This is a genomic window from Ruegeria sp. EL01 (genome assembly GCF_900313035.1).
Lineage (GTDB): Bacteria > Pseudomonadota > Alphaproteobacteria > Rhodobacterales > Rhodobacteraceae > Ruegeria.
Window position 1 is genome coordinate 1 of the sequence record NZ_OMPS01000004.1, and the last position, 57671, is coordinate 57671.

The following is a 57671-nucleotide window of genomic DNA, read 5'->3' on the forward strand; positions in this document are numbered from 1 at the left end:
CCATCATGATCACCTCAAACCTGCCCTTCGATGAGTGGACGGAAACGTTCGGATCAGAGCGCCTCACCGGTGCCTTGCTCGACCGGCTGACCCACCATGTCAGCATCCTGGAGATGAACGGAGAAAGCTATCGTCTGGCACAGAGCAGGGCTCGGCAGAACTCCTAATACGCGGAAAAGATTGGTCCTGACGGACCAAGACGCCTTGGCAACCGCCAGCTATTTGGGAGCGCGTTTGCCAAGGCGTCGGCCACCCAAGCAATGGACGACTTTTGCTCCGCCCCGTGGCAGAATTTTACTCCGCCGTTGACAAAGCATCCGTCATTCTTTCATTAAAATACACAAAATTCGTGAGCAGCCGTTCAGCGACTGATCGTTCATCATCAAGGAAGTTAGAAAGCCATTCCTCCGTATTAAAATCAGAATGAACTGGCCAAACAGAGAACTCCCGGAAATACCGCTCTTTTTCAGAAAGTCGGCTACTTTCAAAATCAATCTGCATCAAACTTTGAAGACTACCTATAGTTGGGTCCTTCCAATTACTGTAGCAATTTGAAGAAACCTGCAACACAACAAAGGTCAAGTGAAGCACAAAAAGTAGCACTCTTCCCATATTTTGTTAGTGCGGCGATGCTGACCCTTTAGATCATCTTGACCCAGCCCCGAAACCGGGCCGTTCAGGTGTAGAATCCGTTCCTGTTTGTTTCTATTGATTGGGTTGCGGTCAAGGCCCGCTGAGTGAAGCCCTTGCGGAGCTCAAGCGAAGCAGGACCGGTGGTATGGTTGAGATTGGCGTAGACGGTCGGAGCCAGTTCGCCAAGCGATGTGTGGTCGTTCTGTGTTGTAATCGATCCTCCAGTTATCAGAATATGACCACCTAATGTCCGCTTCGGGCTGGAGTGTGTGAAAACCCCGACCTATGAGCTCTCTCGTCGTGCTCGTTTCCGGCTCCTGTGCAAAAGCTCTCACAGTACCGCCAGAGAGTGCACATAGACGGTGTTTTCGGCTTATTTCGCCAGACCATCAGAGTTTTCAGACAGCCTCGGCTGCTTCCGACCGTCACTCCGAGATACGCTGGATTGGGGTTATAGTCTCTTGGGTTGGGTGACCAGGTTTGCAACCCCGGTCACCCAGCTCCTGAAATCAGGAGTGTCGGTTTGGTTCTTCTCGCTGCGCCAAACGTTCTTGAAGCCAGTCCAGCACTTCACTCTCAACCCAGCCCACCCGGTTCGGGCCCAGCGGTACCCGCTTTGGGAATTGGCCTGCCTTCTCCAGCCGGGCTATATGTTGCGGTGAGTACAGAACAAGCTCCTTCACCTGACGTTTTGAAAGTATCCTCATCACGAAGTCTCCATGATTGGAGAGCAACGCGATGCCCTCAGGTTTCGACAAGTCTCCCGAGAGATGGTTAGGCTAGTGCAGAAAGTGCGGTTGATTCAACGATCCTGTGCATACCGGAACATTCGGGACCATACGTTCGCAATAAAAAGGGTGTACTAAACGGGGGTCCAAAAAAATACTTCCCCCGCTTTCTATTTAATATCAACAACCTGCAAGAAAATGTGGTGCCCGGGGGCGGAATCGAACCACCGACACGAGGATTTTCAATCCACTGCTCTACCCCTGAGCTACCCGGGCACGGGAACGGCATTGGCCGTTGGGTGGAGGCGTTCTATGACTTGCCACGGACAGTGTCCAGAGGCTTTTTGACATTTTTTCAATGTGGTCCGGGAACGGTGTCTTCCGTTTCAGAAACACCTGTTTCCTCGCCCTCTTCCCGTTGCGACGGGACCGCGTATGATCCGTTCAACCATTTGGCCAAGTCGATATCTGCGCACCGCTTTGAACAAAATGGACGGACCTGGGTTACCGTGTCTTCGCCGCAAATGGGGCAACTCATATCAGCACCTCGGTCAAAGGAATACGCCCACGTTTTCGTTGCAACTCGAAGTGCCCCAACGGGGTCCAGCCGGCGAGTGTTGTTTCAACCGGATCTGCTTTGAAGGCTGCCCGAAGAAACTGTTCGAATCCACGGCGGTCCTTCTTGGGCATCGGGGCAAGGTCCAAGGTGATCTGCCCGCCCAATCCCCGCACGCGCAATGCGCGAGCAAGCTGTTTCGCGCAGGCGAAATTGGCTTTTGTCCCAGCCGCCAGAGAGCTGTCCTTGCCCGTGTTCACGTCGACTGCCACCAAAGCGCGGGTCGCCTCGATGAACAAGTGTCCTCCTCCAGACAGAGGCTCAGTGATACCGCGTGCAGTGTCTAACGCATCCAGGACACCCTGCGCCTCGAACCCGCCTGGTTCGGTGACAATCTCTGCAGGATCGGTCCAGTCTCTCCAGGCTAAAATATGGGGACCATCGCCTTCGGACAGGGTTTCGGGTTCGGTGCCGGAATCGCTCAGAACCTGCTCGGCCAGAGCCCGCATCGCGCCGATGTCCTCGGCAATTTCAATGACATCCGCGCCAGAGCAGCACGAACGCAGGATCAGGCCATACGGGCTGCCTTCCATTTGCTCATGGGCGATCTCCAACAATCGGTCCCGCTCCTCCTCATCGCGAATGCTCCGCGAGATATTGAGGCCGGGCGCGTCCGGCGTCACGATAGCGTAGCGGCTTTTGAACAGGACCCTATCTGTGACTGGCAAAGCCTTTCCCGGCTCTGCAAAGCCCGTCACTTGCACCAGCAACTGAACACCCGGGGCCAGCCCCTTGACCTGCCTTAGAAACGCCGGGCCATCTGGCGTTGTAACGAACATACCGCCCTGCCCTTTGACAGGCCGGTCTGCGCGCGCGCGGTAGATGGTGCCAGGCCGCGGTGTATCGCCGTCGATCAGTAAATCGTCCAGCTTACCGTCAACCATCAGAGCCGCTGCTTCGCGCCCTTCGAGTTGGTCAAGAATGATGGTGCGGCCTTTCATGGCGCCTCTCTATACAATGGATAGCCGATGCCTTGAAGCAGCCCTGCGGTTTCTGAGAGCGGCAACCCAACAATGCCAGTGAACGAGCCCGAAATCCAAGGGATGAAGGCGCTGGCAGGACCTTGAATCGCATAGGCTCCGGCCTTGCCTTGCCAATCATCCGTGGCCAGATAGGCGTTTACTTCGACATCTGACAAGCGCTTGACTTTGACTTGGGATATCACGTCGCGCTGCAGCACTCGATCACCGTGCCGAACAGCGACCGAGGTAACAACCCGGTGCCGACGCCCGGACAAGGCGTGCAGGAACTCGGCAGCTTGTCCGGCGTTTTCCGGTTTGCCCAGAATGCGTCGGCCCAATGCCACTGTCGTATCTGCGCACAAGACGATATCTTCGTCATCCGCTTGAACAGCCTGGACTTTTTCACGCGCAATGCGGTTGCAATAGGGAACCGGCAATTCACCAGTCGCAGGCGTTTCGTCGATGTCCGGGGGGCGGATGGCGTCGGGCTGCACGCCAAGCTGGGCCAGCAGGTCCAGTCGCCTAGGACTGCCCGATCCGAGAATAAACGCCATTGAATCGTGCGTTACTTGAAGCGGTAGTTGATCCGACCTTTTGTCAGATCATACGGGGTCATTTCGACCTGAACTTTGTCGCCAGCCAGAACACGGATGCGGTTCTTGCGCATCTTGCCTGCCGTATGTGCGATGATCTCATGGCCGTTTTCCAGCTCGACCCGAAACGTCGCATTAGGCAGGAGTTCCTTCACGACACCGGGAAATTCGAGCGTATCTTCCTTGGCCATGTTGTCTCCATAATTACGTTGCACCCGCAGAATCTGCGGGGATGTGCGCCTAAATGAGCCTATTTCCGCCTTATTTCAAGGGCCGATTCGCCTAAAGGGAACATATTGTGACTGAATCGACTCGCGGGGTTTGTTCCGCCCAATGGCTTCGGTTCAGCACGTGACCATCGGCGCGGACATCGGCAATTGTTGACAGGTCGACTTCGGCATACGTCCAGCCAGGTTGGTTCAGAACACCTTCGGCCATAACGCCCGTTTGCGGAAAGCCCTTGTCCGGCGGTCCAAAGATGCCGCCCGTCCCGGTGTTCATGTCCACGGCTTCGGACCAGTCATTGGCCCCAACCAGTGACGACATCACCGTAACACATTGATTTTCCAAGGCTCTAGCCATAGCACCGATGCGTACCCGCCAATAGCCTGATAAGGTCTCGGTGCAAGACGGAACAAGAATCAGGTCGGCATCGCTCAGCGCACGGCCGAGTAATGGGAACTCGCTGTCATAGCAAGTCAGCACCCCGATTTTACCCAGCCCCGTGTCAAATATTTTGAGCGGCCCTCCGGGGGCAATGTCCCAGGTCTCGCGCTCGAACCGGGTCATGATCTGTTTATCCTGGTGATCAAATGCGCCAGTCGGAGCGTAGAACGTCGCGCGGTTCACCGGCCGACCCGATCCAGTCAAAACCGGAGCGGATGCGCCCAAAATGTATGTGCTGTAAGTCTCTGCGAGGCGGGTATGCACAATTCGTACATCTTCCATCCGGTCAGAAACCGCCCGGATCGAGCGCTCCAGATCCCCGGCCACGTCAGCTCCGTTGAGGGTCGACAATTCCATCGCGCCGTATTCGGGAAAGACCAATAGCTCGGCTCCCTGCTCTGTGGCTTCTGAAACCCACGCCTCGAGTTTGTCCTCGTACTGCCCCCAGCTGTCGAGCCAGTCGAGATTGTAGGCAGCCGTTGCGAGTTTCATCAAATGTTCCTTGGTCTGATTTGCCGAGACATTAAAAGAGAGCGTCGCAGCGTGTACAGAATAATCAATCTTTCATTAAGGATTGAACGTGAAGTTCCGCTTTGCGCCCAACCCGTGAATTCGGATTTCACGCTGCGAGTGCTCGCAGCAAGAAACTTTCTGCACACGCGCCAATTTTCGTGTCGCGGCGCGGCGGGAAAACCGGCCATTCATGATATACGCAGCAAGAATGAAAGCCCGAATTCACAGGTTGCGGACAAAGGGTGAATTCGTGCCTCGCACTTGAATGGCTGCACCTCACGCATCGCTACTTCGAGTTCCAACAGGGTGGGTCGGAAACCGAGGTGAAGTTCCTGAGGTACGTGAAAGTAGGGGCCGGCTTATCTGGCTCCAAGTTGAATTTGTCTGACAACGCTGGCGACAGGCCTTGGTCGGGAAACATTATGTATTTTGCTTAACCCACGAGATGAGGCGTAGGTTAAGGTTTTGTTGCCGTTTTATGAAGTCTGCCTCAGATGCGTTGTCTCTACGAATGAATTCCAGAAAATCCATATTCGCGGTGTTATCCAGAAATTTGGCCATTTCTTCGGCCGAAACGGATTTCGGCAAGTGCTGAGAACGGCGGTGAGAAAGTCGACCACGGAAGCGGCGGGATGACCCTGCTGCGGGCGGCGTAAAAGTCGTCCATCTTTGCCCTTCTTTTCGTAACGGAGGGGGGCGGGAGGATCTTTTCCGTGGATTTGTATCGTAAAGTTCGTCTGGCCTGTGCCGAGGGCATGAGCCAGCGAGAAGCGGCCCGGCATTTCGGGATATCTCGTGACAGCGTTCGCAAGATTTTGGCGTTTTCGGTCCCGCCCGGCTACCGGCGGTCAGCACCGATCCGGCGGCCCAAGCTGGATGGGTTCACCGGGATCATTGATCAATGGTTGTCGGAAGATCGGCAACGACCGCGCAAACAGCGGCATACGGCCAAGCGGATCTGCGAGCGACTGCGTGATGAGCATGGCTTCGAGGGTGGTTACACCATCATCAAGGATTATGTTCGGGAACATGGTCGACGGCATCGCGAGATGTTCGTACCGCTTAACCATGCACCCGGCCATGCTCAGGCCGACTTCGGCGAAGCAATGGTGGTGATCGGAGGCATTGAGCAGAAGGCTCACTTCTTTGCCTTGGATCTGCCGCATAGCGACGCCTGCTACGTCCGGGCCTATCCGGCGGCGACGGCCGAGGCCTGGATGGACGGGCACGTTCATGCCTTTAGGTTCTTCGGGGCCGTTCCGCAGTCGATCCTGTACGACAACGACCGGTGCCTTGTGGCTAAGATCGAGCCCGACGGAACTCGCAGGCGCGCGCGGCTGTTCAGCGAGATGCTGTCCCACTACGTGATCCGGGACCGCTACGGACGTCCTGGCAAGGGCAACGACAAGGGATCCGTCGAAGGGCTGGTTGGCTATTCCCGGCGCAACTTCATGGTGCCGGTCCCGAACTTCCCCACTTGGGATGCCTTCAACGACTGGCTCGAAGAGCAGTGCCGGAAGCGCCAGCATGACAAGCTGCGCGGGCACAATGAGACGATTGGAGGGCGGCTTCAACGCGACCTGGAGATCATGGCGCCGCTTCCCGCCCGGTCCTTCGAAGCCTGTGACCAGGCAACGGGCCGGGTCAGTTCCTTGTCGCTGCTGCGCTTTAAGACCAACGACTATTCTGTGCCGGTTGCCTACGGCCATCGCGATGTCTGGATCCGCGCCTATGTTGACCGGGTGGTCATCGGATGTGGCGGTGAGGTCATCGCGCGGCATGTTCGCAGCTACGACCGCGAGGACATGGTCTTCGATCCGGTTCATTACCTGCCGCTGATCGAGAAGAAGATTGGCGCTTTTGAGCAGGCGGCTCCTCTGATTGGATGGGAACTGCCCAAGGCATTCACCACCCTTCAGAAGTTGATGGAAGCGCGCATGCTGAAAGCCGGACGGCGCGAATACGTGCAGGTCCTACGGCTACTCGAAAGCTTCGAGATGGAGGAGGTTCATGCTGCCGTGAAGACGGCTCTCCAGATGGGAGCAATCAGCTTTGATGCCGTGAAGCATCTGGTGCTGTGTCGGGTGGAGCGGCGGCCGCCGAGGCTCGATCTGGATGTCTATCCGTATCTGCCACGGGCCAAGGTGGCGACGACGTCACCCTCCAGCTACATGTGCCTGACAACAGGTGCCTCGACATGACGGAGACACCACAGATCCTGCTGAACCACCAACTCAAAAAGCTGAAGCTGCCGACCATCCTGCGGGAATACGACAAGCAGGCCCGGCTCTGCGCTGCCGAAGGGAGAGATCACGTCCAGTTCCTGGCCCGTCTGATCGAGCTCGAACTCATCGACCGGGAACGGCGGATGATCGAGCGCCGGATCAAGGCAGCGCGGTTCCCTGCAACCAAAAGTCTCGACAGCTTCGACTTCACGGCGATCCCAAGCCTCAACAAGATGCAGGTGCTGGAACTGGCGCGCTGTGAATGGATCGACCGCTGCGAAAACGTCATCGCTCTCGGCCCCAGCGGCACTGGTAAGACCCACGTGGCGCTCGGCCTCGGTCTGGCCGCCTGCCAGAAAGGCCTGGCGGTTCGCTTCACAACCGCTGCCGCAATCGTCCACGAGTTGATGGAGGCCCGCGACGAGCGCCAGCTCCTGCGGCTGCAAAAGCAACTGGTGAAACAGAAGCTCCTGATCATCGACGAGCTGGGCTTCGTGCCCCTCAGCAAAACCGGCGCTGAGCTGCTGTTCGAACTGATCTCCCAAAGGTACGAACGCGGCTCCATCATGATCACCTCAAACCTGCCCTTCGATGAGTGGACGGAAACGTTCGGATCAGAGCGCCTCACCGGTGCCTTGCTCGACCGGCTGACCCACCATGTCAGCATCCTGGAGATGAACGGAGAAAGCTATCGTCTGGCACAGAGCAGGGCTCGGCAGAACTCCTAATACGCGGAAAAGATTGGTCCTGACGGACCAAGACGCCTTGGCAACCGCCAGCTATTTGGGAGCGCGTTTGCCAAGGCGTCGGCCACCCAAGCAATGGACGACTTTTGCTCCGCCCCGTGGCAGAATTTTACTCCGCCGTTGACATTTTTTAGCTCATCCACAATGGCTTGTTCGAGCACATCCTCTCTGACAGTCTTCGTCAGGCACCCCTTTCGCTTGCATCGATAATACACCCGTTCTTTCTGTAATTCGGGTACCAATGGGTTGCCGCACTGAGCGCAGCGGAAGAGGCCCTGAAACAAGTGGTTGTGACGTGTTATCTTCGGGCCTGAGCGACCTGTGCGAATGTCCTGGACCCGTTTCCAAATTCTGGTCGAAACTATCGGTTCATGTATTCCCTCGTAGATCTGATCCGTACTCTTGATATAGTTAAGACCGATGTAGAACGGGTTTTGCAGGATATTTCCAAGACCACATAAGGAAAGACGACCCCCGCGCCTGTTTCGCAATCCCCGTCGGTGCATTTCTTCCAGAAGTGCCGTGTATGAATACTGCCGTGATGCATAAAGCTCGAATAGCAGTTTGATCAGCGGAGCGGTTTTTGGGCACGGTATCTTGGGTTTTCCACCACCCTGATCAAGATATCCAGGCGGCGCACCCCAAGGATACAGCCCTTGTTTCAAACGCCCATTCATCCCCTTGATACTCTCTTCCCGGAGATTGAAGATGTAGTCTTCGGCTATGACTGCCTGTAAGTTGGCTGCAAGGCGACCACCTCGCGACCGAAAGTCCAGGCTTTCTGTTGCGAAGAAGATATCAATGCCAATGTTGGGGAGTTCAGAAACCAGCGCCCAATCCCGCAGGTTACGCGCAGAACGGTCAATCTTGTGAATGATGAGCCCCTGAGCGCCGCCAGATTTGAGCAGTTTCAGCATCTGGTTAAAGATTGGTCGGCCGCGTTTTGCAGCCGTTTCTTTCTCTTCAAACCAACGCGTGACCACCAATCCGTTCTGACTCGCAAAAACCGTTATGGCATCCTTTTGCGCTTCGAGTGATACGCCTTCACCTTGTTTCTGCGTGGACACTCGGATGTATCCAAAGCACTGTTTCATAGGTCAGAGTTCGTGTCCTCAGACTCTACCAAATTCTCAGGTTCATGCGAGTCTGACCAACGCCATTTTCCCTCGGCGACAAGCCGTTCGTAGACACGTTGACAAATTTCCAGATGGCGTTGGATGTGTTCGTCTTCAGACATTCACTCATGATAACGGGGCACAGAGAGATGCAAAGCAGGCAGCTTATCGGATCTGATGATATGGTGGATACATCGATGCTGAGAATGCCCGCTGTGGCTCGCCGTCTTTCATCATCCGGATGACGGCGCGGCGATTGGGCTGGTTCTGCAAATCAGCGGCTGTGAACGGTGGCAGAAGCCGCTCAAATAGCGCGGTATCTTGAGATCCAACCCGGAACACCACCATCGTGCCAACGTTCCCCAAGATCGCATCGCGAACGTCCTGGTCGGTCTGAGACAGGTGTTGATGGGCCAAAACCAATCCAAGACCATACTTTCTGGCCTCTGATAGTAATCCAGCAAAGGACTTGGTGGTGAGGTTATGAAACTCGTCAACGTAGAGGAAAAAAGGACGCCGCGCGAGCTCGGGCAGCCCATGCCGTGTAAGGGCCGCATGCATCAGGTTGGCGGTGATCAACCCACCAAGCACATTGGAGATGTCCGCCCCCAGCCTTCCCTTCGCCAGGTTTATGATAAGCACCTGCCCTTCATCCATGAGTGGTCTGAACCTCAGGGGCTCTTTCGGTTCACACAAAGCAACCCGAACGGACTGATGCGCCAGGAATGCGCCCAATTTGTTGGCGACGGGTGACGCCCCATCAGCACTGGATTGGTAGTTCATTGCCGGAAACTCATATTTCCAGAAGAACTGAACCTGGGGGTCTGTGACAGCGTCGATGACTTGCCGCCGAAACCCCTTATAGGTGAACAGTTTCATAATATCGCGCAAATCGGCTGAGGGCTGCTCCAGCAGCGCAAGAATGGCGTAGCGGAGCAGGTGCTCCATACGTGCACCCCAGGCATCTGGCCATTGCTTCTTCAGGGCCTCTATCAAGCCCGATGCGACAAGTGGACGGTAGCGCTCGGAAACACGTTTCAGCGGATTGAACCCATAGGGACAATCGGGATCAGTCACATCCCAATAGATATGTTCTCGGGTTAGCGAATTGTGTAGCGTCTCGGCGAGATCCCCATGGGGATCAATCAGGCAGAACCCGCGCCGATTTGTTGCATCCTGTTGCGCCATGTTCAACAGCAACGTGGATTTGCCGGTACCCGTCTGCCCGATGATGTACTGATGCAGGAGGCGATCCCGCTGGGTCAAACCAAACGGAAACGGGTCTTTGTATCGCTGGTAAGCCAGGCCGAGGATTGTGTGAGACATAGCTGTATTGTCTCCCAGCACCCTCACTCGGGCTAGCAGGCACGATATTGGGTCAGGTGATTTTCGCAGACGTCGCGACTTGAGGGTCTACGTCAACAATCAGGCATCTGTCAGCGCGCTCTCTTTTTCGACCATTTTGAGATCCATGCAGAATTGGAAGGGCTCCAGCCCGTATCGAGGGTTGCAAAGGAAAGAAACACATGTACTACTATGAGCAAAGTCCATGACAGATCTTTCTTCCCTAGGTTATATTCCGTCACTATCGGGAAACAATACATTTAGTAAAATTGAAAAAAATAGCGAAGGAAATGGAGAGAAATTGGAAAAGCTAATTTTCTTTTTTGTTTGCGTTTGCGCAGCAGTCAATCTGACAATAGGTACCGCTTTTGCGATAAATTCGATCAAAATCGCAATGATCACACCAGGCAATAGGCCACCAACATGGGACGAGATCACCCACACATTTTTTGTATTCCTTTTTTTGGCGGGATTTGCCTGTGCAGCTCTACTTTATTTCCCGATATATGTTCGTAATTTTCTGAAAAACCAAAGCCGGGTCAGTTCATATGAAGTAATTATGTTCGCCGCCACAATATACTTACTAGCAACATACACAGTTTTTTTAGCATAATGGAGGCTTTGTTGCACAAATCGGGGTCTGAACGCACTTCCCCTTTCCGCGGACAGACTCATCCTACGGGCTCTGTGATGGGTATGCCAAGAGCGGTGTAGCGGTTGAGCACCGCGATCCGGATCTGTAGCTCAGCGACCTGCCGGTCGAAGTCTCGGGCCATGAGGCCTTGGCCCAGGAGTTTGAGGCAGTGCATCTTCGTCTCTGCGCGACTTCGGCGGTGATAGCCGGTCAACTTTCGCCAGAGTGCCCGTCCAAGATATTTGGACGCCCTGACAGCTTCGTTTCGGGCGATAGCTCCTGCCGTGGTTGGCTTCCAAAGTTGGGCATTCTTGCGTGGCGGGATGATGGCGGCGGCTCCGCGAGCGGCAATCACATTGTGGCAGCTGCGCGTGTCGTAGGCCCCATCAGCGGTGACCGTGGCAATCTCTTGGTCGGGCGGGATTTGGTCCAGCAGGTCGGGCAACATAGGAGCATCGCCGACATTGCTTGTCGTGACGCCAACTGCGCGGATCTCCAGTGTTTCCTCGTCCATACCGAGATGCAGCTTGCGCCAAAGGCGCTTCTTTGGTCCGCCATGCTTACGGGCGTTCCACTCTCCTTCACCCTCCGCTTTGATCCCGGTCGCGTCGAGCAGCAGGTGCAAAGGACCCGTCCCTCCGCGATAGGGGATAGCGACGCTCATCGTCTTCTGGCGGCGGCAAAGAGTGCTGAAGTCTGGCACTTTCCAGTCAAGGCCTGCCAGCCGCAACAAACTTTCGACGAACCCGGTCGTCTGGCGAAGGGGCATGCCGAATAGCACCTTCATCGTGAGGCAAACCTGGATTGCCGCGTCGCTAAACTCGCGCTGACGACCGCGCTTGCCGGTCGACGAAGCGTACCATTCCATCTCAGGATCAAGCCAGATCGATAGCGAACCGCGCTGCTTCAACGCTGTGTTGTACGAAGGCCAGTTCCTGGTCTTGTACTTCGTAGGGGACCAACTGCTCATGCACCGTTGCTACCCCACTGGATTCAAACAGGGAATCCCTCGCCCCATTTGTGCAACAAAGCCCCTATATAACGTAACCTTATGTAGGGCGGTGCCCTGCCTAAATCGCGACACGCAACCCGTGGCCGACGTTTGGCATTCCCACTAATGCGTCGAGCCGCGCCGCATTTTCTTCCGCCGCCCTCCGCACCGGATCATCCGCCAAATGCGCATATCGCATGGTGGTCTGAATTTGACTGTGACCTAGCAACCGCCCAACCATCTGAATCGGCATACCCGAAGATACGGCATTCGAAGCATAGGTGTGGCGCAGGTCATGAATACGGACATCGTGCAGACCGGCCAGCATACGTATACGACGCCATGGCTTTTGTAGATCGGTGGCATAGTGGCCGGGAACAGCTCCGGCAATGACATAGGGGTTGTCAGGAAGCCGTGGCAGCGCGCTCAGAACCGCTCGGGCAGCTTGGGGCAGGGGAATGCGCCGCGCACCTGTCTTGGTGTCTGGAAGCTCCATTCCTGCGTCTGTGATGAAGGACCTTTGCAAGGTTTGGATTTCACCAAGACGACAACCAGTCAGGATCAACAATCGGAACGCGGCAACCACATATGGCGACTCTGACCCATCCCGTACTGCATCGGATAAAACCTGTCCAAGTCGCTGAAGCTCATTCTGGTTCAGAAACCGCTCCCGTTTCTCTTCGCGGTATTTCGGGACATGGCGACAGGGGTTTGACCCGTCAGGGCGCAAGCCCCAGATTTCTGCCAGATTGAACATCTTGGACAACACGCCCAATGTCCGGTTCGCCTGATAGGGTTTGTCCCGGAACTTGTGGTGCAATTCGGAAATATCTTTTCGTTCCACGTCGACTATTTTGAAGCTGCCAATTGCTGGAACGATGAACAGGTCAATAGCCCTGCGATATTCCCATTGGGTGGATGGCTTGCAGCGTTCCTTGACGTGAGTGTCAAAGAACCGCTCACACAAGGCCGCGACCGTAGGCGCGCGGCGATGTAGGGAAATCTCTTCGGCGGGGTTTTCACCTTTCGCCACTTGTCCCATGACCTCCTTTGCCAGCTTTCGGGCTTCATCGACGGTGATCTTGCCGTGTCGACCGATGGAGACGCGCCGTGTCCTGCCGCCCTTTCGGTACTGCGCCTGATAGGTCTTTGCCCCAGAAGGCATGACGCGGACACCGAACCCCGGAATCTGACTATCCCAGACAAAGTAATCTTTCGTCTCAACGGGCAGGGCTTCTACGGCACGTTTGGTTAGTTTGGGCATCCCTCGTCCTCTCTCTGTCATCGCCCCGTGGAAGCATTGTGGAAGCAACTGGAAGCGGTTCATGGCGTAAGAGGTAGGAATTAAGTGCGACGTTCGTCAATAATAAAACAACGATTCCAACAAGATAGGGTAAAGCAGCGTTTTGGGGCGTAGTTGGTGCGGGATGCCGTAAGCTATCTCATAACCTGAAGGTCGTAGGTTCAAATCCTACTCCCGCAACCATTACTGTCGAACAAGCCGCCCCAGGGCGGCTTTGTTCGTTATTTGGGCATCCGATCCCGGATACAGCACCTATTTGCAGGAGTCAGGCGGTGTATAGTAAGCGTCGCATCTGCCCCCCTATTTTGGGTCTTCTCCTAGTTCTGACCAATGCCCATATTGGCGGTGCGCCAATACGAGATCACGAATCTGGGTACTAACGAGGTAATCCTCCCTAAAATTAGTGGTGTTCAAAAGTAGAATTTTCTCGGCAAGATATCTGAGGAGATTTTGAATGAAGAACGGACGATTTAGCGACGCACAGATCATGGCGGTTTTGAAGCAGGCGGAGAGCGGTGTGCCGGTTTCTGAGCTGTGCCGTGAACATGGCATGAGCAGCGCCAGCTTTTACAAATGGCGGGCCAAGTTTGGTGGTATGGACGCGTCTTTGATCGCTGAGATGAAAGATCTGGCCGAGCAGAACCGCCGTCTCAAAAAGATGTATGCCGAGACGAGCATGCAGAATGATTTGCTGAAGGAGGCACTTGGAAAAAAGCGTTAAGGCCGTCTCAGAGGCGAGAGATGACCATGAATGCGGTCACACATCATGGGGTCAGCATCGCGCTGGCCTGCCGAACATTTCAGATCAGCGAGATCTGTTATCGCTATAGCCTCGTCTTGAGGGATGCGAATGAGGAGATTGCCGACTGGCTGGAACGTCTGACGACCAACAAGCGCAACTGGGGTTTTGGGCTATGCTTTCTCTATCTGCGCAACGTGCAGGGCTACGGCTGGAACCATAAACGGGTCTACCGGATCTACTGCGAGTTGGAGCTGAACCTGCGGATCAAGCCCAAGAAACGGCTCAAGCGGGACAAACCGAAGCCTCTAGCGGTGCCTGACAGGCCTGACGAGACTTGGTCGATGGATTTTATGGCAGATCAACTCGCAGACGGCGGGTCGATCCGGACGTTGAATGTGCTGGATGACTTCAATCGTGAAGGCCTGGCCATCGAGGTGGACTTCTCGCTGCCTGCCGAGCGGGTTGTGCGAAGTTTGAACCAGATTATCGAGTGGGGTGGAAAGCCTGCTGCGATACGTGTCGACAATGGCCCGGAATACGTCAGTGGAAAGCTGATGGAATGGGCCGAGAAACGCAATATCCGGCTTGAATACATCCAGCCGGGAAAGCCGCTGCAGAATGCATACATCGAACGCTACAACCGCACCGTTCGAGGCGAATGGCTGGGGCAATTCATCTTTGAAACCATCGAGGAGGCACAAGACCAAGCAACCGAATGGCTCTGGACTTACAACAACGAGCGACCCAACATGGGCATTGGTGGTATGACACCCGCTATGAAAATGAAAACAGCCGTATGAATTCTACGGCTGAACCCCTTTAAAAACGGGGGGATTACCTTCCAACCTGTGCCCGGTGCTCGGATCAAAGAAGTGCATATGAGCTGGCTGCACCGAAAACCGCATGTTCGCATGCTTGCCCTCGATCGGGTGGACCCCGGGCAGACTGATGGTGATCGCAGTCTTGTTCGCCGAGAACTGACCATGCAACAGAGTATTGGCGCCCAGCGGCTCGGATATCTGGATGGAGGCTTCGATCGGGCCGTTGCCGTCCTGCACAAGGTGCTCGGGGCGTATGCCCAGTTTTACAGCGCCATCCGCTACCGTTGCAGGGCCGATTTCGACGTCACCAACCTTCAGCCTGCCATCTTTGCATTCGGCGTCAAAGATGTTCATGGCGGGGCTGCCTATGAACTGGGCTGCGAACAATGTTCGCGGTGTTTCATAGACATCCAACGGCGTTCCGATTTGTTCCGCGACGCCCCCGTTCATCACGATCATCCGGTCGGCCATTGTCATCGCTTCAACCTGATCGTGGGTCACGTAAAGTGATGTGATTCCAAGCTTTTCCTGAAGCTCCCGAATCTCCAGACGCATTTGTACACGCAGTTTGGCGTCGAGGTTCGACAGCGGCTCATCGAACAGAAACACCGCCGGTTCGCGTACAATGGCACGGCCCATGGCGACCCGCTGACGTTGACCACCAGACAGCTGCCTGGGTTTGCGATCCAGCAAAGGCTCAAGCTGCAAGAGTTTCGCGGCTTCAGTCACTTTTTGATCGATCTCGCCCTTAGGCAATCCGGCGATCTTAAGTCCGTAGCCCATGTTCTGACGCACCGACATATGTGGGTAGAGCGCGTAGTTTTGGAACACCATGGCGATATCGCGATCCATGGGTTCTTTTTCATTGGCCCTTTCATCGCCGATCCTGATCTCGCCCGATGTGACGGTTTCCAAGCCTGCGACCATACGCAATAATGTCGATTTTCCGCAACCGGACGGGCCAACGATGACGATGAATTCACCATCCGCAATGTCCACATCAATCCCGTGAATGACGTCCGTGTCGCCAAAACTCTTCTTGACGTTTTGAAGGGTTACTGTTGCCATTTCTTATTTCTCACTATCGACAAGACCACGGACAAAGAGCTTTTGCATCGACACCACCACGATAACCGGTGGGATCATGGCCAGAATGGAGGTCGCCATAATCACGGGCCAATCCGCAACGTCATCGCCCGATGGGAACATTTTCTTGATGCCCATGACGATCGTGTTCATGTCCGGATCGGTGGTGATCAGCAGCGGCCAAAGGTATTGGTTCCAACCGTAGATGAACAGGATGACGAATAGCGCGGCAATGTTCGTGCGGCTCATCGGTACGACGATATCGATGAAGAACTGCATGGGTCGCGCGCCATCAACCCGTGCTGCCTCGGCCAGTTCATCGGGGATGGTCAGGAAGAACTGGCGAAACAGGAATGTTGCCGTGGCCGAGGCGATCAACGGAAAGATCAGGCCAGAATAGCTGTTGAGCATGCCAAACCCGGCGACAACCTCGAAGGTCGGCACAATCCGAACTTCGACGGGCAGCATGAGCGTAATGAAGATCAGCCAGAAGAAGGTTTGTCGCCCTGGGAAACGGAAATAGACGATCGCGAAGGCCGACAAGAGCGAGATGATGATCTTGCCGACAGCAATCCCGATAGCCATGACGAGGCTGTTGAACAGCATGGTCGCGACAGGGACGTTCACACCGGAAAACAGCGCAGCCGAATAGTTTTCCCAAAACCGGTCTCCGGGCCAGATCGGCATGGGCGGAGACGTGATTTCAGGTTGCGAAACTGTCGAGGCGACAAATGCCAGCCAGATCGGAAAGAAGATGACAAGAACGCCAAGGATCATCATCGCATGGGTGAGCCAGATACCGGCACCGCGCTTTTCGACCATTCCGTGTTGTTGGGACGCCATCAGTAGTGCACCCTCTTTTCAACGTATTTGAACTGGATCACCGTCAGCAGGCCAACCACAATCAACAGAATAACGGATTGTGCGGAAGACGATCCAAGGTCCTGGCCCACAAACCCATCTGAAAAAACTTTATACACGAGGATAGTTGTGGCCTGCTGCGGTCCGCCGCCGGTGATCGTGTGGATCACGCCAAATGTTTCGAAGAATGCATAGACCACGTTGACGACAAGCAGGAAGAAGGCTGTGGGAGATAGCAGCGGAAGGACGATAGTGAAAAATCGTCGCCAGAAATGTGCACCATCAATCGCGGCAGCTTCGATCACGGATTTCGGTACCGATTGCAGGGCGGCGAAAAAGAACAGGAAGTTATAGCTGATGCGGCCCCAGGCAGATGCAACCACGACCAACCCCATTGCCTCGGTCCCATTCAGCACATGATTCCAGTCGTAGCCCAACTGGCTTAGGTACCAGGACACAACACCAACACGGGTGTTGAACATGAACAGCCAAAGCACACCTGCAACGGCAGGGGCAACGGCGTAGGGCCAGATCAAAAGCGTTCGATAGGCGCCAGAACCCTTGATCAAACGGTCTGCGATGACCGCCAGAAACAGGGCAGGGATCATCGAGCAGAGCGTAACGAGGGTCGAGAAAATCGCGGTTGTGACAAAGGACGCGCGGTAGAACTTGTCACTGAGGAGGAACTCGAAGTTGCCGAGACCAACGAATTGTGAAGACAAGCCGAAAGGATCAGGAATGAACAGAGATTGCCAGATGGCCTGCGCCGCAGGGTAGAAAAAGAAGACAGCCGAAATGATAACCTGCGGTGCAATCAGCAACAGCGGCAAAAGCCAACCGCGAAATGTGACGCGTTTTTCCATCTCGGTAACCCACCCAAAAGAAGATGTGGGCCGCTAAGGGCCCACATCGATTTCCACGTTATTGATTGGCAGATTCGAAACGGCGCAACAGGGCGTCGCCGCGTTCCTTGGCGCTGTCCATCGCTTCCTGGGCAGTCTTGTCACCAGCCCAGACGGCTTCCAGCTCTTCATCGATGATGCCGCGAATCTGGTCGAACGATCCAAGGCGCAAACCTTTCGAGTTTGCGGTAGGTTCCTTGGCCGTCATCTGGATCACGGCGATGTCTGTGCCCGGGTTCTCATCATAAAAACCAGCCGCTCGGGTCGCATCGCCAGCTTCTGATGTGATTGGTAGGTACCCGGTGTTCTGGTGCCATGCCGCCTGCACATCTGATGACGACAGGAAGCTCAGGAACTCGCCAACGCCTTTGTATTCATCAGCTTCATGACCTTCCATCACCCACAGGGATGCACCGCCGATAATGGTGTTCTGGGGCTCGCTGGCGACGGCCTCCCAATACGGAAGCGGACGCACGTCGAATTCAAACTCGGCCTCCGAACTGATGCCAGCATAACCAGCCGAGCTTTCGGTGAAGAGGGCGCATTCGCCCGCCCGGAAGTTCGCACCACCTTCATTTCTGCGGCCGGTGTAGATGAACTTGCCGTCTTTGGCCCAATCCCCCATGGCGGTCAGGTGTGCCACCTGAGCGGGGCCGTTCAGCATCAGCTCGGTATCAAGGCCAGCAAACCCGTTGTCCTGAGACGCAAACGGAACGTCGTGATAAGCTGAGAAATTCTCCAAGTGGATCCAGCTTTGCCAAGCGGTTACAAGTGGGCACTCTTCCCCGCCAGCCTTGAGTTGATCAAGTACGGCCCCGACATTTTCCCAGGTCGACAGATCAGTGTCAGGATCTACACCCGCCGCTGTCATCGCATCACGATTGACCCACAATACGGGCGTCGAGGAGTTGAAAGGCAGCGAAAGCATATCGCCGTCCGTCGTGGTGTAGTACCCTTTCACAGAGCCGATATAGGCGTCCGGGTCGAATGAAGCGCCACTTTCGGCCATCACCTCATAAACCGGTCTGACCGCGCCTGCGGCGGACATCATTGTTGCGGTTCCGACTTCGAACACCATCAGGATATGGGGCTGTTCGCTGGCGCGAAACGCGGCGATACCAGCATTCAATGTCTCAGAATAGTTACCCTTGTGGCTTTCCACTACGACATAGTCGCTCTGGCTGGCGTTGAATTCCTCAACCTGTGCCGTCACCAGTTCGCCCAAGCGCCCTGTAAAGGCGTGCCAGAACTGAACTTCGGTCTGCGCCAATGCCGCCACTGGCGACAACACAGTGGTTACGGCCAATGCGCCGAGTAGATTCTTAGTCATGGTTCCTCCCATGCATCATTTTTGATGCGTCAGTTAACACCGTGCGCATCGCGTACACGGTGGACTTGATACTTTTACGACGTTACCGCCGGAAAATCATAATTCAAGTTTTGATTATTGGGCTGGAACATAACATTGCATTATACTGTGGTGAAATGCGGCGGCCGACAGGACAGGGAATGCGACAAACACTGAGAGTCAGGCAGCTTGAGGCACTTATGGCTGTGACAGTTAACGGTTCTATGACGGCCGCCGCTGCGGACCTTGGTATCAGTCAGCCAGCTGTAAGTCGTCTTCTGGCCGATCTTGAGAAAACCCTTGGTTTTCAGCTTTTTGATCGCCGTGATGGCCGGTTGGTCCCTTCGCAAGAGGTGCGTTTTCTACAGCCCAGCGTCGAACGTGTTCTGGAGTTGATGACTCAGATATCCGATGTCAGCCAGGATATCACCCAACGAAAAGCCGGCCATATTCGCGTCGCCTGCCTTCCGGGATTTGCCACAAGCCACATGCCAAGGGTCATCGCAAACTTTCTGAAAGACCGGCCCGGCGTGACCATGACCATCGAACCGGACAGACCAGAGCGTATCCTGGAATGGATGATCGGCGAGCAATACGATTTTGGTGTCACCGATGGGTTTAACGGACATCCCGCAGTCGAAAGCAGGGATGTGAACGTCCGAACCGTATGCGTGTTTCAGGCCGGGCATCCTCTGGAAAAAGTCGCGGAAGTTACGCCAGCCGATTTGGCGCATGAGAAGATCATTCACACACGGCGCGACAGCGATTTCTTTATTCGGCTGTCTAAGACGTTTCAAAACGCCGAAGTCCCGCTCAATTCTCACATTGAGGTGCGCCAATTCACAGCAGCTTGCGAATTGGTGGTTCAGGGGGTTGGTGTTTCAATCGTCAGCGAACTGGATGCCGTCAAATATGTAGATCTGGGATTGAGCTACCGCCCCTTCCAGCCCTTCCAGCCGCATACCTTATCACTGGTTCGTCCGGTTCTGAAACAACCTTCCTTGGTAACGCTGGAGTTCATCGAACAATTCAGCGACAGTCTGCGCCCCTTCATGGTCCAGGACGGGGATGCAAAATAGACCGTTGGTTCACGCACTGATTTGGCAGGTGCCCCCCGCCGCGTGCCACCCAATTGAAAGGCTCTGCTTTACTCGACCCAGAGAATGGTATCAAATTGATCCGGTAAGTCATCACAGGCTCAACGCTCGCGATGTTTTCCGGCTCTGCGTCACATGTCTGTTGTCAAAAGCATCCAGAAATCGCGTCGACCAACAACTCTGAAAGGTGCCAAATGCCCCATACCCGTCGTTCCCCTATTTCGCGCCGTCAGTTTCTTGCAACAACCGCAACCGGCGCGGCCGTAATTGCCCTGCATCCATACTCTGCTTCTGCGGCGAGCAATCAGGCGCATCTGCGGATCATGGAAACCACGGACATTCATGTTCACGTGTTCCCATATGACTATTATGCGGACAAACCGCGTGACACTGTTGGCCTGTCTCGGGCTGCGTCGATCATTAATGAGATCCGGTCAGAAGCAACCAATTCGCTGTTGGTCGACAATGGCGATTTCCTGCAGGGCAACCCGATGGGCGACTACATCGCTTACGAACGTGGTATGAATGAAGGCGACAGCCACCCGATCATTACCGCATTCAACACCATCGGCTACGATGCGGCCACTTTGGGGAACCACGAATTCAACTACGGTCTGAGCTTCCTGGAAAAGTCGCTGGCAGGGGCCGAGTTCCCTGTTGTGCTGGCGAATATTGCCAAGGAAAAGGGCGGGACTCCGCGCGAAGACAAAACCTTGGTCAAGCCTTATGCAATCCTCGAGCGTGAGATCGAATTGGGCGATGGCTCCAAGCACCCGATCAAGATCGGCGTCATCGGATTTACACCTCCTCAGATCATGAACTGGGACCGTAAGCATCTGGAAGGCAATGTCGAAGCGCGCGACATTGTCGAAACCGCCAAAGCCTATGTACCGGAAATGCAAGAGCAGGGCTGTGATCTGATCATTGCCTTGTCGCATTCGGGGATCGGAGATGCAGACCATGCGGACGGGATGGAAAATGCGTCGGTTGTGCTGGCAGGTGTTGAGGGCATCGATGCACTGGTGACTGGGCACAACCATTTGGTGTTCCCGTCACCTACTTTTGCGGATCTTCCTGGCATCGACGTCGACAAAGGCACATTGATGGGCAAACCAGCCGTCATGGGCGGATTTTGGGGATCGCATCTGGGATTGTTGGATTTGTTGCTGGAACGAGATGGCAATGCGTGGCGCGTGGTCACAACCACGTCCGAGGCGCGCCCAATCTCGCAGCGTAATGAGGACCGGTCGGTCACAGCGCTGGTCGGAGACGACCAAACAGTACTGGATTCAGTGACCACTGATCACGAAGAAACACTGGCATATGTTCGCCGTGCGGTCGGTAAAACCTCCGCCCCGTTGCACAGCTATTTCGCACTTGTTGCAGATGATCCATCTGTACAAATCGTGTCCATCGCCCAAAAATGGTACATCGAAGAGATGCTGAAAGGCACCGAACATGAGGGTTTGCCGATCCTGTCGGCGGCAGCCCCTTTCAAGGCCGGAGGTCGGGGAGGTCCGGATTATTACACCGACGTACCGGTCGGTGATGTCGCCATCAAGAACGTGGCAGACCTGTATCTTTATCCCAACACAGTGCGCGCTGTGCGTGTGTCTGGCGCACAAGTGCGCGGCTGGCTGGAACGTTCGGCTGGAATGTTCAATCAGATCGAAGCGGGTTCAAAAGATGCCATCCTGCTGAACCCATCCTTCCCGTCGTACAATTTCGACGTCATGGATGGCGTCACCTATCAGATCGACCTTTCTCAACCCTCACGGTTTGGCCCGGATGGCGAAGATCTCAACCCCGATGCGGCGCGTATCGTCAACCTCGCGTTCGACGGCGCGCCAGTGACGGATGACATGGAATTCATCATCGCGACCAACAACTATCGCGCGTCCGGTGGGGGCTCATTCCCCGGAGCAAAAGGCGATACCGTGGTGTTTGAAGCTCCGGACACCAATCGCGACGTCATTGTGCGCTACATTGTCGAGCAGGGGACGATTGATCCAAAGGCCGACGGCAACTGGTCTTTTGCACCGCTTGAGGACACCACTGTCTTGTTTGAGACTGGCCCGAGCGCCCGCGGATACATGAGCGATGTCAATGGCATATCGATTGAGGATGCCGGCGACGGAGCGGACGGTTTTGCGGCATTCCGCATCAAGCTTTAGAAACGCTTATCTGGCGCGAACAAAGTGGTCAGTCTGAAGCCCTTCGAACTGATGTCCTGATTTGGACACACAAAAACCTATGGAAGAAGGGGGTGGGCGCGCTATTCGCACCGCGCTCCCCCAATCACTTAAGGTTTTTCAGTTTGCAAGCCAGCTATTCAAAGTCTCGAAGAACGCCGCGTTTTCTTCGATGAACGGATAGTGGCCAGAGTCCTCGAATATGGCGAGTTCTGCGTTCGGCATTAAGGTCGCAATCCGCTCTGCCCCGGGTTCGGGTGGTGTAATGCCGTCGTGGCGGCCAGCTACAACTAGGGTCCGCGTTTGGACATTGGGCAACTGTTCAAGGGTGTTGAAACTGCCGAGTAAGCCGCCGGCGGCGTTCCACGCGCGATGCTCATATACCGTGCGCGCATCTAAATCGTCGCCTACTTCGGGATCCCATTGATGGAAGTACATTTGCACGACGGGATTCCAAGTTGCCTGCCAGTCTGCATCGTCCGCCATGGGCTGCGTGAAGAGCTTCCCGAAGGCTTTCATATTCTCTTCAGGACCAGATACCGTAGGCTGATAGTCAAAGGCCGGGACAGTGTTGATCAACACCAAACCGTCAAGCCGATCCGGATGAGATGTCGCAAATTCCTGACCAATGAAGCCACCGTATGAATGCCCGATCAAGGTGAACGTGTCGTGCCCAAGCAGTGTCATCAATTCCGCCGCATCGGATGTGAGGCGATCAAATGTCATGTCCGCATAGTCATCAGGTCTATCCGAGCGGCCATTCCCGAAATGATCATAATAGACGACTGTGTTTGTTGCTGACAGTTGATCGAAATAGGGGCGTAGGTAGTCGTGGCTTAGCCCCAGACCCCCGTGCATAATCAGGATCGGTGGTCCCTTTCCGATGGCTTCGTAGTAAAGATTTGCACCGTTCACTTCGGCAATCTCCGCAACCGCTGAGCCTGCAAGTATAGCGGCGGTGACCGTGGCGCCGGTTAGAAACCTAACACTATTCATAATGACCTCCTCACTTCGGATTTTGGCTGACACACCTGAGTTTACAGGCCTGGTTCAGGTTTTGGACCCACTCATTTGGTCGAGGGTGGCGCTTGTGTGGAGGGCGCCAACTGACAATGCAAAAAGCCCATCTTTTGACCGTTGATGAGGAAAAAAGGTTTTAAACCAAGGCATTTCCTTACCGGCGTCTCCTCGAGAACAAAATTTGGACGCAATGAGAAATTTTAACAAACTGGCCTGAGTCTGGTTTTGGGAACCGCGGTGTTCCTTTGACCTCAGGCTGGAATGGGGGCTCCGCACGATGGGGTCGGTTCCCATCATGTTGTAAAGTTAAAAGGTGTCGATAGATGTTTAAATACAAAAGCCCACTGAGCCGGATTCTCGATGGAACAAGCGCGCCAGCCGAAGCAGGCGGAGAAGCAGCCGATCAGAATGAAGGCGTTGAAGTTTTCAAAGATACAGATGTTTTGCGTCGGACGCTGTCCGGGGAACGCCTGGAACAAGAGCCTCATGATGAGATCTCCGATCCGGTAGCTGACGAAGGTGAGCCAGAGGTTGACGCTGATACAGTATCTGAACCGGCTGAGGATGAGGCGAGCGCTGCACCGGCTATCGAACTTGTAGAGATTACAAATGACACTTCTCAGAATGAAGATGTTGCATTCTCTTTTGAGCCTGTGCCCAAAGTTGAAACCACGACAGTAGCCGAGGTTGCGCCTGAGCCTGTTGTGGTACCCGAGGCTGCGCCTGCCAGTGCGGACGCACCAGAAGCTTTGGCCTCAAGCCGGCGCAAACGCGTGAAAACGACCTTTATTGGTTTTGAACAGCCAGAGAACCGCGTTCAGAACCTGATGGACAGCGCTCCGGTTGCCAAATCAGAAGCCGTTCGTGTGACTTTCCCTGTCGGTTGGCTGGTCATATCCGATGGACCTGGTCGCGGCACCAGCGTCGCTTTGTCAGGTGGTCTTATGCAAATCGGCCGCAACGACGATCAATCCATTCAATTGGATTTCGGCGACAGCGGTATTTCGCGCAGCAATCATGCTGTGATTGCGTATGATCCCGAAGATCGCAAATGCTATCTGGGTCACGGAGGCAAAGCCAATCTTGTGCGCTTGAACGGTGGTCCGGTGCTGAGCACGGTGCCGCTTGCAAGTGGCGACAGCATTCGGATCAGCGAAACCACGATGCGGTTTGTTGCATTCTGTGATGAGACATTCGACTGGCAGGACGACTAAACTATGCAGCCAATTCGACCTTTGGTGCGACCCGGTTGCCGACATAGATGACGATGTCGCACCAGAGTGATCCCACGGTGTGTTCTACTGGGTCGGGTAATTTCTCAAGACAGCTCGGTGCCGAAGACAACCCGTCTTTGCAGGTAGAAATCAGCGTGGTGGATACTGCGACAGCAACCCGAACAGGGATTCCGGCCTGATCATTTCCAACGACCTGTAAACTTCACAATCGTCGAAAATGGGTTTGAAGATAATGCCACGATTGCGCTTCTCAAACAATGAGGTGGCGCAATTTACCTTTAAAATACATACGTTTGCGCGATCAATTCAGGGCGCGAACCGGTCCTAAAATCACCACATATTCTTCTTGGGTGGACCACATTGGCATCCGTAATGTCGCAGTAAGTACAAGCGGTGGGTTAACGATTAAAAGGGTAAGGTTGACTGCTATGAAACTAAACAGACGCGCGTTCATGAACAGCGCTTCACTAGCTGCGATTGCGACGTTACTGCCGGTTGGCGGGAACGCATTGGCAATGGCCGTTGGTCAGGTTGCGCACAGAATTTTGGCCGCTGACAAGCTAAGCTTTCTGACCGAAAAGGTCGCAAAGGCGGTTGTGCTTCTAAGCCTGGGTGCAGAGGTCGAAAAGGACCTCAAGGAACTGCAGCATGCGCATGATGAATTCGACGACATCCTGCTGGGCTTCAAAGAGGGCAAAGGCTCGTCAGGTGTTGACCGCGAACGCTTTGTTTCGGTGAACAATGCCCTGAAAGAAGTGGAAGCACTTTGGGCCCCCTACCGTACAGCTATCGAGGAAATCATCGAGGCTGGGTCGGTCGACGATGAACACCTTCACCTTATCGTAGACAATGATGAGGTTCTGGAAAAAGCCTGCCATGAGGTTGTTCGCAAGCTGGAAGAGGCTTACGGCGACGTAGACATCGATATTGCGTTGGCATTGGCATTGGATTTTGCGGGCCGTCAGCGGATGTACACGCAAAAAATCTGCAAAGAGATCGCTCTGGCCGCGACAGGTAAAGAAACTGCCGAGCATCACAAGAAGTTCAAAAAGAACGCCAAGAAATTCGGCAAGATCATCGATGTTTTGATCGAGGGCGGCAGCAGTTCGATCACGATGGCAAAACCACCCAGCAATGCGGCGCTTAAGGCTCTGACAGAAGTCCAGACGCATTGGGCCAAAATGCAGCCAGTTGTCGAACAGCTTGACAGCCAGGAAGTGCCCAATATCGATGACGTCACGCATTTCTGCGCTGAAATGGATGTTCTGGAAATCGAATCAGAAAAAGCCGCCTTGCTGTATGAAGAGGCGATCAAACTGGATTCCTAATTTCCGGCCTTAATTTCGACTGTTCCAAGTCTCAGTCGTAAACGTAACCGGTTTTCACATGAGAGAGAAAACATCTTTCAACAACCAAAGATTACCCCTGAAAAACAGAGTGCAGGCCTCGTGATCTTTGGCAGTTAGAAACAGGTGAAAACCAGCTTTGTGGCTCAATCGCTTTCTTAATTGGAAAAGCAACGAAATCGAAACGATGCCACAATCCCGACCTTTTTGTTGCACAAAAATAGTGCATCAAAACTACATCAAAAGAGTGCTGACTCGAGGAGTTAAGATGTTGAGTTCCAAGTTTTCACGGCTTTGTATGGCCGCATCAATCGTCTCAGGTTGCATAGCAACCGGGGCCGTTGCACAAGAGGTGCGACTGACTGGCAAAGACAGTAACATCGATGTCATCGGTAACCTGCTTTCGTCGAAAGACGGAAAGTATCTGGTCGAAACGGACATCGGTGAATTTGTCATCAACCAGGATCTGGTGACATGTGAAGGCGAAGCCTGCCCGACCGAGCAGACTTACGTCTATGATATGGAGATTTCCGCTCCGGATGAAATCGCCGAAGTATTGGTGCCAATCCTGGCCGAAGGTTACGCCGCGGCAGCCCTGGAAGCCGAAGCTCAGTTGTATGACGAAAATGGCGAGCCGGTTGATACTGAAACAGTGGATGTTGGCGACCATAAATATGGTGAAGAACACGACTTTGCGTTGGTTCTGACGGATCTCGAAGGTGACGACGTTGCCACCTTTGGAATTCATACAGCGAACGGTGCGCGGCTGTTTGAACGGCTGGCAAGCAGAGATGCGTCAATCATTTTCGCCGAAACAGCTGCACGAAAAGCAGATCGGTCGATCGTGTCCGAAGGGCAGGGTGGCAACTTGCGTGCCTTTGATCAGGAGCGGGTTATCGCCGTGGACGGTTTTGCAATGGTTGTGAACCCGTTGAACCAGATCCCCAGCCTGACTGTTAAGCAAGCGCGTGACATCATGGCCGGTGACATCGCCAACTGGTCGGAAGTAGGCGGTTCAGACGCACCGATTCATGTGTATTCCTTCGACCCGCAAACTGAGGCGTATCATCATATCGAAAAGCTTCTGTTCAAAAAGTCTGACAAGACGCTGACAAACGAATCCAGCATCGTGCATGACAGAACCGAGCTTTCGACTGCGATCATGGAAGACGTAGCCGGATTTGGCATCGTCAACTACGCGTCTAAACGTGCAACCCGTGCGGTTCCGCTGCGGACAACCTGTGGCATCATTCAGGATCCTACCAACTTCAACCTCAAGACCGAAGAATACTATCTGCAGGAACGTGTTGTGGCTTACAACCGCTCGGATGTTGAAGGATATGCACGAGAGCTTGTTGATTTCCTCGACGACAGCAGCCTTGACGGGTTGGTCGCCAAGGCAGGCTATATCGACCTGTCGATCGCAGCAGACAGTCAGGAACGTGCTGCAGAACGACTGGCGGCCGAGCTTGAAGAAGGTGAGAACGAGTACGAGGCCGAATTGGTCGAGAGCCTTCTCAAGAACATGAACACGCATTCGCGTCTTTCCACGACGTTCCGTTTTGCACCAGGTTCCAAACGCTTTGACAACAAGGCCGAGCGAGATCTGATGCGTATGGTGCGTTACCTGAAAGAGAACAAGCCAAGCGAAGTTGTGGTCGTGGGGTTCACTGACAACAAAGGCCCGTTCGACTCGAACCTGCTGATTTCTCAGGAACGCGCAGAAGCCGCCCTGGAACACATCATCGAAGTTGCGACAGATGGTGAGCTGGAAGGGATTGAGATGAAAGCGGCCGGTTATGGTGAACTTGAGCCGGTGGCATGTAACGACAGCCCGCGTGGCCGTGCAATCAACCGCCGCGTCGAGGTTTGGATCGCGGAATAAATAACGAATGGAAGCCACGGCGTGTATTGCCGTGGCTTCGTCATAACAAGTTCAATTTTTTCAAGGCGTAGTTCGAGTATGAAGACCTGGTTAAAATACACTGCAGTCGTTGCGTTTACCGGATTTGCATCTGCGGGGCTGGCACAGGACGTCACTCTGACGGCCAAGGATGGCACCAGATCAGTTTCGGGTAAGCTTGTGGCCGCGCAGCCCGGAAAGTTCATCATTCGGTCCAATATCGGCGTGCTGTCATTGGATGCTGATGCATTTGACTGTCAGGGCACGGCATGTCCTAAGGTGCTTCCAACAAACACGGATCTGGTTGTCGCCGGGGCGGCGGGTCTTGCCGACATTCTGCTGCCGCTGGTTGTCGAAGGGTTTGCGGCCGAACAAGAACTTCTGTCTGATGTGTTTGATCTTCAAGGTTCGCCCCTGGGCGAACAGTCTGAATTCAGCTCTTTAAGCGACCGCGGCAATGCCACGGACGAACCGAGCGCCTTTGACATCCTGATCACGGATGAAGATGCAAACCCTGTGCACAATGTGCTGGTCAAAGAAGCATCGGGCCAGGGGCTGTTCGACACCCTGATTTCGCAGGCGGGCGATTTGATTATCAGCGAAGAGCCCGTCACGGCAGAGAATTACGTACAGGCCAGAAAAAACGGTCTTGGGGAACTGACCGCTTTTGAACAAGAACATGTTTTGGCCGTGGATGGTTATACCGCCACTGTAAATCCGAAAAACACCCTTGGAACTCTGACAATTGATCAGATTTCACAGGTCATGTCCGGTGAAATTGACAATTGGCAAGATCTGGGTGGCCCTGATCACAAGATCAACGTCTACACTTTGCCAGAGGCGTCAGAAGCCTTTCATCGGATCGATGCTCTGATCCTGTCGCCGCAGGGGCGTCAGGCCCATTCAGACACAAAGACGGTCAGGTCCGTTCGCGCGCTTTCGCGGGCCATTGAAACCGATCCATATGGTTTTGGCGTCATGCGATTTTCCAACATCCGCGACGCCCGGCCCGTCCCGTTGCGCAGTGAGTGCGGCATCGTTCATCTGCCGAACCAATTCGCCATGAAAACCGAGGAATACGGCCTGCAAAACCGCGTCACTGCGTATAATCGCCGTGACCTCAACGGTCTTAGCGCTTCGTTTGTGAGCTTTCTCGACAGCCCCAAGATCGATGGGCTGGTGTCAAAATCAGGTATCACAAGCCTGTCTGTCATCGAACAGGACGAGGCGGAAAAATACCATCAGCTTCAGGCTGACATCGAAACGATGACGGATTCGGCCAACGCGACAGAAGTCCGTTCATTCGTCGCGGACAGGCTTACGACAACGCGCCTGTCCACAACGTTTCGCTTTGCGCCGGGATCCGCGAATTTGGACAACAAGGCCAAACGCGATATCGCCCGGATTGCCGACTACATTGCCGACGTCAAGCCAGACAGAATTGTGCTGGCCGGCTTCGCGGACGCGGGCGGCAGTTTTGGCACGAACCGCAGCTTGTCGCTGACACGCGCAAAGAAGGTTCTGAGAGAACTAAGAAACAACGTTGATCAGAACGGAGCAGAAAGCACTGCGATCGAAGTCCGGGGTTATGGCGAAATGGCGCCAGTTGCTTGCAATACAAACCCTGCGGGTCGCGCAAAAAATCGGCGTGTAGAGGTTTGGAGCGAAATACGAAGGTCCAATGCCGATGGGTTGGCATGGGAAGGTTAGGAATTAAAAGTCAGTGCCTTAGTTCACTCAGGTAGCGGCACTGACAAAACAAGGGCCAGACACAGAGTAACCTGGCCAAAGTAAGGTAACGATTATTCATGGTACAACCAGTTCACACTAGCCAGCAGTTTCAAGATGAACTTGCTCCGGGAACTCAGCTGTTATCCGGTCAGTATACAATCATCCGTTTTCTGAACAGTGGCGGGTTCGGCATCACGTATCTTGCCAAGGACAGCCTCGAACGAACTGTTGTGATTAAAGAGTGCTTCCCCGAGGCAATTTGCCGAAGAAGCGAAACGGCGGTACGCCCTCGTTCGCAGTCGCATGTCTCATCCTACGAGGCGCTTGTAAGGTCTTTTGAAAAAGAGGCCCGCAACCAGTCCAAACTTGCTCATCCAAACATCGCAGGCGTTCATCAGGTTTTTCGGGACAATGAAACGGCATACATGGCGATTGACTTCATCGAAGGTCAGGATCTGCTGGACACGATTGAAGAGCGCGACAATATCCCGCCGGATGAAGTTGAGAAAATGTTGCGCCAGACGCTCGAAGCGGTGGGTTTCATTCACAGCAACGGAATGCTTCACCGGGATATTTCTCCGGACAACATATTGATCAACAAAAAAGGTGAACCTGTTGTCATCGATTTTGGTGCCGCCCGAGAAAGCGAAGCTAAATCTGACCGGGCCATGTCGATGCTGCGTGTCGTCAAAGAAGGTTACTCGCCACAGGAGTTTTATCTGCAGGGAGGAGAGCAGGATCAGTCCAGCGATCTGTATGCGCTGGCAGCCACATTCTACCACGTCATCAAGGGAAACGCGCCGGACGACAGTCAGGCACGGTTGGCCGGCTTGGCTCAGAACGGAGCCGACACCTATAAGCCGCTGGAAGGCGCAATAGAAGGTTATCGCCCGTCTTTCCTAAGGTCACTTGATCGGGCGCTGAGCATTCCACCCGCGGACAGGTTCCAGTCCGTACAGGAGTGGCTGGATGCGCTGAATGAAAAGATGCCGGTCGAAACGAAGGTGGTACCCACAGATGTCAAAGAGGTCAGTGATACCGTTGAAGTGAACAAGAAGTCCGAGCGCAGTGGCGGTTCCAAACCTGTTGCTCTTGTCGCACTTGTTGTTGCTGCGGTGATTGGCGGTGTTGGATTTTTCGTCATGCAAGGCGGCACTCCAGATTCGACGGAAGCGGATGTGGCCAATATCACGACCCCGGCGGTGGCGCCTTTGGCGGAGGAAAGCGCGGTTGCGGTGGAAACACCGGATCAGGAAACCGCAACTGTCGCAGACGCCGCAGTAGAAATAGAACCTGCGGCAGAGGAGGTCGCAGTATCGGAGACCGCCGTAACACCGGCTGCTTCGGCAACCAATTGGATTGGTTGGTCGGGGCAGGCGGTTGATCTGCCGTTTGCAACCGTTACGACAGCGCAGCCACAAGGTAGTTTTTCGATGGTCACCTTGGTCCGGTCGGACCTGGATCAAAACGCAACGGACTGGCTGAAATCCGGCACGATCATCTATTCGGTCAACGGCCATCTGGTCGTGGATGATGCGTCAATCATTCGTGCGATCCAGTCAAAATCGGATGTCTCTAGCACGGGTGAGAAGCTGGTCGAAATGAGGGTTAAAACCGCGACAGACGGCCCCGTTGTTGAACAGAATTTGACCGTCCGCACCGGCAAGGTCACCGAACTGACAAATGGTGTGCAGTTTATGACGGTTAGCATCGGCGACGACAAATGGATCACAAAAGTGTCCCGATCCCCATCGGCTATTTCGTCTTTGCGCGTCGGTGACGTCGTTGTGTCGGAAGCCGCTTCCAAGATTCCCTTTGAAGGTCAGAATGCGATTAAAAAGACCTTTGAGGCATTGGGTGAAAATGGAGAGGAAACGGCGCAGTTAACGATCGCCCGCAATGGCGAGTTGAAGGCCGTTGAACTGCCGCTTGCGCCGTAAAGCCCGAATTCAAAGAGGAAACCGCAATCTAGCTGAAGGTGGATAGGAGGTCGAATGACTTCGAACCGTGTTTTTAAAGATCGCCGGAACACTTTGGGTGCTGAAAAGCGTTCGAATCCAACTAACGCGAATGGGCAGGACCCCGACTCGTCAAACAGCCCTGTTCAAGCGCAGAGCACGCGAGCGCGCGCAGGGGTTTTGAAATTGGGAGCGTTCCAAACCAAGAAGCCTCTAGGAAACTTCGCCGCGGGTAGACACATGAACTTGAAGAACTTGTTAGATCCCTACTCAGAAAAGCTGATGGTGCAATTAGAAAAAGTGAAGGGGCAAAAAATTTGGGGGCAATCTGTCCCTCGGATTGATATGGCGACCGCTATTGATAAAGGACAGCGTGACTATCAAGAGGACGCGATCCTGATGGATTGCCCCGTCGGTTCCGATACCGGTATCGTGGTCGTGTCTGACGGTATGGGTGGTCATGCCGCCGGGGATATCGCGTCTAAAATTGTGGCCACTGAAGTGTTCAAATACTGGAAGTTTTCTGGTTTGAATTGCCTGTCCTCGGACGCCGAAGTTCGAGAATGCCTTCTGAAAGCAGCCGAGGAAGCGAACGGCTGTTTGAGCGAGGTTGTTAGCCGGTATTCTGAGACCAAAGGTATGGGGGCAACCCTTTTGGCGCTCGTGTTGATCGGTACGCGGGCCTTCTGGATGTCCATTGGAGATTCGCCGCTGTACCGCCTGCGTGACGGAGAGTTATGTCAGCTGAATGAAGATCACTCGATGGCACCTCAGATCGACATGATGGTGAAACTGGGCATGCTGGATCAGCAAAGCGCCGATGAACACCCTGACCGAAACACTCTGACGTCTGTCATCATGGGGGGCGACATCCCAAAAATCGACTGCCCGGAACACGCATCCCATCTTGAGCCCGGCGATATCTTGATAGCGGCCACGGATGGTCTGCAATTCCTGAGCGAAGAAGAAATCCAATCCATCGTGGCTGGCAATCAGCCACACAGAAGTGAAACGATTGTTGCAAGACTTGTCAGAGCGCTAGAGGACCTGGAGGCGCCCGATCAGGATAACTTCGCCCTTTCCGTAATCAAGATTGGTGAGTGACATTCTGCTGCCCGGTGGCGCCGGCCCTGCTGCCTGAATTTGGTTGAAATGACCTGGAAATCAGGCTTCTACGAGGTATTTCTCTGAAAGAGGCAAGCTCGCCGCACCAAGTGAGCGGGCGTCCGGCCCAACAGATCCGGCATGAATTTCCGGTCGATCCAGACCCGTTAGATTGATGCAGGACAACTGCGCTTCGATCTCTTCAATAAGTCGGGTTTTGATGTCCGGCGGCATCCAACCGTCTATTTTCACGCATTCGAAATCGATAACACTGCAAGACGAGGCGATGGCATAGGCCAACCCAAACGACGCTTGTTGCAACCAGTTGCTCAGATGAGTGTCTGGTACGTCCCATCGGTTCGTCGATTCCCACATCAAGTTGGCAGCATCACCGCTGCCTGCAATCGATCGTTCAAGGACATAAAGGCTGGCCACGTCGATCAAGGGCTTTACCTGACCTGTTTCCGTCGGGACGGGCAGCGGCCCCAAAGCGCCCGCATTTCCTCGTCCAGAAAAGATTGATCTGTTCAAAACCACGCCTCCGCCGATGAAGTAGCCGACGTAGAAGTATAGAAAATCTCGCGGACCTTCTGCGGGACCAAAAACCAGTTCTGCCCCGCAGGCCGCCGTTGCGTCGTTTTGCAGGAAAACCGGAAAGTCATAAATCGAGGCTAGGGTCGCTTTGATATCCGCTGTGCGCCATGGATCCATTTCTTCCTGAGATACCTGCAGCGTCTGGGCCCAGTCCCAAAGAAAATAGGGCATCGCGATCCCCAAACCTGAAACTCTGTTTTGTTCGAGTGGGGGCAGACCGGACAGCATTTTGTCAAGCGCTTCGCGTGCGAAATCCAGCGTCGCGACAGGAGTTGGATAGTCATAAGTCCGTCTTTCACGCTGGCGGACATTGCCCAGAAAGTCAGTCAAAACCAGTTCAGTGCTACGGCGTCCAATTTTCAGACCCAGAAACAATGCCCCTTCGGGGTTCAGCCGCATTGGAACTGAGGGCTGTCCGACTTTCCCGCGGATCGGTTCACCTCGCAGCAACAGCCCGTCTTTTTCCAGCTGGCGCATGATGACTGAAACTGTTTGCGCCGAAAGCCCCGTCATGCGCGCGATCTCGGATTTGGCCAGCGCCTGATGTCGTCTGACAAGCGACAAAACAAGCCGTTCATTGCGCGCGCGCATGCCGCTTTGGTTGGTGCCGCGCACGTCAGAAACCCGATCTGATGGCGTGTCGTCTTGCTTCAAGTCCACAGGCAACGCTGGCCCTCCCTCGCTTAACAATGTGATCCGCGCCTCGACCTGTCAATAATAATTAAGAGTGATTTATTTATTGACAAAAATACCGAATCTCAAGATGATTTTTCGTGTGGGGTCGGGTCGTTATCCACCCGATCACCCGTATGCCCCTGCGGGCATGGGAGAAACTGGGAGGATTACTGATGAAACTTGCGAATCTTGCGGGTGCTTCGGCGCTGGCTGTAACTGCCATGGCCGGTAGTGCGATGGCAGAAGGCGAAACTGTTTGCCTGATCACCAAAACTGACACCAACCCCTTCTTTGTCAAAATGAAGGAAGGCGCTACAGCCAAGGCTGAAGAACTGGGAATGACGCTCAAGGCATTTGCAGGCAAGGTCGATGGCGATCACGAGACCCAGGTACAGGCGATCGAGACCTGTATTCTGGATGGCGCCAAAGGCATTCTGCTGACCGCGTCGGACACTTCTTCAATTGTTCCGGCTGTGCAACAGGCACGCGACGCAGGTCTGCTGGTGATTGCGCTGGATACGCCGCTGGAACCAATTGACTCGGCCGATGCGACATTTGCCACTGACAACTTCCTGGCTGGGTTGCTGATCGGTCAATGGGCAAAAGCGTCCCTCGGGGATGCCGCAAATGATGCCAAAATCGCCACACTGGACCTTGCGGTCAGCCAACCCACTGTGGATGTGCTTCGCAATCAGGGCTTTCTGCAAGGGTTTGGCGTTGATCTTGCAGACCCGAACGTCATCGGCGATGAAGATGATGCACGCCTTGTCGGCAGTGACGTTACCGCAGGCAACGAAGAGGGCGGTCGCCGCGCGATGGAGAACCTTCTGGCCAAGGACCCGACGATCAATGTTGTCCACACGATCAACGAACCTGCCGCCGCCGGTGCCTATGAAGCGCTGAAGGCCATTGGTCGCGAGAATGATGTGCTGATCGTCTCAGTCGACGGTGGCTGCCCGGGCGTTCAAAACGTTGCTGACGGTGTGATCGGGGCAACCTCGCAGCAATACCCGCTTTTGATGGCGTCTCTGGGCGTTGAGGCGGTCAAGAAGTGGGCGGACGAGGGCGTTAAGCCTGAAAACACGCCGGGAAAAGACTTCTATGACACCGGTGTTGCACTTGTGACGGATCAGGCCGCTGATGGCGTTGAGTCCATTTCAGTGAAAGAAGGTATGGACCTCTGCTGGGGCTAAAGTAATCTGCAGGAGGCTGCAAATGCGGCCTCCTGACACCAAACCACCCTCTCACCCAAAAACTTGCTAAAGTGGTCCGTAGACGGACGCTTGACGCTTGGGGGAATCTTAATGTCCGAGACTTCGCAACAAACCGATGACTTCGAGGCCGCAGCAGCGGGCAGCCCGGAACAAGTCGCCGAGTTTGACGACCATCACCGTGGTTTTGTTGGGACGGTTCAGCACTTTTTGCATGTGAACCCGTCCCTGGTTCCGTTGATCGTGCTTGTTGCAGCTATTGTTGTGTTCGGACTTTTGCTCGGCGCAAAATTCTTCTCACCTTTCGCGCTGACCCTGATCCTGCAACAGGTTCAGATTGTCGGCATCGTTGCTGCAGCCCAAAGTCTTGTGATCCTGACGGCGGGTATCGACCTGAGCGTCGGTGCAATTATGGTGATGTCTTCGGTTGTCATGGGGCAATTCACCTTCCGCTACGGGCTGCCGCCTTCTGTTGCGATCCTGTGCGGGCTAGCCGCTGGTACCGCTTTCGGTGCGGTGAACGGATTTCTCATCAGCCGCATCAAGCTGCCACCCTTCATCGTGACACTTGGCATGTGGCAAATCGTGTTGGCAGCGAACTTTCTGTATTCTCAAAATGAAACGATCCGGTCGCAGGACATCGAAACCAACGCACCCATTTTGCAGCTGTTCGGAACCAAATTTAATGTGGGTGGGGCAGTGTTTACTGTTGGTGTGTTGTTCATGCTTTTGCTCATCCTTGTCCTCTCCTACGCGTTGCGCCATACGGCCTGGGGACGGCATGTTTACGCAGTTGGCGATGACCCAGAGGCGGCTGAGCTTTCGGGGGTCAACGTCCACCGAACGCTGATGTCAGTCTACATGTTATCGGGGCTGATTTGCGCCTTTGCGGGTTGGGCCCTGATTGGGCGTATCGGGTCGGTATCCCCGACGTCAGGGCAGTTGGCCAATATCGAAAGCATTACGGCGGTTGTGATTGGTGGCATCTCGCTGTTTGGCGGTCGCGGGTCGATCCTCGGATCGCTGTTTGGGGCGTTGATTGTCGGGGTGTTCACGCTTGGCTTGCGCCTGCTCGGGGCTGATGCGCAATGGACCTTCCTGTTGATCGGTATTCTCATCATTGCAGCGGTGGCCGTCGACCAGTGGATCAGAAAGGTAGCAGCCTGATGGAACCCATTCTCAAAGGAAGGAACCTAGTCAAGCGCTATGGCAAGGTAACCGCGCTCGATCAGTGTGACTTTGACCTGATGCCAGGGGAAATCCTGGCTGTGATCGGGGACAACGGTGCCGGAAAATCGACGCTGATCAAGGCGGTGTCGGGCGCGGTGGCCCCCGACGAAGGTGAGGTCTGGCTTGAGGGTCAGAAGGTGAACTTTCATTCCCCGATTGATGCACGGGAAGCAGGGATCGAGACCGTGTATCAAACGCTGGCCATGTCTCCGGCACTTTCCATCGCGGACAACATTTTCATGGGCAGGGAAATTCGCCGAAAAGGCCCGCTGGGTTCAGTTTTCAGAATGCTTGATCGGCCTGCGATGGAAAAATTCGCCCGAGACAAGTTAAGCGAACTGGGCTTGATGACGATCCAAAACATCAATCAGGCGGTCGAGACCCTGTCGGGCGGTCAGCGTCAAGGTGTTGCGGTCGCACGTGCTGCCGCATTCGGGTCCAAGGTGATCATTCTTGATGAACCAACTGCGGCGCTGGGCGTGAAAGAAAGCCGCCGGGTGTTGGAGCTGATAATCGATGTGAAATCGCGCGGCATTCCGATCATCCTGATCAGCCATAACATGCCGCATGTTTTTGAGGTTGCGGATCGTATACACGTGCACAGGTTGGGCAAACGGCTATGCGTCATCGATCCCAAGGACTACACGATGTCTGATGCCGTGGCCTTTATGACAGGCGCAAAAGAACCACCGGCCGAACCCCAGGCGGCGTGAGGGCGCGGCAGGTCTGATCGCCAAATCACGGTTGTAGCCGCACATTGGGGTCCAATCCTCTGACGACAAAAAATGCCCGCATGAGTGATGCGGGCATTCCTAGTTTAGCGCTTCTACAGGCTTTACTGCGGGATTTCGCCTTCCAGCCCTTCAACATAAAAGTTCATGCCGGCCAATGTGCCGTCATCTGCGGTCTCACCTTCCGCCAGCCAGTCGCTACCGTCCTGCTTTTTTAGCGGGCCGGTGAAGGGATGATAGCTGCCATCAGCAAGGGCTGCTGCCATCGCCAGTGCTTCTTCTTTGATGTCCGCCGGAACCGCGTCCGAGATTTCACCAATCTCGACCATACCCGGGCCAATACCGTCCCAGGTGTTCGCGGTTGCCCAGCTGCCATCCATCACGGCTTGCGTGCGCGCAATGTAGTAAGGTGCCCAGTTGTCGATGATCGAGCTGACGCGCGGCATCGGAGCGTACTCGCTCATGTCCGAGGCCTGACCAAAGGTGATCACGTTGCCGGCCTCTTGCGCAGCCGCTTGCGGCGCCGTCGAGTCTGTGTGCTGCAGGATCACGTCTGCGCCCTGTTCGATCAGAACCGAGGCTGCATCAGCCTCTTTCGCTGGGTCGAACCACGTATAGGCCCAGATGATCTTGAACTCGACATCCGGGTTCACCTTTTTGGCGTGGATATACGCCGAATTGATGCCACGGATCACTTCGGGGATCGGGTAAGACCCGATATAGCCGATGATGTTCGACTCGGTCATCTTACCTGCGATGTGCCCCTGCACGGCGCGGCCTTCGTAAAAGCGGGCCGAATAGACCGAGACATTGTCAGCCGTCTTGTAGCCGGTCGCATGCTCGAACTTTACATCCGGGAATTTCTTGGCCACGTTGATGGTCGGGTCCATGTAGCCGAACGAAGTGGTAAAGATCAGGTCCGCACCTTCCAACGCCATCTGAGTCATTACGCGTTCGGCATCCGGGCCTTCGGGCACCGATTCAACAAACACAGTCTCGACCTTGTCGCCGAAATGTTCCTCGACGGCCAGACGACCTTTGTCGTGCTCATAGGTCCAGCCGCCATCGCCGACAGGACCGACATAGACAAAGCCGACCTTGGTTTTGTCTTCGGCCATGGCACCCGAGGCCAGACCCAGCGCCATGGCGGCGCTTGCCAGAAGTGATGTGAATTTCATGTAGTTACTCCCCAAGTTGGTTCATTTGGCCCCGTCTAGTGCGAGGCGTGGAAAATTCGGCCAAGTGAGGCAGGTGCGCTGCTCTTGTCGGCCGAAAGGATCACAAGCACAAGGATCGTGATGATGTAGGGTGACATTGCCAGATACTCGACTGGAATGGCAACGCCCGCTGCTTGCAGGTTAAGCTGCAAGACTGTGATTCCGCCAAACAAATAAGCACCCAAAAGCGCGCGCCATGGTTTCCAGCTGGCAAAGACAACCAGTGCCAGCGCGATCCAGCCGACACCGGCCGTCATACCCTCGGTCCATTGCGGCACACGGATCAGGCTGATGTAAGCGCCGCCTAAGCCAGCGCAGGCGCCACCGAACATGATCGCCATGACGCGGATCTTGATAACTTTGTAGCCCAGTGCATGGGCGGCATCGTGGTTCTCACCTACTGCGCGCAGCACAAGGCCAGCGCGCGTGTATTTGAGAACGGCCCAGACCGTAGCGGTTAGCGCGATGCCTACGTATAGGATCGGATCATGCTGGAACAGGATTGGTCCGATCACCGGGATATCGCTGATCACCGGGATATGAATTTCACCCATGCTGGGTGGTTTAATCCCAACATAGCCTTGCCCAAGAAGGGCACTGAACCCCAACCCGAACAACGTAAGCGCCAGCCCGCTGGCAACCTGATTGGCCAACGCCACCTGCGTCAGCAGCACGAACAGCAACGACAACACGGCACCTCCGACCGCTGCCGCAACGAATCCCAGCCAGGGCGAGCCTGTCTCAACCGAGATCGCAAAGCCGCTGATCGCGCCAACGATCATCATGCCTTCGACACCAAGGTTAAGCACACCAGCTTTCTCGACGACCAGTTCGCCGATGGCGGCCAGCAGCAGCGGGGTTGCGGCCACCATCAACGAGGCGACCAGTAGAACGGGATTGATTTCACCTAGGTCCATGGCTCAAGCTACCTCGCTACTGGCCGCACGAATGCGGTAATTGGTCAAAAGATCGAAGGCCAACAGGAAGAACAACAACATCCCCTGGAACACCTGAATGGCCGCGGCGGGCAAGCCCAGCTGAGATTGCGCAATTTCGCCGCCGATATAGGTCAACGCCATCAACCCACCGGCCAGCAGGATACCCACCGGATGCAGACGACCCAGAAACGCCACGATGATCGCGGTGAAACCATAGCCGACATTGAAATCGATGCTGACCACGCCCGAGGGACCGGACACTTCAAACATGCCTGCCAGCCCCGCCAGCGCGCCCGATAGCCCGAGGCAGAACAGGATCAAGCGGGCAGGGCTCACACCGGCAAACTTCGCGGCGCGTGGCGCTTCGCCTGTCAACCGGATGTGGAATCCCAACATGTGTCGGTTTAGTAGAACATAGGCAAAGATCACTGCAATCAAGGCTGTCACGACACCCCAATGCATGCCCGACCCGGAGATTAGTTCTGCATTATGCGCAGCGTCGTAGGATTGCAGATTGCGCGATCCGGGAAAGCCGAACCCTTCGGGGTTCTTCAGCAACCCCAATGAGACCGAGGCCAACATCTGCTCGGCCACGTAAACCAACATCAGCGAGACGAGAATTTCGTTGGTGCCAAATCGCACCTTCAAAAAGGCCGGAATAGATGCCCAGAGCCAGCCGCCAAAGGCACCGGCCAGAACCATGATCGGAAAGACATAGAACGCATCCAGCGGATAAAACGCCAGACCGGCCCCCGCGCCAAAGATCGCGCCCATGATATATTGCCCCTCGGCACCGATGTTCCAGATGCCGGCGCGAAAACCCAATGACAGGCCAATCGCAATCAGCACCAAAGGCGCACCTTTCACCAGCAGTTGTGGGCGATAATAGAATGCAAACTCACCGAACAGGGGGTCCCAGAAGATGGTGCCAATGGCCTCAATCGGGTTCTTGCCCAAAATGGCGAACAAGATCCCCCCGAACATCATCGTTGCCAGCACAGCCACCAAAGGGGTCGCATAGGACCACGCCTTGGACGGCTGAGGCCGTTTCTCCAAAACAATCACACGCTCATCCCCCCGCGTTCTTCATCTTTTTGTAAATACTCTCGCCGAAGGCGATCCCGCAGGTCACACATGGGCCACCTCCATGCCATGTGCGCCGCCCATCATCAGGCCAATCTCTTCCACGGTCAGACCAGTCGTCTCGCGCGGTGCGCTTAACCGCCCTTCATTCAACGCTGCAAAGCTGTCTGAGATTTCCATCAGCTCATCCAGGTCCTGACTGATACAAACAACCGCCGTGCCTTTGGCGGCCAGATCCAGAATGGCCTGCCGGATCGCGGCCGCAGCCGCCGCATCCACGCCCCAGGTCGGCTGGTTCACCACCAGCACGTCGGGATCTTGCAAAACCTCCCGTCCGATGACGAATTTCTGCAGGTTGCCGCCCGATAAGGACCGCGCCGCGTTCTCGGGGCCGGGTGTGCGAACGTCGAATACTTTGATGATTTTCTCGGCAAAGCTTTGGGTCTCGGCCCATTTCAGAAACCCGTTGTTTTCCAGCCCCTCGCGGACCGATCCGGTCAGCAATGCGTTCTCGGTCAGGCTCATGTCAGGCGCCGCCGCGTGTCCCAACCGTTCCTCAGGCGCTGTCAGCACACCCAGCTTGCGCCGCGCGGTGGGGCCAAGCTTGCCAATGGGCTGACCGTTGAATTTGATGGCATCTGCGGTCGTCAGGATTTCACCGGACAGCACGCCCAGCAATTCGTCCTGGCCGTTTCCGGCAACGCCACCGATACCCAGAACCTCACCTTTGCGCACCGTCATATGCACATTACGCAATGCGGTGCCAAATTCAGAGGGCGACGGCACCGACAAGCCGCTGACGTCCAGTGCGACATCACCGAACTCACGCCCGCTGCGCTCTGGTGTCTGCAAGGTCGAGCCGACCATCATCTCGGCCATATCCCGCGCCGACGTCTCGGACGGAACGCATTCGCCCACGTTCTTGCCTAAACGCAGGATCGTGGCGTGGTCGCACAGCGTCCTGATCTCTTCCAACTTGTGCGAGATATACAGGATCGAGGTCCCCTCGGACCGCAGCTTGTTCAAAGTCTCGAACAAAATCCCAACCTCTTGCGGTGTCAGAACCGAGGTTGGTTCGTCCATGATCAGCAGCTTTGGATCTTGCAGCAGGCAGCGAATGATCTCAACCCGCTGCCGCTCGCCGGCAGACAGGTCCCCAACAGTTCGAAACGGGTCCAGCGGCAGGCCATAGGTCTCGGATACCTCCCGGATACGCGAGGCCAGATCCCCCATCGCTGGTGGGTTCTCCATCCCCAACGCTATGTTCTCGGCCACGTTCAGCGCGTCAAACAGCGAGAAATGCTGGAACACCATCGCGATCCCATCAGCGCGCGCTGCGCGGGGCTCGGATGGTGTAAACGACTGACCTCGCAGCAACATTGTGCCGCTGTCGGGTTTCACCAAGCCGTAGATCATCTTCACAAGCGTGGATTTACCCGCGCCGTTTTCGCCCAGCAAGGCGTGAACCTCTCCTTCACCGATGTCAAAGGACACCTGATCATTGGCCACGACACCGGGGTAGGCTTTGGTCAGCCCTTGCAGGCTCAGAAGTGGAGTGGTCACGCGCTCAGGTCCTTCTTCAGTTCGTTCTGCCGGGCCGGGCTCAGGATCTGCGCCGCGACACCAACTGCGATCATCTGCGGGTGCTTGCCCAGTGATGGGTCGCCAATCGGGCAGGTGATCCGTCCGATCCGCTCGGGCGAATGCCCAAGGGCCGCCAATCGCGACCGAAACCGCGCCCATTTCGTAGCCGACCCAATCAGGCCCGCAAAGCGGAAATCGTGCAAAAGCAGCCTGTTGCACAGTTCCAGATCCAGATTGTGTGAATAAGTCAGCACAAGGTGCTCGGCATCGCGCGGAGCGTGACGAACTAGCTCGGCGGGCTTCGCCGCTGGCAAAGTGGTTACGCTCGCGGGCACCATTTCGGGAAATCGCTCCGGTCCGGTGTCAACCCATGTGATCGTTAGATCGGGGAGGGGCGACAGAACATCAACCAAGGCGCGGCCTACGTGGCCAGCGCCCCAGATCCAAAGATGACGGGTTGGCTTATGCACCGGCTCCACCATCCAGCCGTCGATGAGTTGCGGGTCTGGCTGCGCACCCTGTCCACGCGCCTTTGCCAGCATGCGCTTCACCGACAATGGCATCTCACCACCAGACACCGGCCGGGCAACAATCGCGTCGTTCAAGCTGTCCACAGTTGCTAGGTCATAGCTCTCGCTAAGCAACGTCACTGCCCCACCGCAACATTGCCCCATGTCTGGCCCAAGCGCATGCTGCGTTAGGCGGGAAAGTGCGATTTGCGATCGCGCCGCCTCGGTGGCCTGAAACTCCAGGGTGCCTCCGCCGATCGTGCCGATTTGACCTGTCTTCCATACAAGCATCGCCGCCCCGACCTCGCGGGGGGACGATCCCTTGATCCCGGCAATCACAACGCGGACCACTGTGCCGTGGTTAATGACCGCCTCCCTCAAAGCCTCCCGATCAAATCCCATCAGGTATCTCCCCTTACCCTTTGGACGCCATGCCAGACGTGTTCAGCCGTGGCCGGGGCATCCAGCGCTGGATAGCGAGTGCCGCAGGCCGCTACCGCATTCGACAGCGCCAACCAGGCCGAAATGCCCAACATGAACGGCGGCTCACCCACTGCCTTGGACCGATAGATCGTGTCCTCTCGGTTTTCGGCATCCCAGAGCGCCACGTTGAACACATCGGGCCGGTCAGAGCAGGCCGGTATCTTGTAGGTCGACGGCGCGTGGGTGCGCAGATTGCCCTTGTCGTCCCAGATCAGTTCCTCCGTCGTCAGCCAACCCGCGCCCTGCACGTAACCACCTTCGATCTGCCCTATATCCAACGCCGGGTTCAGCGACGCGCCCGCGTCATGCAGGATATCCGTGCGCAGGATGCGGTTTTCGCCGGTCAGCGTATCCACCGCAACCTCTGTGACCGAGGCTCCGTAAGCGAAGTAAAAGAACGGCCGACCGTGTCCCTTGATGCGGTCCCATTCGATCCCGGGGGTTTTGTAAAACCCGGTTGCGGACAAGCTGACCCGCCCCTGATAGGCGAGCGCCGCTGCTTCGGCAAAGCTGTAGCGTTCCCCACCAACTTCCACATGGCCGTCGGTGAAACGAACGCTTGACGGATCGGCTTGATGCCGTTCGGCCAGGTAGTCCGCCATGCGGTCCCGGATCGTGTCACACGCGGCTTTGACCGCCATCCCGTTCAGGTCACTGCCGGACGATGCCGCCGTGGCCGAGGTATTTGGGACCTTGGCCGTATCGGTTGCGGTGATCTTCACCATTTCCAGCGGGATACCAAAACGCGCCGCCGCAACCTGCGCTACTTTCTGGAACAGTCCTTGCCCCATTTCGGTGCCGCCATGGTTCAGATGGACCGAGCCATCCTGATAGACATGCACCAGCGCACCCGCCTGGTTCAAATGCGTCAGCGTGAAGGAGATACCGAACTTGACCGGAGAGAAGGCAATGCCCTTCTTGATCACGGAATTCTGGGCATTCCATTGCGCGATGGTTGTTTTACGCGCCGCGTAGTCGCTGGAGGCCAGCAGGGCGGACGTCATGCCATGCAATTCAAAGTCGCTGACTTCCATGCCGTAGGGCGTCGAGTTGCCGCCTTCGGGTACAGGGCGTACAGGGGCGCTGCCCATCTCAACCGCGCCGCGGCTGGTCAGATCTTCGTGTGGACCGGGATGGCCCAGCGGATTTGTTGTTGCGGCAATGTCTGCAACCGCGCGCGCAGGTTCATAATAGTTCCGTTGCCGCAGCTCGACCGGGTCCATCCCCAGCTCAAAAGCTGCGTGGTCCATGACGCGTTCGATGCCGACCATGCCCTGCGGGCCGCCGAACCCACGATAAGCCGTGGCGGATTGGGTGTTGGTCTTCAGCCGGTGACTCTCGATCCGCGCACTGGGCAGTAAATAGGCATTGTCGGAATGCAGCATGGCGCGATCCGCGACGGGCAAGGACAGATCTTGAGCCCAGCCACAGATCGCATAGTGCAGGAATGAAACACCCTGAACATGCCCATGTTCGTCAAATCCGGCGCGGTACGAAATGCGGAACGCATGGCGCTTGCCCGTGATGATCATGTCGTCATCCCGATCATAGCGCATCTTGCAGGCTTTGCCTGTCGCACGCGCTGCAATCGCACAGGACACAGCCAGAGCATTGCCCTGGCTTTCCTTACCGCCAAAGCCTCCGCCCATGCGGCGGGTCTCGACACGGACGGCGTGCATGGGAACGCCCAACGCATCCGCAACTTTGTGCTGAATTTCCGTCGGGTGCTGGGTTGAACTATGCACCAGCATATCTCCGCCCTCATTCGGCACCGCCAGCGCCGCCTGACCTTCCAGATAGAAATGCTCCTGACCGCCGATCTCGAACGTGCCCTCGATCACATGGGTCGAGGCTGAAATGGCGGCATCCGCATCACCCTTGGCGTAGATGCGCGGGCCGTCTTCGAACCGACTGTCGGCGGCCAAAGCCTCTTCCACCGTCAAGATCGGCGTCTCTTCGGCATAGTCGATCTTTCCCAATCTTGCGGCCTTGCGCGCGGCCAGATGGCTGGTGGCGACCACAAGGAAAACAGGCTGGCCGATGTAGCGAACCGTACCGTCGGACAGCAGCGGTTCATCATGGATCGAGGGCGAGACGTCATTTGTAAACGGCAGGTCTTCGGCCGTCATCACCATCACGACCCCCTCGGCCGCCTTCACAGCCGACAGATCCATTGCGGTGATTGTACCCTTGGCAATCGGGCTCAGGCCAAAGGCCAGATGCAGTGACCCTTTGGGCGTCGGGATGTCATCCACATAGCGGGCGGCGCCAGACACATGCAGCGGCGCGGCATCGTGAGGGAGGGGTTTGGTTACGCTCATGCCGATACCTCCAACACGTTGGTCGCTTCGCCCTGATCCTCAAGGAAATAGCGCTCAAGCAGTGCCTTAGCCGTTTCAAGCCGATAGCGTGCCGAGGCGCGCATGTCCGTCATCGGGGCAAAATCATCGGCAAAGGCCAGCTTGGCGGGTTGAATGGTCTCGTGCGACCATGGGTTTCCGAGCAGCGCAGCCTCAACATTTGCAGCCCGTTTGGGGACGCCGGCCATGCCGCCAAAGGCGATACGTGCCTCAGCGACGACACCGTCCGCGACTGAAATGTTGAAACATCCGCACACGGCCGAGATATCCTGATCGAACCGTTTGCTAAGTTTGTAGCATTTCAACCGGTCCGCTTGACGCGGAAAGCTGACGGCTTCGACAAATTCGCCGGTTGCGCGGTCTTGCTTGCCGTAGTCAATGAAGAAGCTCTCCAACGGGATCGATCGCCGCGCGTCGCCTTTGCGTAGATGCAGAGTAGCCTTCAGCGCGATCAGCGCTGGCGGGTTGTCCCCGATGGGGGAGCCGTTTGCGATATTACCACCGACAGTTGCTGCGTGGCGCACCTGAACACTGGCATAGCGGCGGATCATCTCGGCGTAGGACGGATGCAGATCAGCAAGCGCTTCACCCATCTGGTTCATGTCGACCATGGCTCCGAACCGGATTTCGTTGTCGGTGACGGTGATGTCTTTCAGGTCATCACAGCCATTCAGGAAAATCACCGGATCCAGATCGCGAAGCTGCTTAGTGACCCACAGGCCCACATCGGTCGCACCGGCGACCAAAGTGGCATTCGGGTGGTCGGCGTAAACCTTGGCCAGGTCGTCCGAGGACATTGGCAACATCGGGGACGATGATGGCAATGCGACCGGTTTGTCCTTGACCCAAACCGGGACGGGCTGATCCTCGACCGCTTGCGCGGCGCGGATGATCGGCGCGTAACCCGTGCAGCGGCACAGGTTGCCCGCAAGTTGGGTGTCGTGATCTGTTGCCCCAGTGGTGTGACCGGCCACCATCGACATGACAAAACCCGGGGTGCAGAAACCGCATTGAGATCCGTGCAGGTCTATCATCGCCTGTTGAACAGGGTGTGTCTCGCCGTTTGGGCTGCTGGCACCTTCTACTGTACGCACAGCCTTTCCATGCAGCTGAGGTAGGAACAGAATGCAGGAATTCAGCGCCTTGGCGCCGTCTTCGTCCGTCACCATGATGGTGCAGGCCCCGCAATCGCCTTCGTTGCAACCTTCCTTGGTGCCGGTTAGGCCGCGATCCTCGCGCAGCCAGTCCAGCAGGGTCGCTGTCGGATCAACATCCGCCAGCTCCACTGTCTCTCCGTTCAGAAGAAACGTGATGTTCATTCGTGAAACCCGTCGCGTTACCCGGTTGCGCCCCTCGGTGCCCTCCTTCGATGCGACGTAGAAAGAGCGGCGGGCTGGTAGCTTGCCGTTAGATGTTAGAAACAGCGTAAGTGATCTGGCAAGAAAAACTGCCTATTTAATGCACCATTGTATACAGACGGCAATGTCTAGTCGGGTTAGTGTACCGTTCAGTGGATTGTAACTAAAGTGTTTTTCGCACTGGGTCGGTATCATCACCCGAAACACCTTCTGAAAAAGCCGAATAATCAGCGGTTGCGTTTTAGACAGGTCCAAGGTGCTGTTCTTGCTTTTGCACGACCGCCGGCTGCGATAGCCTGCGGGATATGAGCAGCTCTCCTCGATTCATTCACCTCCGCGTTCACACCGAATACTCTTTGCTGGAAGGCGCCGTGCGGCTGAAAAAGCTGCCGGGTCTGTGCGAGAAGATGGACATGCCCGCCGTCGCGGTGACCGACACCAACTCCATGTTCTCGGCGCTGGAGTTCTCGGTGACCGCAAGTGATGCGGGTGTCCAGCCAATCATGGGATGTCAGGTCGATTTGACTTACGTGCAGGCGCAACCCGGTGAAAAGCCTAAGATCCCCGCGCCGTTGGTGCTGCTGGCCCAGTCCGAGGTTGGGTATGAGAACCTGATGAAACTCAGTTCGTGCCTGTACGTGGATAAGGGCGGGCAGCTGCCGCAGGTCACGTTGGAGGAACTGGCCGAACGTTCGGATGGTCTGATCTGCCTGTCCGGCGGTCCGGACGGTCCGGTCGGGCGATTGCTGCAACAAGGCCAGCGCCCAGCGGCCGATGCCTTGATGGATCGGTTGGCGTCGATATTTCCCAACCGCCTGTACGTTGAACTGCAACGCCACCCAGGCGAAGATGGTCAGCCCGAGGCCGAGCGTCTGACAGAACGCGGCCATGTCGAGATGGCCTATGCCAAGAACCTGCCGCTGGTGGCCACCAATGACGTCTATTTCCCGACCTCGGATATGTATGAGGCGCATGACGCGCTGATTTGTATTTCTGAAGGCGCCTATGTGGACCAGCAGGCCGGTCGCCGTCGCCTGACCGCACAGCATTACTTTAAGTCGCAGCAGGAAATGGTCACGTTGTTTGCGGACCTACCTGAAGCCATCGAGAACACGGTCGAGATCGCCAAACGTTGCGCTTTCATGGCCTATCGTCGCGATCCGATCCTGCCGAAGTTCGCAGATGATGAGGTCGCCGAGCTGCGCCGCATCGCCAATGAAGGTTTGCAAAAACGCCTTGCCGTGATCCCGCACGCGGTGACGCCCAAGGAATATCAGGAACGGCTGGATTTTGAGCTTGATATCATCGAGGGGATGGGTTTCCCGGGCTATTTTCTGATCGTTGCCGACTTTATCCAGTGGTCCAAGGATCAGGACATTCCGGTTGGTCCGGGGCGGGGCTCAGGCGCGGGTTCTCTGGTGGCCTATGCGCTGACAATCACCGACCTTGACCCCCTGCGCTATTCGCTCCTGTTCGAACGGTTCCTGAACCCCGAGCGTGTCTCGATGCCCGACTTCGACATCGATTTCTGTATGGATCGCCGGGAAGAGGTGATCCGCTACGTGCAGCAGAAATACGGGCGTGACAAGGTGGGGCAGATCATCACCTTCGGCGCGCTACTGTCGAAGGCAGCCGTGCGTGACATCGGGCGGGTTCTGCAAATGCCATATGGCCAAGTGGACCGCCTGTCCAAGATGATCCCGGTCGAAGGCGTAAAGCCCGTTTCCATCGAAAAAGCCCTGAAAGACGAACCCCGCCTGCGCGAAGAAGCCCGCAACGAAGAGGTCGTCGACCGGCTGCTGACCTACGGTCAGCAGGTTGAAGGGTTGTTGCGGAATGCCTCGACCCACGCGGCGGGTGTGGTGATCGGGGATCGTCCGTTGGACGCGCTGGTGCCGCTGTACCAAGATCCGCGATCCGATATGCCCGCAACCCAGTTCAATATGAAATGGGTGGAACAGGCCGGTCTGGTCAAATTCGACTTTCTGGGCCTGAAAACCCTGACGGTGATCCAGAACGCCATGGACCTGATTTTCAAATCCGGGCGCGATCTGCACATCGCTGCTGATGGCACTGAACTTTATGAACCTGCGGACGGGGCCAAAAACCAGATCAACGCCATCCCGTTGGATGATGAGGCGACGTATAAACTCTATTCGGCGGCCAAAACGGTGGCGGTGTTCCAGGTGGAATCCAGCGGCATGATGGACGCGCTCAAGCGGATGAAGCCGGACTGTATCGAAGATATCATCGCCCTCGTCGCGCTCTACCGTCCCGGCCCGATGGAGAACATTCCCAAGTTCTGCGAGGTCAAAAACGGGCTGAGCGAACGGGACACGCTGCACCCGTCTATCGACCATATTTTGGACGAGACCCAAGGCATCATCGTCTACCAGGAACAGGTGATGCAGATCGCTCAGGAGATGGCGGGCTATAGCCTCGGCGGTGCGGATTTGCTGCGCCGCGCCATGGGTAAGAAAATCCAGGAGGCGATGGACGCCGAACGGCCCAAATTCCTCCGGGGCGCCGGCGAGAACGACGTGGACGAAGCCAAGGCGACCGAGGTCTGGAACCTGTTGGACAAGTTCGCCAATTACGGCTTCAACAAATCCCATGCCGCCGCCTATGCCGTCGTCAGTTATCAAACAGGTTGGCTGAAAGCCAACCACCCGGTCGAGTTTATGGCGGGTGTCATGAACTGCGATATCCACCTGACTGACAAGCTTGCGGTCTACTTCGAGGAAGTCCGCAAGGGGCTGGAACTGCCTTATGTACCGCCTTGCGTGAACCGATCTCACGCCTCCTTTGATGTGGCCGAGGGACACCTTGTCTATGCGCTGGGCGCCCTCAAGAACGTTGGCGTCGAGGCGATGAACCTTGTGGTGGAAGGGCGTCGAGCCGGAGGCGCGCAGAGCGATGCTGCTGACAAGCCTTTCGTCAACCTGTTCGATTTCGCCCGACGCCTTGATCTGAAGAAGGTCGGAAAACGTCCGCTTGAGATGCTGGCGCGGGCAGGGGCCTTTGACGAGCTCGACAAGAACCGCCGTCGGGTTTTCGACAGCCTCGAACAGTTGGTGCAATATTCCGCCGCGATTCACGAACAGAAGAACTCCAACCAAGTGTCGCTATTTGGTGAGGCAGGGGATGATTTACCTGAACCGCGCCTGGCACCAACCCCGGATTGGTTGCCTGCCGAACGCCTCAGTGAAGAGTTCAAGGCGATTGGGTTTTATCTGTCCGGCCATCCGCTGGATGACTACATGCCTGCGCTCAAGCGCAAACAGGTTCTGACGCTGGATCAGGTGACAGAAAAAGCCCGTGGCGGTGCGTTCATTGCCAAGATGGCGGGTGTTGTGGCCGGGCGACAGGAACGGAAGTCCGCCCGTGGCAACCGTTTCGCCTTTGCGCAATTGTCCGACCCAAGCGGTGCTTACGAGGTTACGCTGTTCTCCGAGACCTTGGAAAAATCGCGCGAGTTTCTGGAAACCGGCGCGCAGGTTGTGCTGACCGCCGAAGCGACGATGGAGGCTGATCAGCTCAAGCTACTGGGGCGCTCTGTCGGGCCAGTCGATTCGGTTGTGGCCGACGCCGGTGCCACCGGTCTTCGGATTTTTGTGGATCAGGCCCAGGCAGTGCCAACGCTCGCCAAAGTGTTGGAAGACGCCGCCAGCGCCGCACGCAGCGCGGCCAAAGGCCCGATCCAGCTTTGTCTGCTGGATCCGGGGTTGCCCGGCGATGTTGAACTGGAACTGGGGCAGGATTTCCCCATCAACCCACAGATCAAAGGCGCGCTGAAATCGCTGGAAGGCGTGATGTCAGTCGAGGAGATCTGACCGGCCACGGCTTTGTTGCCAGATAGTCCAGGCCTCGCTAGGCTGAATTCAGAATGTGTATTCGAAGGTCAGATCATAGGAGAGCACCCAGATGAAAATTGCGGGTACCGGTTTCAGAACACTCACTTTGGCCACGGCTGCGTCGCTGGTGCTGGTCTCAGCATCGGCGGGACTTGCCGATAACAAAAAGAAGAAGAATACGATCGAAGGCGCGCTGATCGGCGCGGGGGTTGGTGCACTGATCGGAGACGGCAAAGGCGCCGCCATTGGTGGTGTGGCCGGTGCATTTATCGGACACAACTGGAAGTGAATGCGATGCGGATGACCCCCTTAAAAGCCGTATTGGTAAGCGTTTGTGCGGCACTGCCGAGCGTGGCCACTGCTGATGAAGCTGCCGAACAAATGGTTCAGGATGCGCTGCCTGTGATGTACCATACCTGTGCCTCGGTCGTAGAAGAGGCAGATGGGGACGAAGCCTTTATCTATGCCGTCGTGGGAAAGCTGACCGCAGTGTCGGTCTATAATCGCCAGATCGATATCAATGACCACGCGGCCTCTGACGAGGATAAAGCCAAGCTGTATCAGGCATTTGTGGCAGCACTGCGCGATGGGTGTGCGGATGACAAAGACGCACTGCTGGCCGGTGTTGTTGACAATGCGGTGAAATCAACGCTGGGATTGTGATGAGCTTATCGCTAGGTCTGTTGCGGCTTAGCTTCGTGACCGGCTAGCCATCCTGACGAAGCGCAGGCAGCCCGACGCCGGTGCTGTCAAACCCGCCATCGGATGCGATCACTTGTCCGGTCACATAGCTGGCCTTATCCGAACACAGAAAGCAGATCACCTCGGCGATCTCTTGTTCTGACCCATAGCGGTTCAAAGGGATGGCATCGTGATAGGCGGCGATGATCTCGGGCGTGTGCACCGCCATCGCCAGCTTGGTGCGGACCGGACCGGGACAGACACAGTTGGCGCGGACACCATATTCACCCAGTTCCGCTGCCTGCTGTTTCGTCAGGTGGATAACCCCTGCCTTTGATGTGCCATATGCCACCCGCAATGTGCTGGCCCGCAGCCCCGAGATTGAGGCGATATTGACGATTGCGCCTTTGCTTTCCTTCAGTGCGGGCACAGCCGCCTGACTGACTAGAAAAACACCGTCGAGATTGGTTTCCATAACCCGTCGCCAGGTCGCGAACTCCGCCTCTTCGATAGGACCAAAATCCGCCACGCCCGCATTGTTCACAACCGCGTCGATCCGCCCGAAGGTGGTGAGGACTGCCGCGGCCATTTCGGATACTTGCTCCGGATCTGAGATGTCGTGGAAAAACGGACGTGCACCGTCCAGCCCCTCAGCTGCCAGCTTTAATTCATCCGCGTCCCGGTCCACCATTGCGACCTGCCAGCCGTGTTGTAGAAACAGTTTCGTGGTGGCCAAACCGATGCCACGGGCAGCTCCGGTCACAAGCGCCAGTTTTTGGGTCATTTGCTATCTCCGCCTACCGCCCTTTGGGGTCGCTTGCATCGTTCAGGATGTTGTACGGGTCGCAACACCCGCTCTCTGAGTGTTGTACAACTGCACACATTCACCGCATCTTCAATAATGCGGTGGGCGTTCGTCCCCCAAGACGATACCGCCTGTTCCTTCCTGAGCCCGCTCCCCTTCGCGTCTTACCAGCATCTCAACCCGGCGGGTCAGGTTATCAATCTCGTCCTGTTGCCGGGTGACAACCGCGTTTAGGTCTTCAACTATACGGGTCAGATGGGCGATCTGTTCTTCCAGATGCTGCATATCGGGTTCCTGTGGGGGCTTGTCTCTGCTTCGCTCATAGCGGTCCGGCAGGCGCATGACCAGTGAAACCGCGCTGAGTGGCAGAGCGTTGGCTTGCCCCGATCCCGGCCATGGGATAGACCGCGCGCGGAACGACTAACTCCCAAGGACGCCCCAAATGGCCAAGCCCAAGAAACAGCCCCGCCCCAAGGCCATCACGCCGAAAGGGTTCCGCGACTATTTCGGCCAGGAAGTCACGCAGCGCACCGAGATGCTGCGGGCCATTGCGGACGTCTATCACCGCTACGGCTTTGACGCGCTTGAAAGCAGCGCGGTTGAGACGGTCGAGGCGCTGGGCAAGTTTCTGCCCGATGTAGATCGCCCGAACGAGGGCGTCTTTGCGTGGCAGGAAGTTGACGAGAATGACAAGGGCGACTGGATGGCCCTGCGCTATGACCTGACCGCGCCATTGGCGCGTGTTTACGCGCAGCACCGTAACGATTTGCCCACACCCTATCGCCGCTATGCGATGGGGGTCGTCTGGCGCAACGAAAAACCCGGACCGGGGCGGTATCGTCAGTTTTATCAATGCGATGCGGATACGGTGGGCACGGCCTCGATGGCCGCGGATGCCGAGATTTGCGCGATGTTGTCGGACACGCTGGAGACCGTGGGTATCCCCCGTGGTGACTATTTGGTGCGGGTGAACAACCGTAAAGTTCTGAACGGCGTGCTTGAGGCGATGGGGCTGGGCGACGATGTCGCTACGCGGGACGCCGTACTGCGCACCATCGACAAGTTCGACAAGGTCGGAAAAGCCGGGGTGCGCGAGTTGCTGACCAAGGGTCGACTGGATGCGTCAGGCGCGTTTATCGACGGTGTCGGCCTCAGCGATGATCAGGCCGAGCCGGTGATTGCGTTTCTGACGTCCAAAGCTGCGGTTACAGCCGGAACGCTGGCCAATCTACGGGCCGCTGTTGGTGATAGCAAGATTGGCGCAGATGGGATCGACGAACTGGAACAGATCGGCGCGCTGCTGGATGCGGGGGGGTATGGCACGGATCGTATCGAGATCGATCCATCGGTTGTGCGCGGCCTCGGCTACTACACCGGCCCCGTCTACGAAGCCGAACTGACTTTTGAGATTTTCGACGAAAAAGACCGTAAGCGTCAATTCGGGTCCGTTGCCGGTGGTGGTCGCTACGATGATCTTGTGAAACGCTTTACCGGGCAAGAAGTCCCGGCAACTGGTATTTCTATCGGAGTTGATCGGCTATTGGCCGCCCTACGCGAAAAGGGTCGGATCAGTGCCCAAGCCACTGGACCTGTTGTCGTGACCGTCATGGATCGTGACCGTATGGCAGACTATCAGGCAATGGTGGCTGAGCTGCGCAATGCTGGCGTTCGGGCCGAAGTCTACCTGGGAAATCCCAAGAACTTTGGCAATCAGCTGAAATATGCGGACAAGCGCAATTCTTCGATCGCTGTGATCGAAGGTGGTGACGAAAAGGCGGGTGGCATCGTGCAGATCAAGGATTTGATCCTGGGTGCCAAGATCGCCGAAAGCGCAACGCTGGAGGAATGGAAAGAACGCCCCAGCCAGTTCGAAGTGCCGCGTGGTGATCTGGTCGCCAAGGTGCGTGAAATTCTGGACAGTCAGGACTGAACGATGCCCAACCGTTCCCAGATACAGGGTCGTGCCGCGACGATGCGCCTGCGGTTCGAGGCTGCCGGGGCACGGGTCGTGGACCCGCCCTTGCTGCAACCGGCTGAGACGCTGCTCGACCTCTATGGCGAGGATATTCGCGCGCGCGCCTACGTCACCTCCGACGCTCTGCGGGGCGAACAGATGCTACGCCCCGATTTCACCCTGCCTGTCGTTCAAATGCACATGAACGAGGGTGCAGAACCCGCTCGATATACCTACTCGGGTGAGGTCTTTCGGCGGCAGGAACACGATCCCGACCGGTCCAATGAGTATATTCAGGTTGGCTACGAAGTTTTTGATCGTGCCGATCCCGCCGGGGCTGACGCCGAGGTCTTTTCGCTTTTTGCCCTTCAACTGCGGGGGTTGCCTTTGCGCGCCGCCACAGGGGACATCGGCATTCTGACCGCTGCTGTGCAGGGATTGCGCACAGCAGACCGGCGCAAGGGCGCGTTGATGAGACATCTTTGGCGCCCCCGTCGCTTTCGAATTCTACTGGATCGATTTGCCGGGCGGAAACCTGAGCCGGAACAAAGAGCTGGTCTTTTGGACGCGAAGGATCCGATGGCCTTTGGTATGCCAATGATCGGCAAACGGCGCGCCTCGGAAATTGCGGTGCGCATCGAAGCGCTGCGCGAGGACCGGGAAACCCCACCCATTTCTGATACCGAACTTGCTGGCCTCGAGTCCTTGCTGGGCGTTCGTGAAACCATGCCTTTTGCGTTGGAACAACTGCGCGATGTTGCGGTGGACCTGCCGCAGATAACGCCAGCCTTGGACCAGTTAGAGCGTCGGATCGCGGCGCTTCAGGCCCGCGGTGTCGATGTTGAAAAGCTGGATTTCGAAGCTGCCTATGGCCGGACATCCATGGAGTACTACGACGGGTTTGTCTTCGGGTTCTACGCAGAGGGTCGCCCCGACCTGCCGCCGATTGCGACAGGTGGCAGGTACGACGCCTTGACACGCCAATTGGGTAACGGGGCGGAAATTCCAGCCATCGGCGGTGTGCTGCGTCCGGATCTGATGCTCGAGATCGAGGAGGTCGCCCAATGAGCCTGAAACTTGGCGTGCCATCCAAGGGTCGATTGATGGAGAAGACCTTTTCGTGGTTTGAAAAGCGAGGCATTACCTTGTCGCGCAGTGAATCCGAGCGGGAATATGCGGGCAAAGTCGATGGCATCGACGGCGTATCGCTGGTTCTGATGTCTGCAGGTGAAATTCCGCGTGACCTGGCATCTGGGCGCATTCACCTAGGGGTCACTGGCACTGATCTTGTGCAGGAAAAGCTACCGCGTTGGGAACAGCAGGTCGAAGAGGTTTCCCTTTTGGGTTTTGGGCAGGCGGATCTGATTATCGCAACGCCGGCCTGTTGGGTTGATGTGGATACATTGGATGATCTGGATGCGGTCGCAGCAGCGTTTCGCAAGACCCACGGCCACCGTTTGCGGATTGCGACAAAGTATCATCGCTTGGTGCGGGAATTCCTGTCTGACGCCGGGGTGTCTGATTTCACCCTGGTCGACAGTCAGGGCGCGACCGAAGGCACGGTAATGAATGAAACAGCCGAGGGGATTGCGGATATCACTTCGACAGGGGAAACGCTGCGGGCCAACCACCTGAAAATCCTGTCTGACGGACTGATCCTAAAGTCGCAAGCAACGTTGTGGCGTAGTCGGATAGCCAAATACAGCGCCGCAGAAAAACAAGTTCTGACAGATCTGCTGGATCGGCTTGGCTGAGGCTACAGCACGCCGATTTCAGCCAACGCGCGGTTGAGGTCGTCGGGCAGGGCGTCGTCCTGAGATCGGCCCTTTGGCAGATCCGGGGGGGTGTCTTCGGGTTTCAGATAGCGCCAGCCTTGAAACGGTCGTTTCTGAGCGTTCTGGGTGCGATGCACTTCGGGCTCCAGCACAATAGCACAGCGGCGGATGCCATCTTCGCCGATGACCTCATCCAGTCGCAGGATGCGCTGGCGGCATTGAACCACACCTTTGATCACCCAATAGATTGATCCGCCGTTCACAATCTCGGCTTCGCGCTTGGGCCACATGCGGGTGACATGACGTGGCAATTCGTCCGCATAAAGCGGCTTACGGCTGTCTTGCCATTCGATCAGCGTGTCGACGCTTTCCGACCCAACCGACAGTTTTATGAGGTTTATGTACTTATCCACAATTTGCTCACAGAGTCGTCCTGAAGGAATTGTCTCGTATGGTAAGCTCATCGACGGAAGTCATCAAGTTATGGTGGCGCTTTGTGATAGAGTTGGTCTATCTTGTATGCCTCGCAGAAAAATAGGAATCACCAATGAGCCGCTTTGCCGCCCCCATCGCCGAGCAGATCTGGGACATGAAATACCGCTTTAAACAGGCGGATGGCACGCCCATCGACCAGACGGTTGAAGATAGCTGGCGACGTATCGCGCGGGATCTGGCCCGGGTGGAAGAAGACTCGGCGCATTGGGAAGAAAAATTCTATGAGGCGCTGGAGGACTTCAAATACCTGCCTGCCGGACGCATTACAGCTGGCGCCGGGACTGCGCGGCGCGTGACGTTGTTCAACTGCTTCGTCATGGGCACGGTCCCAGACAGTATGGGCGGTATCTTCGACATGTTGAAAGAGGCGGCTTTGACCATGCAGCAGGGTGGGGGGATCGGATATGATTTCTCGACCATCCGACCGCGCGGCGCGGATGTGCATGGGGTAGCAGCCGATGCGTCGGGCCCGCTCAGCTTTATGGACGTGTGGGACGCGATGTGCCGCACCATCATGTCCGCCGGGTCGCGCCGCGGTGCAATGATGGCGACGATGCGGTGCGATCACCCGGACATCGAGCATTTCATCACCGCCAAATCCGACCCGGCCCGCCTGCGCATGTTTAACATGTCGGTGCTGGTCACCGATGCGTTTATGGAAGCGGTCAAAGCCGACGGCCCGTGGGAATTGGTGTTTGGTGACAAGGTCTATCACACCGTTCAAGCCCGCGATCTTTGGAACAAGATCATGCAGGCGACCTATGATTATGCCGAGCCGGGCGTGATTTTCATCGACCGCATCAATACAGCCAACAACCTCAGCTATGTCGAAACCATTGCAGCCACGAACCCCTGTGGCGAGCAGCCGCTGCCACCTTATGGCGCTTGTCTGCTGGGGTCGATCAACATGGCGCGTTTGGTTGCAGAGCCGTTCGAAAACGGTGCGCATCTGGACGAGGCAGCAATGCAGGACCTCGTCGCAACGGCCGTTCGGATGATGGACAACGTGGTGGACACGTCGAAGTTCCCACTGCCGGAACAAGCCGCTGAAGCACAGGCCAAACGTCGCATCGGGCTCGGTGTGACTGGTCTGGCGGATGCGCTGCTCATGTTGGGGCTGCGCTATGGCTCTGACGAGGCGGCGCGCCAGACCGAGCGCTGGTTGCACGCGATTGCTCGCGCCGCGTATCTGGCGTCGGTCGATTTGGCGCGCGAAAAGGGGGCTTTCCCCCTGTTTGATGCCGACAAATACCTATCCAGCGGCACCATGCAGCAGATGGATGGCGATGTGCGCGATGCAATCCGTGAACACGGTATTCGCAATGCGTTGCTGACCTCGATCGCGCCAACCGGAACCATTTCGCTTTATGCCGGGAATGTGTCTTCCGGGATCGAGCCGGTCTTTGCCTATGCCTACACGCGCAAAGTGTTGCAAAAGGACGGCTCGCGGACCGAAGAAGAAGTGGTCGACTACGCTGTGCAGATGTGGCGCGATAAGTTTGGTGACGAGAAACTACCCGAGTATTTTGTGAATGCTCAGACATTGCCTCCGAGCGATCATGTTAAAATGCAGGCGGCAGCGCAAAAATGGATCGACAGCTCGATCTCCAAGACGATCAATTGTCCCGAAGACATCAGCTTTGACGCGTTCAAGGACGTCTACATGCAGGCATGGGATCAAGGCTGCAAAGGGTGCACAACCTATCGCCCGAACGATGT

The 57671-nt window shown here is 56.0% G+C and carries 50 protein-coding genes and 2 tRNA genes (1 of these 52 running past the window's edge); 24 read left to right on the forward strand and 28 right to left on the reverse strand.

Annotated elements, in window-relative coordinates; all coding sequences use genetic code 11:
- Positions 1-167: ATP-binding protein (locus tag D9K61_RS03185; RefSeq protein ID WP_162946719.1), on the forward strand; the 167-nt coding region annotated here is incomplete at its 5' end.
- Between the two features lie 127 nt (positions 168-294).
- Here D9K61_RS03185 and D9K61_RS03190 read toward each other — a convergent pair.
- The 8 genes from D9K61_RS03190 to D9K61_RS03225 form a co-directional block, all read right to left on the reverse strand.
- Positions 295-501: a hypothetical protein gene (locus tag D9K61_RS03190; RefSeq protein ID WP_120631819.1), complete on the reverse strand. Its 207-nt coding sequence runs from the start codon at positions 499-501 to the stop codon at positions 295-297.
- A 641-nt stretch (positions 502-1142) separates the two neighbouring features.
- Positions 1143-1340 carry an AlpA family transcriptional regulator gene (locus D9K61_RS03195; RefSeq protein ID WP_120632080.1) on the reverse strand — a complete coding sequence of 66 codons (198 nt, stop codon included), beginning with the start codon at positions 1338-1340 and terminating at the stop codon, positions 1143-1145.
- A 222-nt stretch (positions 1341-1562) separates the two neighbouring features.
- Positions 1563-1637, reverse strand: a tRNA-Phe gene (locus D9K61_RS03200).
- A 79-nt stretch (positions 1638-1716) separates the two neighbouring features.
- A complete protein-coding gene (locus tag D9K61_RS03205; RefSeq protein WP_120631820.1) occupies positions 1717-1899 on the reverse strand; it encodes a DNA gyrase inhibitor YacG in 183 nt (60 codons plus the stop codon).
- On the reverse strand, positions 1896-2918 hold the full coding sequence (locus D9K61_RS03210) for a ribonuclease E/G (protein ID WP_120631821.1): 1023 nt from the start codon (positions 2916-2918) through the stop codon (positions 1896-1898). The genes D9K61_RS03205 and D9K61_RS03210 overlap by 4 nt, the downstream gene beginning before the upstream one ends.
- The gene (locus D9K61_RS03215) at positions 2915-3493 is read right to left on the reverse strand and encodes a nucleoside triphosphate pyrophosphatase (RefSeq protein ID WP_120631822.1); all 579 of its coding nucleotides are present in this window, start codon (positions 3491-3493) and stop codon (positions 2915-2917) included. Before D9K61_RS03215 ends, D9K61_RS03210 begins: the two co-directional genes overlap by 4 nt.
- 11 nt (positions 3494-3504) lie before the next feature.
- Positions 3505-3723, reverse strand: a complete 219-nt coding sequence (gene infA / locus D9K61_RS03220; RefSeq protein ID WP_005978431.1) for a translation initiation factor IF-1 — start codon at positions 3721-3723, stop codon at positions 3505-3507.
- A 91-nt stretch (positions 3724-3814) separates the two neighbouring features.
- A complete protein-coding gene (locus tag D9K61_RS03225) occupies positions 3815-4690 on the reverse strand; it encodes a carbon-nitrogen hydrolase family protein (protein ID WP_120631823.1) in 876 nt (291 codons plus the stop codon).
- A 776-nt stretch (positions 4691-5466) separates the two neighbouring features.
- Between D9K61_RS03225 and istA the strand changes: the two genes are divergently transcribed.
- Together istA and istB are read left to right on the forward strand one after the other, a co-directional pair.
- Positions 5467-6912 (forward strand): IS21 family transposase, encoded by a 1446-nt coding sequence (gene istA / locus D9K61_RS03230; RefSeq protein ID WP_254055669.1) that lies wholly within the window; start codon positions 5467-5469, stop codon positions 6910-6912.
- Positions 6909-7664: an IS21-like element helper ATPase IstB gene (gene istB, locus D9K61_RS03235; RefSeq protein ID WP_120631352.1), complete on the forward strand. Its 756-nt coding sequence runs from the start codon at positions 6909-6911 to the stop codon at positions 7662-7664. The genes istA and istB overlap by 4 nt, the downstream gene beginning before the upstream one ends.
- On the opposite strand, the gene D9K61_RS03240 is transcribed toward istB, so the two are convergent.
- Together D9K61_RS03240 and D9K61_RS03245 are read right to left on the reverse strand one after the other, a co-directional pair.
- Positions 7661-8776 (reverse strand): recombinase family protein, encoded by a 1116-nt coding sequence (locus D9K61_RS03240; protein ID WP_120631825.1) that lies wholly within the window; start codon positions 8774-8776, stop codon positions 7661-7663. The genes istB and D9K61_RS03240 overlap by 4 nt on opposite strands.
- A 186-nt stretch (positions 8777-8962) precedes the next feature.
- The gene (locus tag D9K61_RS03245; protein ID WP_254055663.1) at positions 8963-10144 is read right to left on the reverse strand and encodes a type IV secretory system conjugative DNA transfer family protein; all 1182 of its coding nucleotides are present in this window, start codon (positions 10142-10144) and stop codon (positions 8963-8965) included.
- A gap of 202 nt (positions 10145-10346) precedes the next feature.
- Between D9K61_RS03245 and D9K61_RS26790 the strand changes: the two genes are divergently transcribed.
- On the forward strand, positions 10347-10754 hold the full coding sequence (locus tag D9K61_RS26790) for a hypothetical protein (protein WP_162946721.1): 408 nt from the start codon (positions 10347-10349) through the stop codon (positions 10752-10754).
- 58 nt (positions 10755-10812) lie between these two features.
- On the opposite strand, the gene D9K61_RS03250 is transcribed toward D9K61_RS26790, so the two are convergent.
- A complete protein-coding gene (locus D9K61_RS03250; RefSeq protein ID WP_120631827.1) occupies positions 10813-11745 on the reverse strand; it encodes an IS5 family transposase in 933 nt (310 codons plus the stop codon).
- Positions 11746-11845: 100 nt separating this feature from the next.
- Positions 11846-13030: a site-specific integrase gene (locus D9K61_RS03255; RefSeq protein WP_120631828.1), complete on the reverse strand. Its 1185-nt coding sequence runs from the start codon at positions 13028-13030 to the stop codon at positions 11846-11848.
- Between the two features lie 157 nt (positions 13031-13187).
- On the opposite strand from D9K61_RS03255, the gene D9K61_RS03260 reads away from it, so the two are divergent.
- Positions 13188-13252, forward strand: a tRNA-OTHER gene (locus tag D9K61_RS03260).
- Between the two features lie 271 nt (positions 13253-13523).
- A protein-coding gene (locus tag D9K61_RS03265) for an IS3 family transposase (protein ID WP_120631829.1) occupies positions 13524-14611 on the forward strand; the annotation gives its coding sequence in 2 pieces (ribosomal slippage) (positions 13524-13785 and positions 13785-14611; 1089 coding nt in all).
- Positions 14612-14614: 3 nt separating this feature from the next.
- On the opposite strand, the gene D9K61_RS03270 is transcribed toward D9K61_RS03265, so the two are convergent.
- The 4 genes from D9K61_RS03270 to ugpB are packed head-to-tail and all read right to left on the reverse strand — an operon-like array spanning position 14615 to position 18811.
- The gene (locus D9K61_RS03270; protein WP_120631830.1) at positions 14615-15700 is read right to left on the reverse strand and encodes a sn-glycerol-3-phosphate import ATP-binding protein UgpC; all 1086 of its coding nucleotides are present in this window, start codon (positions 15698-15700) and stop codon (positions 14615-14617) included.
- A gap of 3 nt (positions 15701-15703) precedes the next feature.
- Complete coding sequence (gene ugpE, locus D9K61_RS03275) at positions 15704-16540, reverse strand: sn-glycerol-3-phosphate ABC transporter permease UgpE (RefSeq protein WP_120632081.1); 837 nt, start codon at positions 16538-16540, stop codon at positions 15704-15706.
- A 20-nt stretch (positions 16541-16560) separates the two neighbouring features.
- Positions 16561-17442 (reverse strand): sn-glycerol-3-phosphate ABC transporter permease UgpA, encoded by an 882-nt coding sequence (ugpA, locus tag D9K61_RS03280; RefSeq protein ID WP_120631831.1) that lies wholly within the window; start codon positions 17440-17442, stop codon positions 16561-16563.
- Positions 17443-17500: 58 nt separating this feature from the next.
- Positions 17501-18811: a sn-glycerol-3-phosphate ABC transporter substrate-binding protein UgpB gene (gene ugpB, locus D9K61_RS03285; protein WP_120631832.1), complete on the reverse strand. Its 1311-nt coding sequence runs from the start codon at positions 18809-18811 to the stop codon at positions 17501-17503.
- Between the two features lie 179 nt (positions 18812-18990).
- Between ugpB and D9K61_RS03290 the strand changes: the two genes are divergently transcribed.
- Together D9K61_RS03290 and D9K61_RS03295 are read left to right on the forward strand one after the other, a co-directional pair.
- Entirely contained in the window at positions 18991-19908 is a 918-nt protein-coding gene (locus tag D9K61_RS03290) for a LysR substrate-binding domain-containing protein (RefSeq protein ID WP_120632082.1), read from the forward strand.
- A 212-nt stretch (positions 19909-20120) separates the two neighbouring features.
- Positions 20121-22100 carry a bifunctional 2',3'-cyclic-nucleotide 2'-phosphodiesterase/3'-nucleotidase gene (locus D9K61_RS03295; protein WP_120632083.1) on the forward strand — a complete coding sequence of 660 codons (1980 nt, stop codon included), beginning with the start codon at positions 20121-20123 and terminating at the stop codon, positions 22098-22100.
- Between the two features lie 138 nt (positions 22101-22238).
- Here the strand turns inward: D9K61_RS03295 and D9K61_RS03300 are convergent, their stop codons facing one another.
- Positions 22239-23114, reverse strand: a complete 876-nt coding sequence (locus tag D9K61_RS03300) for an alpha/beta fold hydrolase (protein ID WP_120631833.1) — start codon at positions 23112-23114, stop codon at positions 22239-22241.
- A gap of 347 nt (positions 23115-23461) precedes the next feature.
- Here D9K61_RS03300 and D9K61_RS03310 point away from each other — a divergent pair, with 347 nt between their 5' ends.
- The 6 genes from D9K61_RS03310 (at position 23462) to D9K61_RS03335 (ending at position 32415) form a co-directional block, all read left to right on the forward strand.
- A complete protein-coding gene (locus D9K61_RS03310) occupies positions 23462-24352 on the forward strand; it encodes an FHA domain-containing protein (protein ID WP_120631835.1) in 891 nt (296 codons plus the stop codon).
- A 449-nt stretch (positions 24353-24801) separates the two neighbouring features.
- A complete protein-coding gene (locus D9K61_RS03315; protein WP_162946722.1) occupies positions 24802-25701 on the forward strand; it encodes a type IV pili methyl-accepting chemotaxis transducer N-terminal domain-containing protein in 900 nt (299 codons plus the stop codon).
- Between the two features lie 286 nt (positions 25702-25987).
- Positions 25988-27604 carry a phosphate ABC transporter substrate-binding/OmpA family protein gene (locus D9K61_RS03320; RefSeq protein ID WP_162946723.1) on the forward strand — a complete coding sequence of 539 codons (1617 nt, stop codon included), beginning with the start codon at positions 25988-25990 and terminating at the stop codon, positions 27602-27604.
- A 78-nt stretch (positions 27605-27682) separates the two neighbouring features.
- A complete protein-coding gene (locus tag D9K61_RS03325; RefSeq protein WP_120631838.1) occupies positions 27683-29332 on the forward strand; it encodes a phosphate ABC transporter substrate-binding/OmpA family protein in 1650 nt (549 codons plus the stop codon).
- Between the two features lie 98 nt (positions 29333-29430).
- Positions 29431-31293, forward strand: coding sequence for a serine/threonine-protein kinase (locus D9K61_RS03330; protein ID WP_120631839.1), 1863 nt, complete (start codon positions 29431-29433; stop codon positions 31291-31293).
- A gap of 258 nt (positions 31294-31551) precedes the next feature.
- Positions 31552-32415: a PP2C family serine/threonine-protein phosphatase gene (locus D9K61_RS03335; RefSeq protein ID WP_162946724.1), complete on the forward strand. Its 864-nt coding sequence runs from the start codon at positions 31552-31554 to the stop codon at positions 32413-32415.
- A gap of 60 nt (positions 32416-32475) precedes the next feature.
- Here the strand turns inward: D9K61_RS03335 and D9K61_RS03340 are convergent, their stop codons facing one another.
- Positions 32476-33600 carry an ROK family transcriptional regulator gene (locus D9K61_RS03340; protein ID WP_120632084.1) on the reverse strand — a complete coding sequence of 375 codons (1125 nt, stop codon included), beginning with the start codon at positions 33598-33600 and terminating at the stop codon, positions 32476-32478.
- A 257-nt stretch (positions 33601-33857) separates the two neighbouring features.
- Between D9K61_RS03340 and D9K61_RS03345 the strand changes: the two genes are divergently transcribed.
- From D9K61_RS03345 to D9K61_RS03355, 3 genes are all read left to right on the forward strand, one after another.
- On the forward strand, positions 33858-34877 hold the full coding sequence (locus tag D9K61_RS03345; RefSeq protein WP_120632085.1) for a sugar ABC transporter substrate-binding protein: 1020 nt from the start codon (positions 33858-33860) through the stop codon (positions 34875-34877).
- 111 nt (positions 34878-34988) lie between these two features.
- On the forward strand, positions 34989-36062 hold the full coding sequence (locus tag D9K61_RS03350) for an ABC transporter permease (protein ID WP_120631841.1): 1074 nt from the start codon (positions 34989-34991) through the stop codon (positions 36060-36062).
- On the forward strand, positions 36062-36838 hold the full coding sequence (locus D9K61_RS03355) for an ATP-binding cassette domain-containing protein (protein ID WP_120632086.1): 777 nt from the start codon (positions 36062-36064) through the stop codon (positions 36836-36838). The genes D9K61_RS03350 and D9K61_RS03355 overlap by 1 nt, the downstream gene beginning before the upstream one ends.
- 122 nt (positions 36839-36960) lie before the next feature.
- On the opposite strand, the gene D9K61_RS03360 is transcribed toward D9K61_RS03355, so the two are convergent.
- The 7 genes from D9K61_RS03360 to xdhA all read right to left on the reverse strand — a co-directional run bounded on the left by D9K61_RS03360 (position 36961) and on the right by xdhA (position 46349).
- Positions 36961-38034 carry a BMP family ABC transporter substrate-binding protein gene (locus tag D9K61_RS03360; RefSeq protein WP_120631842.1) on the reverse strand — a complete coding sequence of 358 codons (1074 nt, stop codon included), beginning with the start codon at positions 38032-38034 and terminating at the stop codon, positions 36961-36963.
- A 35-nt stretch (positions 38035-38069) separates the two neighbouring features.
- On the reverse strand, positions 38070-38990 hold the full coding sequence (locus tag D9K61_RS03365; RefSeq protein ID WP_120631843.1) for an ABC transporter permease: 921 nt from the start codon (positions 38988-38990) through the stop codon (positions 38070-38072).
- Positions 38991-38993: 3 nt separating this feature from the next.
- Positions 38994-40076 carry an ABC transporter permease gene (locus tag D9K61_RS03370; protein ID WP_120631844.1) on the reverse strand — a complete coding sequence of 361 codons (1083 nt, stop codon included), beginning with the start codon at positions 40074-40076 and terminating at the stop codon, positions 38994-38996.
- Positions 40077-40139: 63 nt separating this feature from the next.
- Complete coding sequence (locus D9K61_RS03375) at positions 40140-41657, reverse strand: ABC transporter ATP-binding protein (protein WP_120631845.1); 1518 nt, start codon at positions 41655-41657, stop codon at positions 40140-40142.
- Positions 41654-42589 (reverse strand): xanthine dehydrogenase accessory protein XdhC, encoded by a 936-nt coding sequence (gene xdhC, locus D9K61_RS03380; protein ID WP_120631846.1) that lies wholly within the window; start codon positions 42587-42589, stop codon positions 41654-41656. Before xdhC ends, D9K61_RS03375 begins: the two co-directional genes overlap by 4 nt.
- Complete coding sequence (xdhB, locus tag D9K61_RS03385; RefSeq protein WP_120631847.1) at positions 42589-44991, reverse strand: xanthine dehydrogenase molybdopterin binding subunit; 2403 nt, start codon at positions 44989-44991, stop codon at positions 42589-42591. Before xdhB ends, xdhC begins: the two co-directional genes overlap by 1 nt.
- Complete coding sequence (xdhA, locus tag D9K61_RS03390; RefSeq protein WP_120631848.1) at positions 44988-46349, reverse strand: xanthine dehydrogenase small subunit; 1362 nt, start codon at positions 46347-46349, stop codon at positions 44988-44990. The genes xdhB and xdhA overlap by 4 nt, the downstream gene beginning before the upstream one ends.
- Positions 46350-46693: 344 nt before the next feature.
- On the opposite strand from xdhA, the gene dnaE reads away from it, so the two are divergent.
- The 3 genes from dnaE (at position 46694) to D9K61_RS03405 (ending at position 50905) form a co-directional block, all read left to right on the forward strand.
- Positions 46694-50221, forward strand: a complete 3528-nt coding sequence (gene dnaE / locus D9K61_RS03395) for a DNA polymerase III subunit alpha (RefSeq protein ID WP_120631849.1) — start codon at positions 46694-46696, stop codon at positions 50219-50221.
- Between the two features lie 91 nt (positions 50222-50312).
- Complete coding sequence (locus D9K61_RS03400) at positions 50313-50531, forward strand: glycine zipper 2TM domain-containing protein (RefSeq protein WP_120631850.1); 219 nt, start codon at positions 50313-50315, stop codon at positions 50529-50531.
- Between the two features lie 11 nt (positions 50532-50542).
- A complete protein-coding gene (locus D9K61_RS03405) occupies positions 50543-50905 on the forward strand; it encodes a hypothetical protein (RefSeq protein WP_254055664.1) in 363 nt (120 codons plus the stop codon).
- A 43-nt stretch (positions 50906-50948) separates the two neighbouring features.
- Here the strand turns inward: D9K61_RS03405 and D9K61_RS03410 are convergent, their stop codons facing one another.
- Both D9K61_RS03410 and D9K61_RS03415 read right to left on the reverse strand, forming a co-directional pair.
- Positions 50949-51707 (reverse strand): SDR family NAD(P)-dependent oxidoreductase, encoded by a 759-nt coding sequence (locus D9K61_RS03410; protein WP_120631852.1) that lies wholly within the window; start codon positions 51705-51707, stop codon positions 50949-50951.
- A 111-nt stretch (positions 51708-51818) separates the two neighbouring features.
- Positions 51819-52013, reverse strand: coding sequence for a SlyX family protein (locus D9K61_RS03415; protein WP_120632087.1), 195 nt, complete (start codon positions 52011-52013; stop codon positions 51819-51821).
- A 157-nt stretch (positions 52014-52170) separates the two neighbouring features.
- Here D9K61_RS03415 and hisS point away from each other — a divergent pair, with 157 nt between their 5' ends.
- The 3 genes from hisS to hisG are packed head-to-tail and all read left to right on the forward strand — an operon-like array spanning position 52171 to position 55436.
- Positions 52171-53658: a histidine--tRNA ligase gene (gene hisS / locus D9K61_RS03420; protein ID WP_120631853.1), complete on the forward strand. Its 1488-nt coding sequence runs from the start codon at positions 52171-52173 to the stop codon at positions 53656-53658.
- A 3-nt stretch (positions 53659-53661) separates the two neighbouring features.
- A complete protein-coding gene (locus D9K61_RS03425; RefSeq protein ID WP_120631854.1) occupies positions 53662-54750 on the forward strand; it encodes an ATP phosphoribosyltransferase regulatory subunit in 1089 nt (362 codons plus the stop codon).
- Positions 54747-55436, forward strand: coding sequence for an ATP phosphoribosyltransferase (gene hisG, locus D9K61_RS03430; RefSeq protein WP_120631855.1), 690 nt, complete (start codon positions 54747-54749; stop codon positions 55434-55436). Before D9K61_RS03425 ends, hisG begins: the two co-directional genes overlap by 4 nt.
- A gap of 2 nt (positions 55437-55438) precedes the next feature.
- Here hisG and D9K61_RS03435 read toward each other — a convergent pair whose 3' ends face one another.
- Positions 55439-55870: a DUF1489 family protein gene (locus tag D9K61_RS03435; RefSeq protein ID WP_120631856.1), complete on the reverse strand. Its 432-nt coding sequence runs from the start codon at positions 55868-55870 to the stop codon at positions 55439-55441.
- 134 nt (positions 55871-56004) lie between these two features.
- Between D9K61_RS03435 and D9K61_RS03440 the strand changes: the two genes are divergently transcribed.
- Positions 56005-57671: the 5' portion of an adenosylcobalamin-dependent ribonucleoside-diphosphate reductase gene (locus tag D9K61_RS03440; protein WP_120631857.1), read on the forward strand. It continues 616 nt past the right edge of the window; 1667 of the gene's 2283 nt are visible here — the first part of the coding sequence; its start codon is at positions 56005-56007; its stop codon lies off the right edge, out of view.

Excerpts from the sequence above, each read along its gene's own strand:
- D9K61_RS03190 (WP_120631819.1), bottom strand. The coding sequence starts at position 501 with ATGCAGATTGATTTTGAAAGTAGCCGACTTTCTGAAAAAGAGCGGTAT.
- D9K61_RS03195 (WP_120632080.1), bottom strand. The coding sequence starts at position 1,340 with ATGAGGATACTTTCAAAACGTCAGGTGAAGGAGCTTGTTCTGTACTCA.
- D9K61_RS03205 (WP_120631820.1), bottom strand. The coding sequence starts at position 1,899 with ATGAGTTGCCCCATTTGCGGCGAAGACACGGTAACCCAGGTCCGTCCA.
- D9K61_RS03210 (WP_120631821.1), bottom strand. The coding sequence starts at position 2,918 with ATGAAAGGCCGCACCATCATTCTTGACCAACTCGAAGGGCGCGAAGCA.
- D9K61_RS03215 (WP_120631822.1), bottom strand. The coding sequence starts at position 3,493 with ATGGCGTTTATTCTCGGATCGGGCAGTCCTAGGCGACTGGACCTGCTG.
- infA (WP_005978431.1), bottom strand. The coding sequence starts at position 3,723 with ATGGCCAAGGAAGATACGCTCGAATTTCCCGGTGTCGTGAAGGAACTC.
- D9K61_RS03225 (WP_120631823.1), bottom strand. The coding sequence starts at position 4,690 with ATGAAACTCGCAACGGCTGCCTACAATCTCGACTGGCTCGACAGCTGG.
- istA (WP_254055669.1), top strand. The coding sequence starts at position 5,467 with ATGAGCCAGCGAGAAGCGGCCCGGCATTTCGGGATATCTCGTGACAGC.
- istB (WP_120631352.1), top strand. The coding sequence starts at position 6,909 with ATGACGGAGACACCACAGATCCTGCTGAACCACCAACTCAAAAAGCTG.
- D9K61_RS03240 (WP_120631825.1), bottom strand. The coding sequence starts at position 8,776 with ATGAAACAGTGCTTTGGATACATCCGAGTGTCCACGCAGAAACAAGGT.
- D9K61_RS26790 (WP_162946721.1), top strand. The coding sequence starts at position 10,347 with ATGACAGATCTTTCTTCCCTAGGTTATATTCCGTCACTATCGGGAAAC.
- D9K61_RS03250 (WP_120631827.1), bottom strand. The coding sequence starts at position 11,745 with ATGAGCAGTTGGTCCCCTACGAAGTACAAGACCAGGAACTGGCCTTCG.
- D9K61_RS03255 (WP_120631828.1), bottom strand. The coding sequence starts at position 13,030 with ATGCCCAAACTAACCAAACGTGCCGTAGAAGCCCTGCCCGTTGAGACG.
- D9K61_RS03270 (WP_120631830.1), bottom strand. The coding sequence starts at position 15,700 with ATGGCAACAGTAACCCTTCAAAACGTCAAGAAGAGTTTTGGCGACACG.
- ugpE (WP_120632081.1), bottom strand. The coding sequence starts at position 16,540 with ATGGTCGAAAAGCGCGGTGCCGGTATCTGGCTCACCCATGCGATGATG.
- ugpA (WP_120631831.1), bottom strand. The coding sequence starts at position 17,442 with ATGGAAAAACGCGTCACATTTCGCGGTTGGCTTTTGCCGCTGTTGCTG.
- ugpB (WP_120631832.1), bottom strand. The coding sequence starts at position 18,811 with ATGACTAAGAATCTACTCGGCGCATTGGCCGTAACCACTGTGTTGTCG.
- D9K61_RS03290 (WP_120632082.1), top strand. The coding sequence starts at position 18,991 with ATGCGACAAACACTGAGAGTCAGGCAGCTTGAGGCACTTATGGCTGTG.
- D9K61_RS03295 (WP_120632083.1), top strand. The coding sequence starts at position 20,121 with ATGCCCCATACCCGTCGTTCCCCTATTTCGCGCCGTCAGTTTCTTGCA.
- D9K61_RS03300 (WP_120631833.1), bottom strand. The coding sequence starts at position 23,114 with ATGAATAGTGTTAGGTTTCTAACCGGCGCCACGGTCACCGCCGCTATA.
- D9K61_RS03310 (WP_120631835.1), top strand. The coding sequence starts at position 23,462 with ATGTTTAAATACAAAAGCCCACTGAGCCGGATTCTCGATGGAACAAGC.
- D9K61_RS03315 (WP_162946722.1), top strand. The coding sequence starts at position 24,802 with ATGAAACTAAACAGACGCGCGTTCATGAACAGCGCTTCACTAGCTGCG.
- D9K61_RS03320 (WP_162946723.1), top strand. The coding sequence starts at position 25,988 with ATGTTGAGTTCCAAGTTTTCACGGCTTTGTATGGCCGCATCAATCGTC.
- D9K61_RS03325 (WP_120631838.1), top strand. The coding sequence starts at position 27,683 with ATGAAGACCTGGTTAAAATACACTGCAGTCGTTGCGTTTACCGGATTT.
- D9K61_RS03330 (WP_120631839.1), top strand. The coding sequence starts at position 29,431 with ATGGTACAACCAGTTCACACTAGCCAGCAGTTTCAAGATGAACTTGCT.
- D9K61_RS03335 (WP_162946724.1), top strand. The coding sequence starts at position 31,552 with ATGAACTTGAAGAACTTGTTAGATCCCTACTCAGAAAAGCTGATGGTG.
- D9K61_RS03340 (WP_120632084.1), bottom strand. The coding sequence starts at position 33,600 with ATGCGCGCGCGCAATGAACGGCTTGTTTTGTCGCTTGTCAGACGACAT.
- D9K61_RS03345 (WP_120632085.1), top strand. The coding sequence starts at position 33,858 with ATGAAACTTGCGAATCTTGCGGGTGCTTCGGCGCTGGCTGTAACTGCC.
- D9K61_RS03350 (WP_120631841.1), top strand. The coding sequence starts at position 34,989 with ATGTCCGAGACTTCGCAACAAACCGATGACTTCGAGGCCGCAGCAGCG.
- D9K61_RS03355 (WP_120632086.1), top strand. The coding sequence starts at position 36,062 with ATGGAACCCATTCTCAAAGGAAGGAACCTAGTCAAGCGCTATGGCAAG.
- D9K61_RS03360 (WP_120631842.1), bottom strand. The coding sequence starts at position 38,034 with ATGAAATTCACATCACTTCTGGCAAGCGCCGCCATGGCGCTGGGTCTG.
- D9K61_RS03365 (WP_120631843.1), bottom strand. The coding sequence starts at position 38,990 with ATGGACCTAGGTGAAATCAATCCCGTTCTACTGGTCGCCTCGTTGATG.
- xdhC (WP_120631846.1), bottom strand. The coding sequence starts at position 42,589 with ATGGGATTTGATCGGGAGGCTTTGAGGGAGGCGGTCATTAACCACGGC.
- xdhB (WP_120631847.1), bottom strand. The coding sequence starts at position 44,991 with ATGAGCGTAACCAAACCCCTCCCTCACGATGCCGCGCCGCTGCATGTG.
- xdhA (WP_120631848.1), bottom strand. The coding sequence starts at position 46,349 with ATGAACATCACGTTTCTTCTGAACGGAGAGACAGTGGAGCTGGCGGAT.
- dnaE (WP_120631849.1), top strand. The coding sequence starts at position 46,694 with ATGAGCAGCTCTCCTCGATTCATTCACCTCCGCGTTCACACCGAATAC.
- D9K61_RS03400 (WP_120631850.1), top strand. The coding sequence starts at position 50,313 with ATGAAAATTGCGGGTACCGGTTTCAGAACACTCACTTTGGCCACGGCT.
- D9K61_RS03405 (WP_254055664.1), top strand. The coding sequence starts at position 50,543 with ATGACCCCCTTAAAAGCCGTATTGGTAAGCGTTTGTGCGGCACTGCCG.
- D9K61_RS03410 (WP_120631852.1), bottom strand. The coding sequence starts at position 51,707 with ATGACCCAAAAACTGGCGCTTGTGACCGGAGCTGCCCGTGGCATCGGT.
- D9K61_RS03415 (WP_120632087.1), bottom strand. The coding sequence starts at position 52,013 with ATGCAGCATCTGGAAGAACAGATCGCCCATCTGACCCGTATAGTTGAA.
- hisS (WP_120631853.1), top strand. The coding sequence starts at position 52,171 with ATGGCCAAGCCCAAGAAACAGCCCCGCCCCAAGGCCATCACGCCGAAA.
- D9K61_RS03425 (WP_120631854.1), top strand. The coding sequence starts at position 53,662 with ATGCCCAACCGTTCCCAGATACAGGGTCGTGCCGCGACGATGCGCCTG.
- hisG (WP_120631855.1), top strand. The coding sequence starts at position 54,747 with ATGAGCCTGAAACTTGGCGTGCCATCCAAGGGTCGATTGATGGAGAAG.